This window comes from Pseudonocardia sp. MH-G8 (genome assembly GCF_002262885.1).
Classification (GTDB): domain Bacteria; phylum Actinomycetota; class Actinomycetes; order Mycobacteriales; family Pseudonocardiaceae; genus Pseudonocardia.
Window position 1 is genome coordinate 477,375 of the sequence record NZ_NKYF01000003.1, and the last position, 57,671, is coordinate 535,045.

The 57,671-nt window shown below is 72.4% G+C and carries 49 protein-coding genes, 2 tRNA genes and 1 pseudogene (2 of these 52 cut by a window edge); 21 read left to right on the forward strand and 31 right to left on the reverse strand.

Features of this window, described 5'->3' with window-relative positions; genetic code table 11:
* Positions 1-151, forward strand: the 3' portion of a protein-coding gene (locus CFP66_RS11725; protein WP_094922942.1) for an SDR family oxidoreductase. The gene continues 590 nt to the left of window position 1, outside the view; 151 of the gene's 741 nt are visible here — the last part of the coding sequence; its start codon lies off the left edge, out of view; its stop codon occupies positions 149-151.
* A 33-nt stretch (positions 152-184) separates the two neighbouring features.
* On the opposite strand, the gene CFP66_RS11730 is transcribed toward CFP66_RS11725, so the two are convergent.
* Positions 185-1,177: an AraC family transcriptional regulator gene (locus CFP66_RS11730; protein WP_094922944.1), complete on the reverse strand. Its 993-nt coding sequence runs from the start codon at positions 1,175-1,177 to the stop codon at positions 185-187.
* Between the two features lie 101 nt (positions 1,178-1,278).
* On the opposite strand from CFP66_RS11730, the gene CFP66_RS11735 reads away from it, so the two are divergent.
* Together CFP66_RS11735 and CFP66_RS11740 are read left to right on the forward strand one after the other, a co-directional pair.
* Positions 1,279-2,142: an enoyl-CoA hydratase/isomerase family protein gene (locus CFP66_RS11735; RefSeq protein ID WP_094922948.1), complete on the forward strand. Its 864-nt coding sequence runs from the start codon at positions 1,279-1,281 to the stop codon at positions 2,140-2,142.
* A gap of 241 nt (positions 2,143-2,383) precedes the next feature.
* Positions 2,384-4,300: an ABC transporter ATP-binding protein gene (locus tag CFP66_RS11740; protein ID WP_094922951.1), complete on the forward strand. Its 1,917-nt coding sequence runs from the start codon at positions 2,384-2,386 to the stop codon at positions 4,298-4,300.
* 382 nt (positions 4,301-4,682) lie between these two features.
* Here the strand turns inward: CFP66_RS11740 and CFP66_RS11745 are convergent, their stop codons facing one another.
* Complete coding sequence (locus CFP66_RS11745) at positions 4,683-5,207, reverse strand: redoxin domain-containing protein (protein ID WP_094922954.1); 525 nt, start codon at positions 5,205-5,207, stop codon at positions 4,683-4,685.
* A gap of 50 nt (positions 5,208-5,257) precedes the next feature.
* A complete protein-coding gene (locus CFP66_RS11750) occupies positions 5,258-5,776 on the reverse strand; it encodes a MauE/DoxX family redox-associated membrane protein (RefSeq protein ID WP_094922956.1) in 519 nt (172 codons plus the stop codon).
* Positions 5,777-7,432: 1,656 nt separating this feature from the next.
* Between CFP66_RS11750 and lepB the strand changes: the two genes are divergently transcribed.
* Positions 7,433-7,891 carry a signal peptidase I gene (gene lepB, locus CFP66_RS11765; RefSeq protein ID WP_094922962.1) on the forward strand — a complete coding sequence of 153 codons (459 nt, stop codon included), beginning with the start codon at positions 7,433-7,435 and terminating at the stop codon, positions 7,889-7,891.
* Positions 7,892-7,972: 81 nt separating this feature from the next.
* Here lepB and CFP66_RS11770 read toward each other — a convergent pair.
* From CFP66_RS11770 to dnaA, 11 genes are all read right to left on the reverse strand, one after another.
* Positions 7,973-8,048 (reverse strand) — tRNA-Ala (locus CFP66_RS11770).
* Between the two features lie 48 nt (positions 8,049-8,096).
* Positions 8,097-8,207: a DLW-39 family protein gene (locus CFP66_RS49130; protein WP_211366403.1), complete on the reverse strand. Its 111-nt coding sequence runs from the start codon at positions 8,205-8,207 to the stop codon at positions 8,097-8,099.
* Between the two features lie 50 nt (positions 8,208-8,257).
* Positions 8,258-8,331 (reverse strand) — tRNA-Ile (locus CFP66_RS11775).
* Positions 8,332-8,393: 62 nt separating this feature from the next.
* Positions 8,394-9,413, reverse strand: coding sequence for a DUF3566 domain-containing protein (locus CFP66_RS11780; RefSeq protein ID WP_369805015.1), 1,020 nt, complete (start codon positions 9,411-9,413; stop codon positions 8,394-8,396).
* Between the two features lie 49 nt (positions 9,414-9,462).
* Positions 9,463-11,964 (reverse strand): DNA gyrase subunit A, encoded by a 2,502-nt coding sequence (gene gyrA, locus CFP66_RS11785; protein WP_198961381.1) that lies wholly within the window; start codon positions 11,962-11,964, stop codon positions 9,463-9,465.
* A 38-nt stretch (positions 11,965-12,002) separates the two neighbouring features.
* Positions 12,003-13,982, reverse strand: coding sequence for a DNA topoisomerase (ATP-hydrolyzing) subunit B (gyrB, locus tag CFP66_RS11790; RefSeq protein WP_094922965.1), 1,980 nt, complete (start codon positions 13,980-13,982; stop codon positions 12,003-12,005).
* Positions 13,983-14,254: 272 nt separating this feature from the next.
* Positions 14,255-14,776, reverse strand: a complete 522-nt coding sequence (locus CFP66_RS11795) for a DciA family protein (protein WP_094922967.1) — start codon at positions 14,774-14,776, stop codon at positions 14,255-14,257.
* 153 nt (positions 14,777-14,929) lie between these two features.
* Positions 14,930-16,060: a DNA replication/repair protein RecF gene (recF, locus tag CFP66_RS11800; RefSeq protein ID WP_094922968.1), complete on the reverse strand. Its 1,131-nt coding sequence runs from the start codon at positions 16,058-16,060 to the stop codon at positions 14,930-14,932.
* Positions 16,061-16,069: 9 nt separating this feature from the next.
* On the reverse strand, positions 16,070-17,017 hold the full coding sequence (gene gnd / locus CFP66_RS11805) for a phosphogluconate dehydrogenase (NAD(+)-dependent, decarboxylating) (protein WP_094922970.1): 948 nt from the start codon (positions 17,015-17,017) through the stop codon (positions 16,070-16,072).
* A 56-nt stretch (positions 17,018-17,073) separates the two neighbouring features.
* Positions 17,074-18,234: a DNA polymerase III subunit beta gene (gene dnaN / locus CFP66_RS11810; protein WP_094922971.1), complete on the reverse strand. Its 1,161-nt coding sequence runs from the start codon at positions 18,232-18,234 to the stop codon at positions 17,074-17,076.
* A gap of 839 nt (positions 18,235-19,073) precedes the next feature.
* Positions 19,074-20,717 (reverse strand): chromosomal replication initiator protein DnaA, encoded by a 1,644-nt coding sequence (dnaA, locus tag CFP66_RS11815; protein WP_094922973.1) that lies wholly within the window; start codon positions 20,715-20,717, stop codon positions 19,074-19,076.
* 466 nt (positions 20,718-21,183) lie between these two features.
* On the opposite strand from dnaA, the gene rpmH reads away from it, so the two are divergent.
* The 10 genes from rpmH to CFP66_RS48535 all read left to right on the forward strand — a co-directional run bounded on the left by rpmH (position 21,184) and on the right by CFP66_RS48535 (position 29,521).
* Positions 21,184-21,327 (forward strand): 50S ribosomal protein L34, encoded by a 144-nt coding sequence (gene rpmH, locus CFP66_RS11820; RefSeq protein WP_094922974.1) that lies wholly within the window; start codon positions 21,184-21,186, stop codon positions 21,325-21,327.
* A gap of 13 nt (positions 21,328-21,340) precedes the next feature.
* Positions 21,341-21,727, forward strand: a complete 387-nt coding sequence (gene rnpA / locus CFP66_RS11825; RefSeq protein WP_094922976.1) for a ribonuclease P protein component — start codon at positions 21,341-21,343, stop codon at positions 21,725-21,727.
* The gene (gene yidD / locus CFP66_RS11830; protein WP_094922977.1) at positions 21,720-22,004 is read left to right on the forward strand and encodes a membrane protein insertion efficiency factor YidD; all 285 of its coding nucleotides are present in this window, start codon (positions 21,720-21,722) and stop codon (positions 22,002-22,004) included. Before rnpA ends, yidD begins: the two co-directional genes overlap by 8 nt.
* Positions 21,998-23,188: a membrane protein insertase YidC gene (gene yidC, locus CFP66_RS11835; protein WP_094922979.1), complete on the forward strand. Its 1,191-nt coding sequence runs from the start codon at positions 21,998-22,000 to the stop codon at positions 23,186-23,188. Before yidD ends, yidC begins: the two co-directional genes overlap by 7 nt.
* A 93-nt stretch (positions 23,189-23,281) precedes the next feature.
* On the forward strand, positions 23,282-23,794 hold the full coding sequence (locus tag CFP66_RS11840; RefSeq protein WP_198961382.1) for a R3H domain-containing nucleic acid-binding protein: 513 nt from the start codon (positions 23,282-23,284) through the stop codon (positions 23,792-23,794).
* Between the two features lie 70 nt (positions 23,795-23,864).
* Entirely contained in the window at positions 23,865-24,509 is a 645-nt protein-coding gene (gene rsmG, locus CFP66_RS11845; RefSeq protein ID WP_094923139.1) for a 16S rRNA (guanine(527)-N(7))-methyltransferase RsmG, read from the forward strand.
* A gap of 23 nt (positions 24,510-24,532) precedes the next feature.
* Complete coding sequence (locus CFP66_RS11850) at positions 24,533-25,465, forward strand: ParA family protein (protein WP_094923141.1); 933 nt, start codon at positions 24,533-24,535, stop codon at positions 25,463-25,465.
* A gap of 2 nt (positions 25,466-25,467) precedes the next feature.
* Positions 25,468-26,526, forward strand: coding sequence for a ParB/RepB/Spo0J family partition protein (locus CFP66_RS11855; RefSeq protein ID WP_233159339.1), 1,059 nt, complete (start codon positions 25,468-25,470; stop codon positions 26,524-26,526).
* Positions 26,527-27,012: 486 nt separating this feature from the next.
* Positions 27,013-27,204, forward strand: coding sequence for a hypothetical protein (locus CFP66_RS11860; RefSeq protein WP_094922982.1), 192 nt, complete (start codon positions 27,013-27,015; stop codon positions 27,202-27,204).
* Between the two features lie 2,059 nt (positions 27,205-29,263).
* Positions 29,264-29,521 (forward strand): hypothetical protein, encoded by a 258-nt coding sequence (locus CFP66_RS48535; protein ID WP_198961383.1) that lies wholly within the window; start codon positions 29,264-29,266, stop codon positions 29,519-29,521.
* Between the two features lie 2,517 nt (positions 29,522-32,038).
* Here the strand turns inward: CFP66_RS48535 and CFP66_RS11870 are convergent.
* Both CFP66_RS11870 and CFP66_RS11875 read right to left on the reverse strand, forming a co-directional pair.
* Positions 32,039-32,995: a D-alanine--D-alanine ligase gene (locus CFP66_RS11870; RefSeq protein ID WP_094922983.1), complete on the reverse strand. Its 957-nt coding sequence runs from the start codon at positions 32,993-32,995 to the stop codon at positions 32,039-32,041.
* Positions 32,996-33,042: 47 nt separating this feature from the next.
* Positions 33,043-34,347: a PLP-dependent aminotransferase family protein gene (locus CFP66_RS11875; protein ID WP_369805026.1), complete on the reverse strand. Its 1,305-nt coding sequence runs from the start codon at positions 34,345-34,347 to the stop codon at positions 33,043-33,045.
* A gap of 235 nt (positions 34,348-34,582) precedes the next feature.
* Here CFP66_RS11875 and CFP66_RS11880 point away from each other — a divergent pair, with 235 nt between their 5' ends.
* Complete coding sequence (locus tag CFP66_RS11880; protein WP_143517226.1) at positions 34,583-35,284, forward strand: GNAT family N-acetyltransferase; 702 nt, start codon at positions 34,583-34,585, stop codon at positions 35,282-35,284.
* A 55-nt stretch (positions 35,285-35,339) separates the two neighbouring features.
* On the opposite strand, the gene CFP66_RS11885 is transcribed toward CFP66_RS11880, so the two are convergent.
* From CFP66_RS11885 to CFP66_RS11920, 9 genes and pseudogenes are all read right to left on the reverse strand, one after another.
* Positions 35,340-36,497: an N-acetylmuramoyl-L-alanine amidase gene (locus CFP66_RS11885; protein WP_094922985.1), complete on the reverse strand. Its 1,158-nt coding sequence runs from the start codon at positions 36,495-36,497 to the stop codon at positions 35,340-35,342.
* A 195-nt stretch (positions 36,498-36,692) separates the two neighbouring features.
* Positions 36,693-37,022: pseudogene (trxA, locus tag CFP66_RS11890) on the reverse strand (thioredoxin); the annotation flags it as partial.
* A 42-nt stretch (positions 37,023-37,064) separates the two neighbouring features.
* Positions 37,065-38,078, reverse strand: coding sequence for a thioredoxin-disulfide reductase (trxB, locus tag CFP66_RS11895; protein ID WP_233159341.1), 1,014 nt, complete (start codon positions 38,076-38,078; stop codon positions 37,065-37,067).
* Positions 38,079-38,176: 98 nt separating this feature from the next.
* Complete coding sequence (locus CFP66_RS11900; protein ID WP_094922989.1) at positions 38,177-38,944, reverse strand: hypothetical protein; 768 nt, start codon at positions 38,942-38,944, stop codon at positions 38,177-38,179.
* Positions 38,941-39,492, reverse strand: a complete 552-nt coding sequence (sigM, locus tag CFP66_RS11905) for an RNA polymerase sigma factor SigM (RefSeq protein WP_094922991.1) — start codon at positions 39,490-39,492, stop codon at positions 38,941-38,943. The genes CFP66_RS11900 and sigM overlap by 4 nt, the downstream gene beginning before the upstream one ends.
* Positions 39,493-39,553: 61 nt before the next feature.
* Entirely contained in the window at positions 39,554-41,266 is a 1,713-nt protein-coding gene (locus CFP66_RS11910; protein ID WP_143517227.1) for a protein kinase family protein, read from the reverse strand.
* Positions 41,267-41,310: 44 nt separating this feature from the next.
* Positions 41,311-43,008, reverse strand: a complete 1,698-nt coding sequence (murJ, locus tag CFP66_RS11915; protein ID WP_233159342.1) for a murein biosynthesis integral membrane protein MurJ — start codon at positions 43,006-43,008, stop codon at positions 41,311-41,313.
* Complete coding sequence (locus CFP66_RS49135; protein WP_143517228.1) at positions 43,005-45,458, reverse strand: DUF6049 family protein; 2,454 nt, start codon at positions 45,456-45,458, stop codon at positions 43,005-43,007. Before CFP66_RS49135 ends, murJ begins: the two co-directional genes overlap by 4 nt.
* Positions 45,455-45,949, reverse strand: coding sequence for an NUDIX hydrolase (locus tag CFP66_RS11920; RefSeq protein ID WP_094922996.1), 495 nt, complete (start codon positions 45,947-45,949; stop codon positions 45,455-45,457). Before CFP66_RS11920 ends, CFP66_RS49135 begins: the two co-directional genes overlap by 4 nt.
* 482 nt (positions 45,950-46,431) lie before the next feature.
* Here CFP66_RS11920 and CFP66_RS11925 point away from each other — a divergent pair, with 482 nt between their 5' ends.
* Entirely contained in the window at positions 46,432-47,820 is a 1,389-nt protein-coding gene (locus tag CFP66_RS11925) for a CCA tRNA nucleotidyltransferase (protein WP_094923145.1), read from the forward strand.
* Here the strand turns inward: CFP66_RS11925 and CFP66_RS11930 are convergent.
* Entirely contained in the window at positions 47,785-49,155 is a 1,371-nt protein-coding gene (locus CFP66_RS11930; protein ID WP_369805018.1) for an MFS transporter, read from the reverse strand. The two genes, CFP66_RS11925 and CFP66_RS11930, sit on opposite strands and share 36 nt — an antisense overlap.
* 33 nt (positions 49,156-49,188) lie before the next feature.
* Between CFP66_RS11930 and CFP66_RS11935 the strand changes: the two genes are divergently transcribed.
* Positions 49,189-49,797 (forward strand): YqgE/AlgH family protein, encoded by a 609-nt coding sequence (locus CFP66_RS11935; RefSeq protein ID WP_094922999.1) that lies wholly within the window; start codon positions 49,189-49,191, stop codon positions 49,795-49,797.
* 57 nt (positions 49,798-49,854) lie between these two features.
* Here CFP66_RS11935 and CFP66_RS11940 read toward each other — a convergent pair whose 3' ends face one another.
* Positions 49,855-50,304 (reverse strand): SdpI family protein, encoded by a 450-nt coding sequence (locus CFP66_RS11940; protein WP_094923002.1) that lies wholly within the window; start codon positions 50,302-50,304, stop codon positions 49,855-49,857.
* Between the two features lie 218 nt (positions 50,305-50,522).
* Here CFP66_RS11940 and leuS point away from each other — a divergent pair, with 218 nt between their 5' ends.
* Positions 50,523-53,408 carry a leucine--tRNA ligase gene (gene leuS / locus CFP66_RS11945; protein WP_094923004.1) on the forward strand — a complete coding sequence of 962 codons (2,886 nt, stop codon included), beginning with the start codon at positions 50,523-50,525 and terminating at the stop codon, positions 53,406-53,408.
* 243 nt (positions 53,409-53,651) lie between these two features.
* On the opposite strand, the gene CFP66_RS11950 is transcribed toward leuS, so the two are convergent.
* Positions 53,652-54,077 carry a DUF1707 domain-containing protein gene (locus CFP66_RS11950; protein ID WP_233159344.1) on the reverse strand — a complete coding sequence of 142 codons (426 nt, stop codon included), beginning with the start codon at positions 54,075-54,077 and terminating at the stop codon, positions 53,652-53,654.
* 85 nt (positions 54,078-54,162) lie between these two features.
* Here CFP66_RS11950 and CFP66_RS11955 point away from each other — a divergent pair, with 85 nt between their 5' ends.
* Both CFP66_RS11955 and CFP66_RS11960 read left to right on the forward strand, forming a co-directional pair.
* On the forward strand, positions 54,163-54,747 hold the full coding sequence (locus tag CFP66_RS11955) for a TetR/AcrR family transcriptional regulator (RefSeq protein WP_158228072.1): 585 nt from the start codon (positions 54,163-54,165) through the stop codon (positions 54,745-54,747).
* Positions 54,744-55,175 (forward strand): thioesterase family protein, encoded by a 432-nt coding sequence (locus CFP66_RS11960; protein ID WP_094923007.1) that lies wholly within the window; start codon positions 54,744-54,746, stop codon positions 55,173-55,175. The genes CFP66_RS11955 and CFP66_RS11960 overlap by 4 nt, the downstream gene beginning before the upstream one ends.
* A 129-nt stretch (positions 55,176-55,304) precedes the next feature.
* Here the strand turns inward: CFP66_RS11960 and CFP66_RS11965 are convergent, their stop codons facing one another.
* Both CFP66_RS11965 and CFP66_RS50275 read right to left on the reverse strand, forming a co-directional pair.
* Positions 55,305-55,988, reverse strand: coding sequence for an SDR family oxidoreductase (locus tag CFP66_RS11965; protein WP_094923150.1), 684 nt, complete (start codon positions 55,986-55,988; stop codon positions 55,305-55,307).
* 155 nt (positions 55,989-56,143) lie between these two features.
* A complete protein-coding gene (locus CFP66_RS50275; protein WP_369805019.1) occupies positions 56,144-56,680 on the reverse strand; it encodes a C40 family peptidase in 537 nt (178 codons plus the stop codon).
* Between the two features lie 14 nt (positions 56,681-56,694).
* On the opposite strand from CFP66_RS50275, the gene CFP66_RS49145 reads away from it, so the two are divergent.
* Complete coding sequence (locus CFP66_RS49145) at positions 56,695-56,907, forward strand: hypothetical protein (protein WP_233159346.1); 213 nt, start codon at positions 56,695-56,697, stop codon at positions 56,905-56,907.
* Positions 56,908-57,217: 310 nt separating this feature from the next.
* Here CFP66_RS49145 and CFP66_RS11975 read toward each other — a convergent pair whose 3' ends face one another.
* Positions 57,218-57,671, reverse strand: partial view of an inositol-3-phosphate synthase gene (locus tag CFP66_RS11975; protein ID WP_094923010.1) — the 3' portion only. Its footprint extends 626 nt past the window's final position; 454 of the gene's 1,080 nt are visible here — the last part of the coding sequence; its start codon lies beyond the right edge, outside the window; it ends in the stop codon at positions 57,218-57,220.

Here is a 57,671-nt window from a genome sequence, read left to right on the forward strand (position 1 = left end):
CGATCCGGCCGTGCGCGAGCAGATGAGGGGGAACATGGCTGAGCTCGGCATCGACGCCGCAGCGGTGGCCCGGGCGATCGCATTCGTGATCGACCAGCCCGACGACGTCGAGATCGGGGACCTGACCATCCGACCCACCCGCCAGGGCTGAGCCTGCGGGGGGCACGAAACCCTGTCCCACGCCTCAGCCCGCGTCGACGGTGAGGCTCGACAGCGAGGGCTGATGCAGCCGGAAGGCCGGCACGTGGTGGGTGCGCGCCTCGCTGCGGTAGCGACCCGGCGTCCGCCCGTGGGCACGGGTGAATGCGCGGGAGAACGCCGGCACCGATCCGTACCCGACGGCAGCGGTGATCACCTCGAGGGAGTCGTGCGTGTCGCGCAGGCGGACCGCGGCCAGATCCATCCGCCAGTTCGCCAGGTATGCCGCCGGTGTCGCGCCGGTCGCCGCCGGGAACCGGCGCGCGAGGGTCGCCCGCGAGACCGAGGTGGCCGCCGCCAGCGTCGCCGTCGTCCACGGCGTGGCCGGATCCTCGTGCAGGCGTTCCAGCGCCTTGCCGACCACGGGGTCGTAGAGCGCGCCCAGCCACGTGCCGAGGCACGCCGGGGGATTCTCGGCGAGCCAGGCCCGCAGCATCTGCACCAGCACCACGTCGACCAGGCTCTTGAGGACCGCCCGGGTGGCGATCTGCGGGTGGGCCAGCTCCCGAGCGAGCATGCGTACGGTGTCGTCCAGGCCGGTCGTGCCGGTCGCCGACCGCACATGGACGATGCCGGGCAGGACCGCCAGCACCTGCGTGAGCGCGGCCGGATCGCAGTCGTAGTGGATGGTCACGATCCGGGTGGTGACCGGCGACGACCCGAGCCGGATCAGATCGCCGGCACCGCGCCCGCGAGCCGTGGCGTGCTCGCACCTGCGGCGACCGGTCCCGTCCGGATCTCCCGGCTCGTCGCCGAGACCGTGCAGGGTGCCTGCCGGGAGCAGCACGACGTCGCCGGTCGCCAGCTCCACCGGCTCCCTCCCCGGCACCGTGAGCCAGGCCCGGCCCGCGGTCACGGCGTGCAGGGCCGCCCCCGGGTAGTCGTCCAGGACGACCGCCCAGCGGCCGCCGGCCTCGATGCGGGTGCTCAGCGCCCCCTTGACGCCGGAGACGTCCAACACGTCGCTGAATGGATCCACCCCGCTACGCTAGCCATGCCCGTCAGCCTGAGGCAACCGATCAATATTCTGCGGCCCATGGGCATGGTCTGACTCAACTCCCGATACATACAGTCCCCGTCATGGACTACCACGACTGGACCGGCCTCACCGTCGCCATCGCCGACGGGGTCGCGACCGTGACCCTCGACCACCCGCCCCTCAACCTCATGGACGCCGTCCTGCTGCCCTCGCTGCGCGGGTTCGTGCGGCAGGTACGCGACGACGCGGACGTGCGCGTCATCGTGTTCCAGAGCGCCGACGACGAGTTCTTCAGCGCACACGGCGACATGGGCTACCTCACCGACCCGGACGCCCTGCCCACCGCCACCCGCGCCGCGATCGCCGCCGCGCCGGACACGCCGGTCCCGGACGGTTTGAACATCATCCAGGCGTTGGGAGTGGAGGTGCGCGCTCTCCCGCAGATCACCATCGGCAAGATCGCCGGCTTCGCGCGCGGCGCCGGCAACGAGTTCCTCATGTCCCTCGACATGCGGTTCGCGGCGATCGGCCGCTCGGGTCAGGCCCAGCCCGAGTCGCTGCTGGGCATCCTCCCCGGCGGCGGCGGCACGCTGAACATGACCCGCCTGGTCGGGCGGGCCCGGGCCCTGGAACTGATCGTCGGCGGGCAGCTCGTGGACGCCGAGGCGGCCGAGCGGTACGGCCTGGTGAACCGCGCCCTTCCCGCCGCCGAGCTGGACGCGTTCGTCGACACCCTGGCGCGCCGGATGGCACGGGTGGGCCCGCCGGTCGTCGCCGCGATCAAGACCACCGTCGACGCGGTGGCGCCGACCGTTCCGCACGAGGCGTACGAGGTGGAGAACACCTCGCTGTACGCGCTCTTCGGCGACGACGTCGTCACCACCGCACACCGGCAGGTCGCCGCGGGCGTGCAGACCCGCGACGGCGAGCGGGACCTCGAAGGACTCCTCGACCGCATCGCCTAGGTGCCCCGCAGACGCGCCTGGTGGGAGGAGCGTGCATCAGACGCCCTTCAGGACACGATCAAGTGCTGGTACCGAGGCGGCGCACTCACGGGACGAGCGCTGAGCCCGCTCTGCGGCGCGCCGAACCGGTGCAGGCGCGATCTATGATCTTCGCGTGGCTACCCGTGCACGGCTCCCCCGATCGCGCCGGCTCGGGAGGGTCGCCCGCGGATGCTGACAACAGGCATGGATGTGACGTCACGTGGTCGGTAGCGGCGCTCCTCGGCCGAGCGGGCGGGAACTGCTGGTCAACGCCGGGTTGGCGTTCGCCCAGGTGTGGGCGGCCGCCCCGGCCTCCCTGCTCGCCTACCTGGTGGCGACCGCGATATCGGCCGGAGCTCCGGTCCTGGTCGCCTGGTTGACCAAGAACATCCTCGACGGCGTGGCGGCCGGGGTCGCTTTCGGCGATCTCGTGTCAGGTGCGGTCACCTTGGCGGTCGCAGGTGCCGCGGTGGCGGTGGTCCCGCAGGTGAGCCGGTACCTGACCGGCCAGATCGAGCGAGCGTCCTCCCTGTACTCGACGGAGCGGTTGTACCGGGCGGTCGGGCGGTTCATCGGGCTCGGCCGATTCGAGGACCCGGAGTCGCTCGACCGGCTGCGGCTGGCCGACAACAGCACCCGGGCCCCGGCCATGGCCGTGAACTCCGGGTTGCTGGTGGTCGGTGGCGCGCTGACCGTCACCGGGTTCGTCGTGACGCTCGTCGTGGTCAGTCCGGTGATGACGGCCATCGTCCTCGCCTCGTCGATCCCGGTCCTGATCGCGGAGCTGGCGCTGTCCCGCAGGCGCGGGGCGATGGAGTGGCAGATCGGCCCGGCCGAGCGCAGGGAGTTCTTCTACAGCAGCCTCCTGACCGAGGTGAACGCGGCCAAGGAGGTCCGGCTGTACGGGTTGTCGGACTTCCTGCGTGGGCGGATGCTGACCGAACGCCACGTCTCGGACTCGGCGCGGCGCGCGATGGACCTGCGGGAGACGTGGACCCAAGGCGGGTTGTCGTTGCTGGGCGCCGCGGTGGTCGGCGGCGGGTTGATCTGGGCGATCCGCGCCGCCGCGCAGGGCGAGATCTCCGTGGGCGACGTATCCCTGTTCATCGGCGGTGTCATGGGAGTGCAAAGTGCGGTCGGCGGGCTGATCTCGGGTTTCGCGGAAGCGCACAACCAGTTGCTGATGTTCGACCACTACCGGCGGATCGTCGATTCCGAACCCGACCTTCCGGTGCCGGCACGGCCGCGACCCACCCCGACAATGCGGCAGGGTATCGAGCTGCGGGATGTGTGGTTCCGCTACAGCGACAACCACCCGTGGGCGCTACGCGGGATCTCCGTGCACATCCCGCACGGCCGAGCCGTCGGACTCGTCGGCCGTAACGGCGCGGGCAAGTCCACGCTGGTCAAACTGCTCTGCCGGTTCTACGACCCGACGCAGGGGGCCATCTACTGGGATGGCATCGACCTGCGAGAGTTCGACCCGGACACGTTGCGGCGCAAGCTCGCGGGCGTGTTCCAGGACTACATGGAATACGACCTGACAGCTTCCGAGAACATCGGGATCGGCGACCTGGACGGGCTCGAGGACGGCAACCGGATCGTCACCGCGGCTCGCCGTGCCGGAATCCATGACAAGCTGATCACACTGCCACACGGCTACCGCACCCTGCTCTCCCGGCTGTTCATGAGCGAGGCCGACAAAGACGACGCGGAGACCGGCGTCGTCGTCTCCGGCGGCCAGTGGCAACGCCTCGCCCTCGCCCGCGCCCTCTTCCGCGATCGGCCGGACCTCATGATCCTCGACGAGCCCACCTCCGGGCTCGACGCCGAGGCCGAGACCCGGATTCACGAACAGATCCGCCGACATCGCGCAGGACGCACGAGCCTGCTGATCTCGCACCGGATGAGCAGTATCCGCGACGCGGACCACATCGTCGTCCTCGACGAGGGCGCGCTGGCCGAGCAGGGACAACACGACGAGCTGATGGCGCGCGGAGGGATCTACGCCGGACTGTTCCGGATGCAGGCCGCGGGCTACAACGACGCCGATGCCGATGCCGATGCGGCGACGGAACAGATCCAGGCAATCCAGCCGCAGGACGGTGCCCATCCGGGTCTTCCCGCGAGGCCATAGCCCGGGAACAGAACCGGCGGTAGTCGAATCCGCTGATCAGCGGATTCGACTACCGCCGGACGACGCCACGCGGCGACTGCCTGCTAGCAGTTCGGCCCGCAGCCGATGCCCTTGCGGCAGAAGGTGGGACGCCCGCAGCCGTAGTAGCAGGTCCGGATAGCGCAGCCAGTGCTGTAGCGGTGGCACCAGCTTTCTTCCTTGCACGCGGCCGCCGGAACTTCCGGCGCGATCCTCGCGAGCACTCGATCGGCAATTCGATGCATCATACCCACCCGATGTCACATCCTCTCAGAATGAATGGTCCACAGCACCCTAGCGATCATGGATAGCGGGTCGCAAGTCGTACGCCGCGCGACCGACATCTGATCGGATCGACAGCGGGTTACTTTGCAACCAACTCTTTGGCCTCCGCGGTCGAAAGGACCGCCGACATCACCATGTCGCCCTCGACGACGAAGAACGAAGGGAAGGTGTCGACCTCGAATCCGGACCCGATCGAACCGCCGGAATCCGGCTCCCGCACCACGGGCACCGACTCCAGCACGCTCAGCAACTCGTCACCGCCCTCGCCCGACACCACAGCGAACCCCGACGTCCCGGACGCCACCGCGGCCGCGAACTCCGGCGCCTGCTCCAGGCACCCCGGGCAGGTGGTCGAGAAGAACCCGATCACCCCGGGCTTGTCACCGAGGAACCCCGCATCCACCGTCCGGCCATCCACCGTCTCCGCGGTGAACGAGGGCACCCTCGAACCGGCGGCCAACCCGCCCGGCGCAGCGTAGGCCGGCCCGAGGGCGGCGAACTTCCGCTCGTGCGCGGCGAGCCGCCGCACCATCGCACCCGTCAACAGCAGGTTGGCGACCACCAGGAGCCCCAGCACCACCAGGGCGACCACGACCAGTTCCACGGGAACACTCCTCCAACGAGTCAAGGGCAGCGGCAACGGCCGCGCGGTACTCAGCCGGCCTGGGGAGCGACGACCTCGACCAGATCGTCGAAGTTGGCGACGGCGGCGAGCAGTGCAGCGGCGAGCACACCTGTGATCACGAACGATCCGATCGAGGGTGCCACCGCCTGGTAGGTGTCCGCGAGGACGGCACCAGCGGTCGCGATCACCGCGAGCACGATGTTGCGCGCGACGTGCGCGCCCCGCAACGGCGCCCCGACCGCACCGAAGCAGCGGCAGCGTGGGCGTCGGCCACGCCGCAGGGTCAGCCCGATGACAGCCGCGAATCCGAGCAGCAGCACCGCACCCAGCGCCAGACCCACCACCGCGGTGGCAGGCAGCAGCGCGAGCGGGACGACGGCCACCTCGGCGGCGGTCACCACCGCCGCGACCGGAACACGCACCCGCGCCGGCACGTGGAAGTCGGCCAATGACCGCGCGAACTCCGACTGCTCCCGCACCTTGCCGTACGCCGACAACGCGAACACACCAGCCGTGACGAACTGGCCCGTCAGCAGCAGGTAGATCACGTGTCGTCGCTCCGGATGGCCTCAGGCCCCGCAGCGCGAGACGGCTATCAACGGGTCAGCACCGTAGCCAATGGTGATCGGCGGTCACAAGATCGCCAGCTATGACGAAGCTCTCACAGGTGGGCCTGTTGCCGAACCGGTCACGGCCCGCGCCGCGGACGCTGCGTCGATCACGGCCCACGGTGGTCGGTCGATCGCCGACCACGACCGTCCGCCCATGGTCGACGCTGCTGGTCGGGACGCGGCGCGCGGTGATCGATCCGATCAGCACCTGGGTGCGGGTGCTGCGACGGTGGCGTACTCGTCGGAGCGATCATCACGGCCAGGTGATCGATCCGATCAGTACCTGGCGGCGGTCGCTGCGACGTGGCGTACTCGTCGGAGCGATCAGGGCCGGTGATCGGTCCGATCAGTACCTGAGGGCGGGCGCGGCGACGGTGGTGTACTTGTCGGGGTGATCAGGGCCGGTGATCGGTCCGAGAAGTGCGCGGGTGCTGTCGCGGCGACGTCAGGTGCTTCTCGCAGCGATCACCATCGGGCATCCGACGCCCGAGCCGGCCGCACGCTCGATCTGTCGCCCTCGCACCATTCCGCTGATCATGGCCACCTCGCGTTCCGGAACGTGCCCGTTGCATGATCAATGAGACGTGAGCGGGGTCTGCTGGAGATCCAACTCCGCTGAGGTCGCGCTCGTGGCGCATCCTGCGGACGTGGCCGTCCAGGTTCCGTGCCCGTTGCATGACCACGTAGACGTGAGGGGGTTGGAGGAAGATCCAACCCCGCTCACCTCTACGTCGTCGTGGAATCTCCAGTGGGCGCGCCGTTCCCGGCTCGCGACCACTGCCCCACACCCCGGCCCTGGTCTTCCGCGTAGTCGGCCGGGTTCCCCTGCTCCTGCCTGTCGGCGGGGTGGCCGGGTTGGCAGAACTGCCGAATATCCGGGCTGGGTGGGCGGCCGTCCCCGGCGCGGGCCCAGGCCTGTTGGGGACGAGCCCGCCGCTGCTGGGTGCTCGCGCGCCTTGCGGTGGTCCCGATCCACCGCCTCACGATGATCATCGGTGCCGGTTCGAGGCATGGCCACCCCCATGATCGGCGGGATCGGACATGGGCTGCAGGGGGAGCTTGTTGCCGGATGGGTCAGGCCCGCAGCGCGGGCGCTGCTCGATCACGGGCAGATGGTGGTTGGTCGATCTTCGGCCACGACCGTCCGCCCGTGTTCGACGCTGCCGGTCGGGCGCGGTGCGCGGTGATCGGTCTGATCAGCACCTGGTTGCGGGTGCTGCGACGGTGGCGTACTTGTCGGGGTGATCAGGGCCGGGTGATCGATCCGAGCAGTACCTGGGTGCGGGCCCGGCGACGGTGGCGTACTTGTCGGAGCGATCAGGGCCGGGTGATCGGTCCGAGCAGTGCGTGGGTGCTGCCGCGGCGACGTCAGGTACTTCTCGCAGCGATCAGGGCCGGGTGATCGGTCCGAGCAGTGCGTGGGTGCTGCCGCGGCGACGTCAGGTACTTCTCGTAGCGATCACCATCGCGCGGCCGCAGGCCCCGATCCGGCAACACGCTCAGGTGGCGCTGCCACCGCGCCACGAGCGGTGTCCACGGTCGTCGCACCGAACAGCCGCGGCCAGAGATCCCTGGACGGGTTAAGATCCGCTCATGCTGGCCGATCCGCAGTCCGCGCGGACACGGTTGGTCGGGCGCCTCCTGCGGATCATCCGGGTGCAGGGCGACAGCATGGTCCCCGCGCTGCACGACGGCGATCGCCTGCTCGCGGTCCGTCCGGGCCCGTGGCGGCCGCTGCGACCGGGTGTGATCGTCGTCGGGCGGGTACCGGCGGTCGCGGGCGGCGACGGATCGGCGCTGTTCATCAAGCGGGTGCTGGCACTACCCGGCGAGATCGCCCGGGTCCCGCTGGACCGGCTGAGCGCCGTCCAGCGCTCGAACGACTACCGGTTCGGCGCGACGATCGACGGCCCGGACGCGACGTGGCCGGTCCCGGCCGGGCACGTGTTCGTCAAGGGCGACGCCCGCGACAGCGCCGACTCCGTCAGCTGGGGCGCGATCCCGCGCGGCGACCTCGTCGGCGTGGTCGTGGCGCGGTTGCCCTCCTCCTGAGCGTTGCCGATCCCAGGAAAGGACGCCCCGATCGCCGGCGCGGGGCGGCAACGGCACCAGGGCCGCGAGATCACTCGGCTGTGGTGGAGACGAGGGGAATCGAACCCCTAACCCCCGCCTTGCAAAGGCGGTGCTCTGCCAATTGAGCTACGTCCCCATGCTGAGCGGGGACGTTACCCGCTCAGCGCGGGCGCTGCGGCCCGGTTCAGCTGTTGGTGGCCTCGTGCCACAGGTCGGTCTCGCGCGAGGCACGCACCTTGGAGAAGATGAAGGCGCCAGCAGCGAGGGCAACGGCAACGGCCAGAAGCTTCTTCACGTCAGATCACGTCCTGCCTGTCCCGGAGGGATGGAGTGCAGCTCGGAGAGTGGGCCCAGCTGGATTTGAACCAGCGACCTCGTCGTTATCAGCGACGCGCTCTAACCAACTGAGCTATGGGCCCCTGCGGCGGAGACGAGGCTACCCCAGCGCCTCCGACCGCTTCCAACCGGATCCCCCCTCGCGTCAGTCCCGCTCGGAGAGGGTGACTTCGATGCCGCCGACGAGGTCGGCCGACACGTTGTAGACGAACGCGCCCACCGTGACGGCCACCGCGAACAGCAGACTGTTGATCGCCCCGATCACCGCGGCGAAGCCGAACACCCGCCCGGCGCTGATCAGCGGGCTGCCGGTGGGGGTGTCGCCGGAGACCAGGTCGGCGTAGGTGCCGTTGAGCCGATCCCACACACCCATGCCGTCGAGGGCGCCGTAGAGCACCCCGACCGCCACCAGCCAGATGAAGAACAGCACGACGGCCAGCACGAGCCCCAGCTTCAGCGCCGACCACGGGTCGAACCGCTTGAGCTGCAACGTGGCCTGCCGCGGCGGGCGGTTGCGCACCGACCGCACGGACGACCAGCTCCCGCCCTCGGCCGACGTGCCGCCCTCCGCGCGGGTGTTGTCGTCCTGATGGGACGGCGGTTCGAGGAAGGCGGTCGGGCCCTCGTCGAGCAGTCCGCCCCCGCTCGGTGGCGGTTCCGCAGCGACCTGCTGCGTCGGCTGCTCCGTGGTGTCGCGTCCCGCCATCCGGTGCCACGGCGGCGGTGCCGCCGCCTCCGGCCCCGGCCCGGGAACCGGCCCCGGGGCCGGTTCCGGCTCGGGCGCGCGCGGCCCCGGTGAGGGACGGGCTCCCGCGGCCTCCGGTGCTGCCGCGGCTGCCTCCGTCGGAGGCAGCCGCAACTGCGTGGTGGGCGCATCCGACCCGGTCGGGTCGGCCACCGTGGCGGCCGCCGGATCGCCCGCGGGGATCCCGGTGGAGGCCGCCGTGGGCCCGCCGGTGTGACCGGCCCCCGGATCCGCCGCCTGGTCGGCCGCCGGTGCGGCGCCGCCGTCGGTCTGCGCCGACCCGTTGGTCACCGCGGCCCCGTGGGGATCCGCGGACGTGCCCTGCGCGCCGGCGGCCTGCTGCGGGATCGCGGCCTGCTCACCGGTGGCCACGCGCCCGCGGCCGTCCGGCTCGTCGGGTGTGCTCGTCGTGTCGTTCACGAGGTGAACGTCTCCTCGGGGGCCTCGTGGGGTGGGAGGGCTCGCGCGATCAGCTCAGCTCCGGGTCGTCCGCGTCGTCGTCCTCCGCGTTGCGGGCGACCGCGAGCAGCGTGGCTCCGTCACCGAGGTTCATCAGGCGAACCCCCTTCGTCTGCCGGCCGGCCTTGCGGACCTCGCGGGCCGATGTGCGGATCACCCCGCCGCTCGAGGTGATCGCGTACAGCTCGTCGTCCATCCCGACGATGAGCGCGCCGACCAGAGTGCCACGACGACGGTCGTACTGGAGGGTCAGAACACCCTTTCCGCCACGACCCTGTACCGGATAGTCCTCGATCGGGGTGCGCTTGGCGTATCCACCGGCCGTTGCGACCAGAACGAACGTGTCGGAACGCACCACGGCGAGGGCCAGCAGCCGGTCGCCCGAGTTGAACCGCATCCCCAGGACGCCCGAGGTGGCGCGGCCCATCGGCCGCAACGCCGCGTCGCTCGCGGCGAACCGGATGGACTGCCCCTCCGCCGACACCAGCAGCAGGTCGTCGTCGGCGGAGCAGAGCACCGCGCCGACGAGCTCGTCGTCCTCGCGCAGGTTGATGCCGATCAGGCCGCCCGAGCGGTTGGAGTCGAAGTCGGTGAGCCGCGACTTCTTCACCAGACCGGTTCTCGTCGCGAGGACGAGATACGGCGCGGCCTGGTAGTCCTTGATCTGCATGACCTGGGCGATCTGCTCGTCCGGCTGGAACGCCAGCAGGTTCGCCACGTGCTGCCCGCGAGCGCTGCGGTTGGCCTCGGGCAGCTCGTAGGCCTTGAGCCGGTAGACCCGGCCCTTGTTCGTGAAGAACAACATCCAGTCGTGCGTGGAGCACACGAAGAAGTGGGCGACGATGTCGTCCTGCTTCAGCTGCGCGCCCTGCACGCCCTTCCCGCCGCGCTTCTGCGCCCGGTACAGGTCGGTCTTCGTGCGCTTCGCGTAGCCGGTCTGGGTGATCGTCACGACGACGTCCTCGACGGCGATCAGATCCTCGTTCGTGACGTCGCCCTCGTCGGCCACGATGACGGTGCGCCGCTCGTCGCCGTGCTTCTCGACGATCTCGGTGAGCTCGTCGCGCACGATGGTGCGCTGCCGCTCCGGCCGGGCGAGGATGTCCTCGAGGTCGGCGATGGTGCGCTCGATCTCGGCCAGCTCGTCGATGATCTTCTGGCGCTCCAGCGCGGCGAGCCGCCGCAGCTGCATGTCCAGGATGGCCTGCGCCTGGATCTCGTCGACGTCGAGCAGCTCGATCAGGCCCTGCCGCGCGATGTCGACCGTCTCCGACCGGCGGATCAGCGCGATGACCTCGTCGAGCGCGTCGAGCGCCTTGACGTAGCCACGCAGGATGTGGGCCCGCTCCTCGGCCTTGCGCAGCCGGTAGCGGGTGCGCCGGACGATGACCTCGATCTGGTGCCGGACGTAGTTGCGGACCACCTGGTCGAGCCGAAGCGTGCGCGGCACGCCGTCGACGATGGTCAGCATGTTGACGCCGAAGCCCTGCTGCAGCTGGGTGTGCTTGTAGAGGTTGTTCAGCACGACCTTGGCGACGGCGTCACGCTTGAGCGTGATGACGATGCGCATGCCGACGCGGTCCGAGGACTCGTCGTTGATCTCGGCGATGCCCGACAGCTTGCCGTCGCGGTGCTGCTGCGCGATCGACTCGATGAGGTTGTCCGGGTTGACCTGGTAGGGCAGCTCGGTGACCACCAGAGTGGCGCGCCCCTTGGCGTCCTCCTCGACCTCGACGACAGCGCGCATCCGCACCGAGCCGCGGCCGGTGCGGTAGGCCTGCTCGATGCCGTCGCGACCGACGATCAGGCCGGCCGTCGGGAAGTCGGGACCCTTGATGCGCGCCATCAGCGCGGTGAGGAGCTCGTCGTCGGTGGCTTCCCAGTTGTCCAGTGCCCAGACGACGCCCTCGCCGACCTCGCGCAGGTTGTGCGGCGGGATGTTGGTGGCCATGCCGACGGCGATGCCGACGCTGCCGTTGATGAGCAGGTTGGGCACCCGCGACGGCAGGACCAGCGGCTCCTGCGTCTTGCCGTCGTAGTTGTCGGCGAATTCGACGGTGTCCTCGTCGATGTCCTGCAGCATCGCCATCGCGAGCGGGGTCAGCCGGCACTCCGTGTACCTCATGGCGGCAGCCGGGTCGTTGCCGCGCGAGCCGAAGTTGCCCTGCCCGTCGATCAGCGGGTAGCGCTGCGACCACGGCTGTGCGAGGCGCACCAGCGCGTCGTAGATCGCCGAGTCGCCGTGCGGGTGGTAGTTCCCCATCACCTCGCCGACCACGCGCGCGCACTTGACGTAGCTGCGGTCGGGGCGGAAGCCGTTCTCCCCCATCGAGTACAGGACGCGCCGGTGCACCGGCTTGAGCCCGTCCTCGACCAGCGGCAACGCGCGGCCGACGATCACGCTCATCGCGTACTCGATGTAGGAGCGCTGCATCTCCTGCTGGATGTCGACCGGTTCCGTCCGGTCGCCCTCTCCAGGCGGCGGCAACGTGGGGTCCAGGATGTCGGTCATGGTCCTTCTCTGCTCGTGCGGCTAAGGGACGGTCCGGACTAGACGTCCAGGAACCGCACGTCCTTGGCGTTGCGCGTGATGAACGACCGGCGCGACTCGACGTCCTCGCCCATCAGGATCGAGAACAGCTCGTCGGCGGTGGCGGCGTCGTCGAGGGTGACCTGCAGCAGCAACCGGTGGGCCGGGTCCATCGTGGTCTCCCACAGCTCCTTGGCGTTCATCTCGCCGAGGCCCTTGTAGCGCTGGATGCCTTCGTCCTTCGGCAGCTTCTTGCCCGCGGCCCGGCCTGCCTCGATGAGACCGTCCCGCTCGCGGTCGGTGTAGGCGAACTCCGGAACGGCCCCGCGACCGCCCCACTTGATCTTGTAGAGCGGCGGCTGCGCGAGGAACACGTGCCCTGCCTCGACCAGGGGCCGCATGAAGCGGAACAGCAGCGTGAGCAGGAGGGTGCGGATGTGCTGGCCGTCGACGTCGGCGTCGGCCATCAGCACGATCTTGTGGTACCGCAGCTTCGACAGGTCGAACTCGTCGTGGATGCCGGTGCCCAGCGCCGTGATGATCGCCTGGACCTCGGTGTTCTTCAGCACCCGGTCGAGCCGGGCCTTCTCGACGTTGATGATCTTGCCGCGGATCGGGAGGATCGCCTGGTACATCGAGTCGCGCCCGGACTTCGCGGAGCCGCCCGCGGAATCGCCCTCCACGATGTAGACCTCGGACTTGCTCGGGTCCGTGGACCGGCAGTCGGCGAGCTTGCCGGGCAGGCCGCCGATGTCGCCCGCGCTCTTGCGCCGCACCAGCTCGCGCGCCTTGCGCGCCGCCATCCGGGCCTGCGCCGACTGCACCGCCTTGTTGACGATGGTGCGCGCCTCGGTGGGGTTGCGCTCGAACCAGTCGGCGAGCCACTCGTTGCTGATGCGCTGCACGAACGACTTGACCTCGGTGTTGCCGAGCTTGGTCTTGGTCTGGCCCTCGAACTGGGGCTCCTTGACCTTCACCGAGATGATGGCGGCGAGACCCTCGCGGATGTCGTCGCCCGAGAGCGCCGCATCCTTCTCCTTGAGCAGCTTCTTCTCGCGCGCGTACCGGTTGACGGTGGTGGTGAGCGCCGAGCGGAAGCCCTCCTCGTGGGTGCCGCCCTCGTGGGTGTTGATCGTGTTGGCGAACGTGTAGACCGACTCGGTGTAGCCGGAGTTCCACTGCATCGCCACCTCGAGCGCGTGGCCGGGGCCCTCACCGGTGAACGAGACGAGCTTCTTGTGGATCGGGTCCTTGCTCTTGTTCAGGTGTGCGACGAAGTCCTCGAGCCCGTTGGGGTAGCAGAAGGTGTACTCCTTGACCTTCGCCACGTAACCCTCGGCGTCGGGCTCCTCCGACTCGCCGCTGTCGCCGTTGCGCTCGTCGCGCAGCACCATCGTGAGGCCCTTGTTGAGAAAGGCCATCTCCTGCAGCCGGCGGCGGATCGTCTCGATGTTGTAGGTGGTCTCCTCGAAGATGTCGTGGTCCACCCAGTACGTGACGGTGCTGCCGGTCTTCGTCGTGGGCTCGCCCTTGCGCAGCGGGCCCGGCACCGAGCGCGCGTAGTGCTGGCGCCACACGAACCCGTCGGTGTGGATCTCGACGTCGAGCGCGGTGGACAACGCGTTGACCACCGAGACGCCGACGCCGTGCAAGCCGCCGGAGACGGCGTAGGAATCGCTGTCGAACTTGCCGCCGGCGTGCAGCATCGTGAGCACCATCTCGACGGCGGGACGCTTCTCCACCGGGTGCATGCCCACCGGGATGCCGCGACCGTCGTCGACCACCCGCACGCCACCGTCGTCCTGCAGCGTGACCTCGACGCGCGTGGCGTGGCCGGCCATCGCCTCGTCGACGGCGTTGTCCACGACCTCCCAGATCAGGTGGTGCAGGCCCCGCTCGCCGGTGGACCCGATGTACATGCCGGGCCGCTTGCGGACCGCCTCGAGCCCCTCGAGGACGGTGATGGACGACGCGCTGTAAGCGTTCTTCTTCTCCGGCACGGGCAGCCTGTCTCCTCGCCACACACGACGGCCCGTGGCGGGCCACGCAAGCGCGCCCCCGCGTCAGAGCCTCTAGACCGGGCGGTCGGGGAGCGCCCGGGAACACGGCTCCATCATACCGGGGGCCTCCCACAGAAACGCGGCTAGGACACCCCCAGAATCGCCGCAGGCAGCCGATCGGGAACCGGGACGGGTCCGCGAGGCTGCCACGGGGCGGTGGACGGGCTACGGCCGCATCACGTCGCCCTGATTCGGCGCAGGGCGCGCGGACATCAGCCGTAGGTGTCCCGGGGCCCGCGACCGCGTACGTGCCGCGGACCGTGCCGCCAGCTCGGTCCCGACGGCGCGACCACGCGGATCCGCCGCACCACGTCCCGCCCGACGGCCCCCGCGAGCCGGCCCAGCAGCTGACGCTGCAACGTGCGCAGCTGCGTGGCCCACGCCGTCGACTCGGCCTGCAGGACGAGCTCGCCGTCACGCAACGACAGCGGCGTGCAGTGATCGGCGATCTCGGCCCCCACCAGCTGAGGCCAGCGACCGAGGACGGTGGCGTCGGTGAGACGGGGCGACCAGCCGCGATCCAGTGCCACACGCGAGACCAGCCGTCCGAACGGCTGGGGGTCGCGGTCGTCGGGCCCCGCGCCCGACCACCGCCGCCGGCGGCCGCGCGACTTCACCGGCTTGCGTCCCTGCATCTCCGCGGTGCGCTTCGCGGCCCGCTCCGCGGAGGCCTCCCGGGCGGCCCGCAGCGCCTCGCGGGCAAGGTCCGCACCGCTCCCGCGATCAACGGTCATCCCCGATCCATCCCCAAGGTTGGGGACAGGTGCCCCCGAATCGTGTGCGCTGGACGGTTTTCGAGGCGCGGCGGACGGTCGTTTCTGCTCGTCATCACCAGCACGGCCAGAGTTATCCACAGTATCCACACCTTTGTCCCCAGGTGGTCGAGATCACAGCCGGCCTCCTGACGTGGCCTCTTGCGCAAGCCGCTCGACACACCCTCCGCTCACCGCGAACCGCACCCCGTGGAGGCCCTCGGGAACGTCCTCCGCGACCGCGGCAGTGATCAACACCTGCTCGGCGCGGCGGGCCACCTCGGCGAGGGCACTGCGGCGTCGTGTGTCCAGCTCGGCGAACACGTCGTCGAGCACCAGGACCGGCTCGACGTCGTCGGCGCACAGGAGCAGGTAGGACGCGAGCCGCAGCGCGAGTGCGAACGCCCACGACTCGCCGTGGCTCGCGTACCCCTTCGCCGGCCCCTCCCCCAACCGCAGGTCGAGGTCGTCGCGGTGCGGACCGACCAGGCACACCCCGCGCTCCACCTCCTGCCGGCGCACGCGCGCCAGCGCGTCCAGCAGCAGGGGCTCCAGCTCGCTCGCCGAGGGCGGCAGCTCGCCCTCGAGGCTCGAGCGGTAGCCGACCGCGATCGCGTCCGAGGTCGGGGCGACCTCGGCGAACGCGTCCACGGCGAGCGGCGCGATCCCGGCGACGAGTTCCAGCCGGCCTGCGAGCAGCGCGGCACCGTGGCGGGCGAGGTGGCCGTCCCAGACGTCGAGGGTGCGCAGGTCGCCACCGCCCCGTGCGGTCTTGAGAAGGGCCGAGCGCTGCCGCAGCACCCGGTCGTAGTCCGAACGCACGGCAGCGAAGCGCGGGAAGCGCAACACCAGCAGGTCGTCGAGGAAGCGGCGCCGCTCCCCCGGATCGCCGCGGACGAGCGCGAGGTCCTCCGGCGCGAACAGGACCGTGCGCAGGATCCCCAGCACCTCCCGCGGCTTGGCGGGCGCGCGGTTCACCCGCGCCCGGTTCGCACGCCCGGCCGCGATCTCCATCTCGACGGCCAGCTCACGGCCGTGGTGCACCACCACGCCGCGGACCACGGCCCGCTCCGCGCCGCGCCGGACCAGCGGCGCGTCCGTGGCGACGCGGTGCGAACCGAGGGTGGCCAGGTACCCCGCCGCCTCCACCAGGTTGGTCTTGCCCACACCGTTCGGCCCGACCAGGACGGTGACGCCGGGCTCCAGGTCGAGCTCGGCGCTCTCCCACGAGCGGAAGTCGGTGACGGCGAGGCGGCGCAGGTACACGGGCGGGCACTAGTCCTGGGTGGTGCCGGTGCCCGAGGTCGGGCCGGCGTGCTCGCCGGGGGTGCCGGCCGGGCCGGCCGAGGAGCGCACCGCGTGCCCGCCGAACTGCTGGCGCAGCGCCGCGACCGCCCGCATCGCGGGCGAGCTGTCCTGGCGCGAGGCGAACCGGGCGAACAGCGCGGCGGAGATCACCGGCAGCGGCACGGCGTGCTGGATGGCCTCTTCGATCGTCCAACGGCCCTCGCCGGAATCCTCGACGTAGTCGTCGAGCGCGGCGAGCCCCGCGTCCTCCTTCAACGCCACGACCAGCAGGTCCAGCAGCCACGAGCGCACCACCGTGCCCCGCGACCAGGCCTGCAGCACGCCCGGGACGTCGGTGATCAGCTCGGCTGCGGAGAGCAGCTCGAAGCCCTCCGCGTAGGCCTGCATCAGGCCGTACTCGATGCCGTTGTGGACCATCTTCGAGAAGTGGCCCGCGCCCACCGGCCCGGCGTGTGCGAACCCCTCCTCGCGCGGTCCCTCCGGGCGCAACGCGTCGAAGACGGGCATGGCGCGCTCGACGTGCTCCGCCGCACCACCGGCCATCAGGCCGTAGCCGTTGGCCTTGCCCCAGATGCCGCCCGAGACCCCGACGTCGAGGTACCCGATCCCCTTGCCGTCGAGCAGCGCGGCGTTCGGGGCGTCGTCGGTGTAGCGCGAGTTGCCCCCGTCGATGACGAGGTCGCCGGAGTCGAGCACGTCGGCGAGTTGGCGGACGGTGCTGCGCGTCGGTTCCCCGGACGGGACCATCACCCACACCACGCGCGGCGCCGTGAGCGCCTGCGCGAGGGCCGCCAGCGACTCGACGTCGCTCACGTCGGGGCGGGGGTCGTACCCGACGACCTCATGGCCTGCGGCCCGCAGCCGGTCGCGCATGTTGCCGCCCATCCGGCCCAGCCCGATGAGTCCCAGTTGCACGGTTGTCTCTCCTGGAGTCGTGTCTGTCGACGGGGAGCGAGGCCCGTGCGCGCCGCCTAACCAGGCAGTCGGACGGGCATCAGCAGGTGCAGGTAACCCGGCACCGGCTCCGCAGTCTCCTCCGTGGCCTCGTCCTCCGCAGGGGGGGCCGGCACGGGTCGCGCCAACGCGGGACGGTTGGGGGTGGTGAACGTCAGCTGGGCGCGATCGGTGTGCAGGGCGCCGAGGCCGTCGAGCAGGTAGCCGGGGTTGAACGCGATCGTCAGCGGTGCGCCGTCGAGCTCGCAGGGGAGCTCCTCCTCGGCGCTGCCGACGTCGTCGCCGCCGGCGGCGAGGCGCAGCCCGTCGGCGGCGAACTCCAGCCGCACCTGGGCGACCCGGTCGGTGACCAGCGCCACGCGCTTGATCGCCTCGACGAGCGGGGCGACCTCGACGACGGCGGCGCTCGTGTGATCGGCCGGGATCAGCTGGCGGAAGCGCGGGAACTCCGCGTCGAGCAGGCGGGTGGTGGCCCGACGGCCGGCCCCGGTGACGCCGAGCATCCCGTCACCCGCGGAGAGCGCGAGCTCCACGGTGCCGGCCCCTGCGAGCGTCTTGGCGACCTCGGCGAGCGTGCGGGCCGGGATCAGCACGGCGCTCGACTGCGCGGCGTCCTCGGGCGTCCAGTCCAGCTCGCGCACCGCGAGCCGGAACCGGTCGGTGGCGGCGAGCGTGAGGCGCTCCCCCTCGATCTCCAGCCGGATGCCGGTGAGCATCGGCAGCGTGTCGTCCCGGCCGGCGGCGACGGCGACCTGCGCGACGGCGGCGGCGAGCTCCCCGGCCGCCACGGTGCCGGCGAGCTGCGGCATGGACGGCAGCTGCGGGTAGTCCTCGACCGGCATCGTCGGGAGGCTGAACCGGCTGTTGCCGCAGTTGATCGTGGCGCGGGAGCCGTCCACGACGAGGTCGACCGGCTTCGACGGGAGCGCCTTCGTGATGTCGGCCAGCAGCCTGCCCGACACCAGGACGCGCCCCGGGTCACCGATCGTCGCGTCGAGCTCGACGCGCGCCGAGGTCTCGTAGTCGAAGCCGGAAACCGTGAGGCGGTCGCCGTCCGGTCCTCCGGTGGCCTCGATGAGGACACCGCCCAGGACCGGGACCGGGGGCCGGGCCGGGAGGCTGCGGGCCACCCAGGCGGCCGCGTCGGCCAGGACGTCGCGTTCGACCCGGAACTTCATGGCGGGGACCTCTCGCGCTGACGGTGGGGACGGCGGCGCCGCCGGCTTCGTGGCCGGCGGTGTCGTGACGGTGCGTGCGCCCGGCCGCCGTGCTGGCTGTGCCGGGACGACCCGGGCCGGGAGGCACCACCGTAGAGCCTCTCGGCCACGGGTGTCATCCCGGCCAGGGGGTACCCGATCCGGGAGTCACGTCCGAGAACCATCCACCCCCCTTCTTTCTTCTTTGAGATCTCTAGAGAGAACTCCAGCAGTAGTAACAGGGCCTGTGTGCAGTGTGGATGGGTGCTGTTCCGGCAGGTCAGAGGCCGTGTCGAGGTGTGGAGCAGTCGGTGGGCGCAGCGGTGGGGGGATCGTCGTCCCGGTGGATGGAGCCCGAGCAGGCCGACCTGTCCCCGTGTTGAACACCGGTTGTCCACGGACTGCACACGATCCGTCCACCGGCCTCGCGGCGCCCATCCACAGAGTTGTCCCCAGATGTGGGTGAAGAGTGGTCGAGTGGGGACGGAGGGCGACCGGATTCCGGCCCTCGATCCGCTCCGGAGCAACCCAAGGTGCTCTCTCCCCGCACACGGGTGACGACTTCTGGTGACCGGTTGTGGTGACGGCGCGGTACGGCCCGTGCACGCGGAGCGATCGGCGCGGCCGTTCCGGTGCGGGTGTCGCCGAACGGCGGGAGCGGTGCGTTCGGAGCCCCGGCCGCGGGCGGGCATGCGTTGTCCCGGTGGCCCGGGACAGGCCGCCACCCGCCCCCAGACCGTCGGGAGTGGGACGTCAGCTGCCCGGGGGAGCCGGTGCCGGTGCGGTCACGGCAGAAGCGACCTGACGGACCGAGCTGACGGTCAGTGGCGCGCGCGCTGCTTGATGCGCGCCGTGAGCTCCTGGACCTGTTCGAAGGTCTTGCGCCGCTGGGCGATCTCGTTGCGGATCTTCTTGTCCGCGTGCATGACCGTGGTGTGGTCGCGACCGCCGAAGGTCTGCCCGATGCGCGGGAGCGACAGGTCGGTGAGCTCGCGGCACAGATACATGGCGATCTGGCGCGGCTGGGCGTGCGCCTTCGACTTCCCCGGCCCGCACAGCTCGTCCATCGTGACGCCGAAGAACTCGGCGGTGACGGCCATGATCGTCGGGGCGGTGATCTCGGACGCGGCCGAATCGGGGATGAGGTCGCGCAGCACGATCTCGGCGAGCTGCGTGTCGACCGGCTGGCGGTTCAGCGACGCGAACGCCGTGACGCGGATGAGCGCGCCCTCGAGCTCACGGATGTTGCGCTCGATGCGCTCGGCGATGAACTCCAGCACGTCGCCGGGAACCGCGAGCCGGTCCTGTGCGGCCTTCTTGCGCAGGATCGCGATGCGGGTCTCGAGCTCCGGGGGCTGGATGTCGGTGATGAGGCCCCACTCGAACCGCGTGCGCATGCGGTCCTCGAGGGTCTCGAGGCGCTTCGGCGGCCGGTCGGAGGAGACGACGATCTGCTTGTTCGCGTTGTGCAGGGTGTTGAAGGTGTGGAAGAACTCCTCCTGGGTGCCTTCCTTGCCCTCCAGGAACTGGATGTCGTCCACCAGCAGCACGTCGACGTCGCGGTAGCGGCGCTGGAACGCCACCTTGCGGTCGTCGCGCAGGGAGTTGATGAAGTCGTTCGTGAACTCCTCGGTGGAGACGTACCGCACGCGCATGCCGGGGAAGAGCCGCTGGGCGTAGTGCCCGACTGCGTGCAGCAGGTGCGTCTTGCCCAGCCCGGAGTCGCCCCAGATGAACAGCGGGTTGTACGCGCGCGCCGGCGCCTCGGCCACCGCGACGGCCGCGGCGTGGCTGAAGCGGTTGGACGCACCGATGACGAAGGTGTCGAAGAGGTACTTCTCGTTCAGCCGTGTCTGCGAGCGCGGCGTGACCTGCTCGCCCGCCGGTGGTCCGGAGTAGGTGGGCCAGACCTCGGGGCCGCGACCGGAGCCTCCGCCGTTGGTGTGCGGCGGCGTGGTCTCGGTGACGGTCGTGAGCGGGCCCGTGCTCGGCAGCGGGCTGCCGTCCGTGGCGGCGGACCGGCCGTCCGCGGCGGACCGGCCGTCGGTGCCGGGATCGCCGGGAGTCGGGCCCCGGTCGGACTCGTGGTCGTGTGCCGGGTGCGGGACCACCCCGACAGCGGGCGCCGCGCCGCGAGGCAATGTGCCCGGCGGGTCGGGGACCTCGGTGCCACCGGACGCAGCAGAGGCGTCGACGACGACGGCGAGGTTGACCGTGACCCCCAGGTGCCGGCCGAGCGCGTCGCTGATCGGGCGCCGCAGGATCCGCTCGATGGCGTCCTTGGCGAACTCGCTCGGCGCCGCCAGCAGCGCGGTGCCGTCGATCAGGCCGAGGGGCCGGGTGAGCCGGAGGAACGCGCGCTGCTGCGGGGAGAGCGACTGGGCGCCCGGTGCCGCCGTGGCGCCGGAGAGGTCGGCGATGACGCGGTTCCAGACCTGACCCAGGTCTCCTGGTTGGTCGGCCACCGGTCTGCGCTCCCCTCCCGGTCGTCGCGCGCTGGACGGATCGGACCCGGACGGGCCGATCATCCCCAGACTTGTCCACACCTGTGCGCAAGACGGTACGCGGGCACGCAGCGTCGACACGTGCGGGCCCGGTGCAGCCGTGGATGTTCCGGCGATCCCCCGGGATCGCGCTGTGGAGGGGGGACGCTAACAAGCACGCGGCCCTGTCACAAGCCGGGGACATCCCGCGATCGGGCATCGGGATGATCGAGGCCCCGGTGGGTGTATGACCTGGTTTGACCCCCTCTTCGCGGCTTGCGTACCCTGGAACCAACCGTGCCCGTGCATGACGTGTGCCGTGTGCTGCCCGAGGGTGGCGCGCGGTCCGCGTGCGGGTACCGAAGCACCGCCAGCACCACCGTCCGAACCAGCGAATCATGATCAGCGACGGCGTGCCCCGCACCGCAGTCGACCAGGAGAGCCAACCGTGAGCAAGGGCAAGCGCACCTTCCAGCCCAACAACCGCCGCCGGGCCCGTACGCACGGCTTCCGGCTGCGGATGCGCACCCGTGCGGGCCGCGCCATCGTCGCCGCCCGCCGTGTCAAGGGCCGCCAGCGGCTCTCCGCCTGATCCGGCCGTTCCGGTGTTGCCGGCCGGGTCCCGGCTCACGCACCGGGACGAGTTCGCGTCCGTGCTTCGGCGGGGGCGCCGCAGCGGTCGGTCCCGGCTCGTCGTCCACCTCAAGTGCGACGTCGGGCCGATCGACGGCGCGCCCACGAACGAGATGTCCCGCCCGCGCGCCGGGCTCGTGGTGAGCAAGGCGGTCGGTGGGTCCGTGGTCCGGCACCGCGTCAGCCGCCGGCTGCGCCACCTGCTGGCCCCGCGGCTGGGCACGCTGCCCGCGGGGTCGCTGCTCGTGATCCGCGCGCTGCCTCCCTCCGCCTCCGCCTCGTCGGCCGAGCTCGCCGAGGACCTGGACTCGGGGCTGAAGACCGCCCTGCGCAAGGTGTCCGGAGCGCGGCGTGGTTGAGGCGCGGCGTTTCCCGCTCTCGCGTATCCCCATCGCGCTCCTGCGCGGCTACCAGCGCTGGGTGTCGCCTGCGCTGCCACCGACCTGCCGCTTCTACCCCACCTGTAGCGCGTACGCCATCGAGGCCCTGCAGGTGCACGGGCTGCTGCGCGGTTCGTGGCTCACCGTCAGGCGGCTGGCCCGCTGCGCACCGTGGCACCCTGGCGGTGTCGACCCGGTGCCGCCGCGCCGTCCTCGCTCGGCCCGGAACCACTTCGAGGAGCAAGCCCCGTGCTGAACTTCATCTACTACCCGGTCTCGTTCATCCTCTGGGTCTGGCACAAGGCGTTCGGTTTCCTCCTCGGCCCCGACAGCGGCCTCGCCTGGGCGCTGTCGGTGATGTTCCTGGTCTTCACGCTGCGCGCCATCCTCTACAAGCCGTTCGTGCACCAGGTGCGCTCCATGCGCCGCATGCAGGAGTTCCAGCCGGAGATCGCGAAGCTTCGCAAGAAGTACGCGAACGACCGGCAGAAGCAGGCCGAGGAGATGCAGCGGCTCCAGAAGGACCACGGCGTCAACCCGCTCGGGGGCTGCCTGCCGGTCCTCGTGCAGGTGCCGGTGTTCATCGGTCTGTTCCACGTGCTGCGCGAGTTCGGTCCGCTGACCAAGGACGGGCTGCCGCGCACCGAGAACTACTTCTTCGGGCTGTCGGAGGTCGAGTCCTTCAACCGCTCCTCCCTGTTCGGCGCGAAGCTCGGCAACTGGGTGCTGCAGGGCGAGGAGTTCCTCAACGCGGCCGGCACGTCGGTCGCCTCGATGATCATCGTGATGATCCCGCTGATGATCGCCGCGGGCGTCTTCACACACATCACGGCCCGGCACTCGGTGGCCCGCCAGACCGCGGCGCAGGCCGAGAACCCGCAGACCGCGATCATGAACCGGCTGATGCTGTACGTGTTCCCGATCGGTGTGGTCGTGGGCGCGCCGTTCCTGCCGCTCGCCGTGCTGCTGTACTGGGTCTCGAACAACCTGTGGACGCTCGGCCAGCAGTACGTCGTCTACAAGCGCATCGACGTCGAGGAGAGCGCCAAGCGCGAGCAGGCCGCCGTCACCCGTCAGGCGCGCGCCCCGCGTCCCGGCCAGAAGCCGGTGCGCCCGGAGGCCACGCCCGATGAGGAGGACAAGCCCGCCAAGCGACCGGGGGCCAAGCCGGTGATGCGCAAGAAGGGCGCCGACGGCGCGTCGGCCAACGGCGCCACGCCGGGAACGAACGGCGGCTCCGCCCCCGCGGCGAAGGACGGTGCCGCGGACGCGGCTGAGGATCCTGCCGAGGACGCCGTGACCAACAGCGCCACGAACAGCGCCACGAACGGTGCGACGGACGGCGCGGGCGCCGGCAGCAGCCAGAGCCGCGGTGCGCGGAGCGCCCGCAGCGGAGGCAGCTCGCGACCGCCGGCGCGCCGCCCCCGCAAGCGCCGCTGACCCACGAACCATTCGCGGTCGCCGGTACCGGCGGCTGCAGCGTCGCGCGCCGGGATCGGGGCGCGACGCACCTGTTCAGAGAGGAGACGCATCGTGCCGAAGACTGCGCAGGACGGGGCCACCTCCGCCACCACCTCCGGTGAGGACCAGCTGGTACGGGAGGGCGACATCGCGGGCGACTACCTCGAGCGCCTGCTCGACGTCCTCGACTACGACGGCGACATCGACCTCGACGTCGAGGCGGGGCGCGCGATCGTCAGCATCGACGGCGGTGAGGACCTGGAGAAGCTCGTTGGCGACCGCGGTGCGGTGCTCGAGGCGCTGCAGGAGCTCACCAGGCTTGCCGTGCAGCAGGCATCGGGCAACCGCAGCAGGCTGATGCTCGACATCGCCGGCTGGCGCCAGGCCCGGCGCGACGAGCTCACCGAGCTCGGCAGCCGCACGGCCAAGGACGTGCTGGAGTCGGGCGAGTCCGTGCGGCTGCGTCCGATGACGCCGTTCGAGCGCAAGGTCGTGCACGACGCCGTCGCCGGCGTGAAGGGCGTCTCCAGCGAGAGCGAGGGCGAGGAACCGCGCCGGCAGGTCATCGTCTTCCGCGGTGCCTGACCTCGGTGTCGACGCCGGTGGCGGCGATCCGGGCGGCGGCGAGCAGGGTGCCGGCGACACGGCGCGGGACATCGCCGTCTTCGGCGACCGGCTCCCGCTGGCGCGGCGTTTCGCCGAGCACCTCTGCACGTCGGGCGTCGAGCGCGGCCTGATCGGGCCGCGGGAGGCTCCCCGCGTCTGGGAGCGGCACGTGCTGAACTGTGCGGTCGTCGCCTCGCTCCTGCCGGACGGCGCTCGTCTGGTGGATGTGGGCTCGGGGGCGGGGCTGCCCGGGATACCGTTGGCGCTTGCCCGGCCTGATTCCCACATCGTCCTCGTCGAACCGCTCGCCCGTCGTGTCGACTGGTTGCGTGAGGTGATCGCGGATCTCGGCGTGGCGGTGGACGTGGAGCGCGGCCGGGCCGAAGATGATGTGGTGCGGCGGCGATGGGAGGGGGCCGACGTGGTGACCGCTCGGGCCGTTGCGCCGCTGGACCGGTTGGCCGGCTGGTGCCTGCCGCTGCTCCGTCCGGGCGGGCGCATGCTCGCCATCAAGGGTGCGAGCGCAGCGGACGAGGTCGAGCGCAACATCGGCGCCATCCGCCGGCTCGGCGGTGGGGTCCCCTGGATCGAGCGGTGCGGTGCCGGGATGATCGACCCTCCGAGCACCGTGGTCGTCGTCGAGCGGGAGACCATTCGGCCGGTCCCCTCGCGGCGTAGGAGAGGGCAGGCGTGACGTTCAAGGTGTCCCAGTACGAGATGTCCCCGGACCAGGCGCCGCATGTTCCACGTGAAACACCGGGGTGGACGCCCATCGCGGAGGAGGCGGAGCGGGCCGCGCGGGTCCTGCACCCCGACCGGTACCGCATGCCCCGCCCCACGCACCGGCGCGTGCTGACGGTCGCGAACCAGAAGGGCGGCGTCGGCAAGACCACCACGACCGTGAACCTGGCCGCGGCGCTGGCGATGCACGGCGTCCGGGTCCTGGTGATCGACCTCGACCCCCAGGGGAACGCGAGCACCGCGCTCGGCGTCGAGCACCGGCTCGGCACGCCCTCGGTGTACGAGGCGCTGCTCGGGGAGATCCGGTTGGCCGAGGCCGCGGCCGAGAGCACGGCCTCACCCAACCTGCTCTGCGTGCCGGCCACGATCGACCTCGCAGGCGCCGAGATCGAGCTCGTCAGCATGGTGGCCCGGGAGAACCGGTTGATGCAGGCGCTCTCCGAGGAGGCGCTGGAGGAGCTGGACGTCGACTACGTCTTCGTCGACTGCCCCCCGTCGCTCGGCCTGCTCACGGTCAACGCGCTCGTCGCGGCCAAAGAGGTGCTCATCCCCATCCAGTGCGAGTACTACGCACTCGAGGGCCTCGGCCAGCTTCTGAGCAACATCGACCTGGTGCGCGCACACCTCAACACCGCGCTGCACGTGTCGACGATCCTGCTCACGATGTACGACGGCCGCACCAAGCTCGCCGACCAGGTCACGAGCGAGGTCCGTTCGCACTTCGGCTCGGAGGTCCTGCGCACGGTGATCCCGCGCAGCGTCAAGGTCTCCGAGGCCCCCGGCTACGGCCAGACGGTGCTCGCCTACGATCCGGGCTCCCGCGGTGCGATGAGTTACGTCGACGCCGCGCGTGAGATCGCGGAGCGCGGCGCCCAGATGGGCGTTGCCCAGCGCCAGGACGGGCGGTAGCCATGATGACCGAGCGCGAGACGCCTCCGGCGCGGCTGCCGGCCCCCCAGCGCAAGGGCGGGCTCGGGCGCGGGTTGGCCGCGCTCATCCCCACCGCGCCCGCCCAGCCGGAGAGCGCGGGCGCACCGAGCACCGGTCAGGGCCCGCGTGCGACGTCGGCGTTGCCGAAGCCGGCGGTCGCCACGGCGCCGGGGGCGCCCACCGCACCCGGGCCCGACGGGGCGGCTGCCGAGCAGTCGGCGCCCGCGTCGGTAGGCGGCGCGGTGTACCGGGAGATCGACCTCGCTGCCGTGCGGCCCAACCCGCACCAGCCCCGCACCCAGTTCGACGAGGAGGCGCTCGCCGAGCTGGAGCACTCCATCCGCGAGTTCGGGCTGCTGCAGCCGATCGTGGTGCGTGAGGCCTCTCCCGGTTCCTACGAGCTGGTGATGGGCGAGCGGCGCTGGCGGGCCGCTCAGCGCGCCGGCCTCGCTCGGCTGCCGGCGATCGTCCGCAGCACCGGCAACGACGCCATGCTGCGCGACGCGCTCCTGGAGAACATCCACCGCGTCCAGCTGAACCCGCTCGACGAGGCGGCGGCCTACGAGCAGCTCCTCGCCGAGTTCGGGGTCACGCAGACCGAGCTGGCCGACCGGCTGGGGCGCAGCCGACCGGTCGTCACGAACACGATCCGCCTGCTGAAGCTCCCGGTGTCGGTCCAGCGGCGGGTCGCTGCAGGGGTGTTGTCCGCCGGTCACGCCCGCGCCCTGCTCGGCGTCGAGGACGCGGGCCAGCAGGAGGAGCTGGCCACCCGCATCGTGGCGGAAGGCCTCTCGGTGCGCGCCACGGAGGAAGCGGTCGTGCTGTTGCGGCGTGACTCCCCCACGAGCGCTCCGAAGCCGAACCGTCGCAAGCAGATGCAGGCGCCCGGGCTGCAGGATCTGGCCGAGCGGCTCTCCGACGCCTACGACACCCGCGTCAAGGTCGAGCTCGGGCAGCGCAAGGGACGGATCGTGGTCGAGTTCGGCTCGGTCGAGGACCTCGAGCGGATCGCCCGCATCATGGACCGGGCCGGGGACTGACCGCGGCTACCCCGGATGCACGGGGTTGGGACGCCAACGTTATGACAGGCCGCTCCGGGTTTCCGCGGGTCCCTGGACAGGCCGCCGTCGGTCCCAATCGGCGCCCGAGCGCGCGGTCTTGCGCGCCGCCATCGTGATCTCGGCGCAGGAACGATCGCGCCCCGGTTCCCGACCGCGCCACCACAAGTCCGAGATCGAGCTTTCCGGTGCCGGTGTTCGTCGCTCTCGACGTCGGCCCCACTCGCGCCGGTGACGGCGCTCGGCGGGCGCGGGCTCGGCGTGGACCACGCGCAGCTGGTCGCGCGAGATCGAGGGCGTTGCCGAACCGCGTCCGTGATGTCGGATGGTGATCGATGCGAGCAGCGCCTGACGTCGTCGCGGCAGCTCCCCTGCACTACTCGGACCGATCATCCGGCCATGATCATCCCGACTGGCACGCCACTGTCGCCGCGCCCGCCTTCAGGTGCTGATCAGATCGATCACCGCGTGCCGCGTCCCGGCGGCGCTCCCCTGACGGCCGAGCGAGAATCGGCCGGCCCGCAAGCAACCCCTGGCATCGAGGAGCTGGCGGGGCTGCTGACGGCGGGTCGGCGCCGCGCGGCCGCCCACCGCGTGGCGGGCTGGGGCAGCGACGACGCCGTCTTCGGCCACCTCGACGGCCGCCTGCTCGCCCCCTGACTCGCCTCGCCGCGACGCGCGCACACCCTTGCGTGTGGCCCCGGTGCGGCCCGGAGGCTCGCGGGCCCGTGCGCGGCCGCTACGGGCGCGTGGTGCTCCAGTGAGGGGGGTCGTGGCGAACCCGCCGTCGTGCAACGGGCGCTGCTGCTGCGTACGCGGCCCGGTGGCCGGCGCTGGTGCTCGCGGGGCGATGTGTGGATCGATAGCGCGGCGCCGGGTGGAGCGCGCCATCGTCGTGATCGTCAGTTGGATGTCGGAACGGTCGTATCGAGCGCGGTTCCAGATCGCGTCGTCAGCCCCTGGGCGACCGGCCGAATCGTGCGGAGCCGGGGCTGGAAGTCGTGCGTGTCATCGGCGGTGATCACGGGTTGGTCGGCCATCATCGGAGATCGGCTGGCGACCCATCTCCCCGATTGGCGCGTAGCACTCGCCCCCGCCGTTCCTGGAGTGACCATGTGTCGTCGTTCGCGACCGCGTTCGGCGGAACCGCGGGTCGGTCGCGCAAGGACCTGCGGGCGCCGGCAGCTGAGGCAGGTTCGAGCGGCAGCGCGGTACGGGGGCGCGCTCGCGGACGTTGTTTCACGTGGAACACCAGCACGGGTTGCGCGCGTGGAGCGCATCCGCGGCCGTCATCGAGCGGGAGGTTGCCTTCCATGTGGCCATGGCGGGTTGGCCGGGTACCGCGGGCTGGAGGAGGCCTCGAGATCGAGAGTCACCCGCAGCCGCCGGGCGGTACGGGGCGCGCTCGCGGACGTTGTTTCACGTGGAACAGCAGCCCGGGTTGCGCGCGTGGAGCGCATCTGCGGCCGTCATCGAGCGGGGGGTCCGCCTTCCATGTGGCCGGGCACCGCGGGCTGGAGATCGGGAGTCCAGCGCAGCCGCCGGGTCCGCGTCATACGCGTGAGGACGGCGGTGCCGGTTCATGGCCGCGGTCGCCGGACTCACCCGCCGTTCCCGTCCTGCGTCCCGACGGCGAACGGCAGCGGATCGAGTCGGCCGGCGCGGCTCGGCCGGGCCGGACAGCCGGGGCCGCCGGGGCGACCGCGCTGGCGGCCGGCGCGGTCTGGCCGACCTGATCGGCGTGCGCCGCCGGATGTGTGAGGTGTAGATGCGCCGTCGGGCACCTCGACGATCAGCTCGCGGATGAGGCTCGGCGAGGTCGGCCCGTCGCCGCGACCAGGTCGTCCGCGGGCGGGGCACGTCACCGCTGAGCGGCCGGCCACGCGGTCCCCGGGGCGGCGCGAGTGGGGGCCCGGTGCGAGCTGGTCCCGCGCCTCGTGGCCGCTCTCGAGGCCGGTGGAGTGGCTCGGTGCGAGCCCGGTCGTGCCGGGCGCTCCCGGCGCTCGTGCGGCGACGCTGCATCCATTCCGGAGCGGCGATCTCATGGTGGCGCGGGAGCCGGCTGCGGACCTGAGCCGCGGCTCGCCTCGGTCGAGCAGGGCATGCACGAGCGTGCCCCCGGCCGCCGCACGCCGACGGGCGACGGGCTCTGCGATCGGTACCCGGCCGACGCTGCCCCGACCATGGGGCAACCGCGGCATCCGGCTCGGGAGGACCATGTGGACCCGGCTCTGCTTCCGCGCGTCGGCGCCGGGCTGGGCCGGCCACGCGGCGCAAATGCGAGGGGTATCCCGGGCGTCGCGAGCCGCCGTCGCATGCGGCACCTCGTCGGCGCGTACGACCCAGCCCGGGGCCGCGGCATCCGGAACCGGGGCGTCAGCGGCCATGAGTCGCCCGGGGAGGCCGCACCCTCCCGACCGGGTCAGCCGGCCCCGGCCGTTCGGTCCCCGTCCGCGGGCCGGATCTCGCGGTGGTCGCTTCCGGACGCGCGTGCTCGACGGAGCACGCGTCCGTTGCCCGCCATGCCGGGTCGCCCCGGTCGTTCTGTCGGCGGGCCGGGCGCTCCAGGGGGAACAAGTGCCGGATCCCCCAACCGCGCCGGGTGCCCGGATCCTCGCGGCCGGCTTCGGTCGACGCGCGGGGTTCACGTCCACGCCTGCCGGCTCGCCGTGTACGCCGGAAGACGAGCCAGAACTGCGAGGAATCGTTCTTCGGGCACGTGCACCGCCACTCCGCGTGGCTGCGCTACGGGTTCGGCGCCGAACCCGACGGCACGCTGGTCTACGCCGCGGCCGGCATCCTGTTCGACGGTGGCGCCTACGCCTCCTCCACCGGCGCGATCGTGGGCAACGGGGCACGCAGGGACTGGGCCCGTACCGGATCCCGAACGCCCGCGGCGTCTACACGCACACCCCGCCGGTCTCGGCACGCACGCTGCGATCGCGGCTCCTGGGCGATCGGCACGGGCGCACGGTGACCTCGCCCGTGGTGCCCCGCCCGTTCCCGGACCTGTTGCGTCCCGAGCACCACGTCGTGTTCTTCTCCCCGTTCGCTGCGCTGCTCGTGGTGGACCTGCTCGCTGGTGGACGATCGACCGGCGCCGCAACGGGCCGGGCCCAGGGGGCGGGTTCGAGCGGCAGCGCGGAACGGGGCGCGCTCGCGGACGTTGTTTCACGTGGAACACCAGCACGGGTTGCGCGCGTGGAGCGCGTCCGCGGCCGTCACCGAGCAGGGGGTCCGCCTTGGCCGTGGCCGTGGCCGTGGTCGGGTTGGCCGGGCACCGCCGTCCTCACATGGATGACCCGGACCCGGCGGCTACGCAGGACTCGAGATCTCGAGCCTCCTCCAGCCTGCGGTACCCCAGCTGCCGGCGCCCGCAGGTCCTTGCGCGACCGACCCGCGGTTCCGCCGAACGCGGTCGCGAACGACGACACACGGTCACTCCAGGAGCGGCGGGGTCGAGTGCTGCGCGCCCATCGGCGAGATGGGTCGCCAGTCGATCTCCGATGATGGCCGACCGACCCGTGATCACCGATGACCCGCACGACCTCCAGCCCCGGCTCCGCAGGATCGCCGCAGACGACGGCCGGTCGTCCAGGGGCTGACGACGCGATCTGGAACCGCGCTCGATACGACCGTTCCGACATCGAACTGACGATCACGACGATCGCGCGCTCGACCCGACGGGCGCCGGCCGCCCGGCGCCCGTCGGGCACCGTCGCCCGCGGTGCTCGACGCCGACTTCGCCGGAGCGGGTTCGTCCCGCCGGTGCGCCGGGATCGGTCGTCGGCCGGGACCACCCCGTCGGCTGGCCATTCTGCAGCGGGGCCGAGCGATGCGCTCGCCTCGCTCGACCGCCCCGCCGAACCGGTACGGCGTCGGGCAGCTGCTCGGCGGGCCGGACGACCAGGGGTGGCACGCGCCCTCGGACTCGCCGGACGGAACGGCAGCGCGCGGCCTCGAGACTTGCGCGCGCGACGCCGACCCGCCCGCCGCGTCCTTTCGGGACGTCCTGGTGCCCGCCTGCCTCGGCGCTCTGGTGCCCCACCGTGTAGACGGGGTTCAGCGACGTCATCCGGTCCCGGCCCAGGATCGCCGTCAGTGCGGCGTGGGAGACACCCGCAACCGCTGTTGACCGAAGCCCACCGACCCGGAGGTCTTCGCCGGTCCGGGAACGGGGGCGCGCCGAAGGAGACACGGCGCACTGAGCATCCACCCGTGCCGGCTCGATGTGCCTGCGGTCCCCCGCCGTCGCGCGGCCGCCGGTGGGCGATGTGTTTCACGTGGAACATCCCAGCCGGGTGCCTGGAGGGATGGGCCGCAGAAGCAGCCCAGCCCGATCGGTCGGAGTCGGACTCCCCCACTCCACCTCGTCGACGAAGTCCTTCTCGGTGAGCGTGGAGGCGTCACGGTCGAGACGCGTGGCGCTCATGCCTGCGGCTGCTCATCGTTCCGGTGGCCGGCGCCGGCACGTTGCCGATTCACGCGCTCGCCTCGCAGTCGTGCGCCCGATCGAACCGCACGAGGATCGGGCGGCTCCGTGGAGTCGCCGCCTCCGCCCGCGGTTTGTCGGGGATCTCGCCGGCTCGTCCCCAGCCGGAGGCGCCGAGCTGCCGACGGGAACCAGTAGCGGCCCGCACGTCGATGGGTGACGGGTGGGGTGGGGCTTCGACAGGTCTCGCTGCCCGCACCGACCACCGCAGCTACTCCTCACCGGGCATCTGGTGCGCGGCAGAAGGTGGCGTGGCTCGGCGAGGTCGACGTAGGAACTCAGCGCGCATGTGCCCGGCACGGCCCCTGATTGCGAGACCGGCCTCCACCCGTCAGTTCGCCCCGTCCTCCGTGTTTCACGTGAAACAGGGCGGGTGGCCGACCAGGCAGAGCACCCGCCTGGCCGACGCAGGCTGGAGAGTGGACGCGCGTGGTCGTCGGCCGGCTGCACTCGAGGCGTCGGGGACGGCACCGCTCGGCGAATCGCACCGCGGGCGGTCGAATCCCGCTTCGACGGCGCGTGCCAACTCCCAGCGTCGGGCACGCCGCTGCTGAGCCGTGCCCGGCCTCGGCGCGCACCTGGTCGAGGAATCACTGCCACTGCGCGTCGAAGAGCGCGGCCGGTTGCACGACGATGTCACACACCCCGCCCGGGTCCTCCACCGTCGCGGCGATCCGCCCCGGCGACACCGGATGGACTCACTTCCGCCCTCACGAACCTCAGGGGCGGCCATCGGGTTTCGTCCAGCAGATCGGGTGCTGCATCCTCCGGCACCAGCGATCCGAACCTCCTCCAGGAGGAGCGCCGGTCGGTCCGCCGTCCCGCCGGGTTCGGAGGCGGTGCGCTATGGAGCGCCTCCGAGGGAGAGGATGGGCCGGCGGCCCCGGAAGACCACACACGCCCGAACAGCTGCGGGGTAGAGGCAGCTGGCCGGGTCGTGTTTCACGTGAAACGGTGCCCGCGGCGAGACGCGTGTTTCACGTGGAACAACGTCGGTTGCCGTCAGGGGGAAGGGCTGCGGGCGATCGCACGCTCGACGAGCGCGGCGTACAGCTCGCCCAGGTCCATGCCGGCGGTGCGCACAGCGGTCGGCAGCAGCGAGGTCTCCGTGAGCCCCGGGGAGACGTTCACCTCGAGCACCTGGACGGATCCGTTCTCGTCGACCACCGCGTCCGTGCGGGAGACGTCGCGCAGCCCGAGCAGCCGGTGGGCGGCGAGGGCGGTCTCCTCCAGTCGGGCGAGCACCGGTGGGTCCAACCGTGCCGGGCAGTGGAAGGTGGCCCTGCCGGGCGTGTAGCGCGCCGTGTAGTCGTAGACGCCGTCCCGGACGTCGATCTCCACCGGGGGGAGGGCCCGGGGCTCGTCGCCGTCGTCGACCACGGTGACGGCCACTTCGGTGCCGGTGACGAACCGCTCGGCGAGCACGGTGTCGGCGTAGGCGAGGCAGCTGACCATCGCGGCGGGGAGCTCGCTGCGCGCGGTGACGACCTGCGCGCCGAGCGCGGATCCGCCCTGATCGGGCTTGAGCATCAGCGGCAGGCCGAGCCGGTCGACCATCGCGTCGAGCACGGCCTGGGCCCCGAGGGCGCGGAACGTCGTGTGCGGCAGGGCCACCCAGTCCGGGGTGTCGATCCCGGACCGGGCGAGCTCCGCCTTGGCGGTCGGCTTGTCCCAGGCACGCCGGCACGCCTGTGCGGGCGTGCCGACGAACGGGATGCCGAGCAGTTCGAGCACCGCCTGCACGGAGCCGTTCTCGCCCTCTCCCCCGTGCAGGGCGATCGCGACGGCGTCCGGGCGGTCGCGGCGCAACTCGGCGACGAGCGCCCCGTCGACGTCCCACTCGCGGACGTCCGCACCCGCGCGGCGGAGCGCGGCGGCCAGCTTGCGGCCCGACCGCAGCGACACCTCACGCTCGTGCGAGAGCCCACCGGCAAGCACTGCCACCGTTCGTTCGATCACCGCCGCATTCTGCGCTACGGGGATCAAGTGGGCACGCCCCGGTGGGATCAGGGCGTGCTGGGGCTGGGCGTCTGCGGGCCCCCTGCACCGAACGCGGGTCGCGCCGGCGTGCCGAACGTGCGCATGACGTCGAGCTCCGCCTCGAGGACGCCGGCCAGCCTGCGAACGCCCTCGGTGATCCGCTCGGGTGTCGGGTAGCAGTACGACAGCCGCAGCTGGCGGGTGCCGAAGCCGTCGGCGTAGAACCCGGTGCCCGACGCGTACGCCACGCGGGCGGTGACGGCCCGCGGCAGCATCGCCTTGGTGTCGACCCCCTCGGGCACCGTCAGCCACACGTAGAAGCCGCCGTCGGGGACGTTCCACGTGCACCCGTCGGGGAGGTAGGTCTCGAGTGCGTCGAGCAGTGCGTCCCGCCGCTCGCGGTAGGCCTCGGTGAACGTCTTGATCTGGCTGCGCCAGTCGTGGCCGGCCAGGTAGCGCGACACGAGCATCTGCGTGAAGCTCGGCGGGCACAGCGTGGCCGACTCCGCGGCGAGCACGAGCCGGTCGCGGACCGCGGGAGGCACGAGCGCCCAGCCGACGCGCAGGCCGGACGCGAACGTCTTCGAGAACGACCCCAGGTACACGACGTCGCGGTCGAGGGAACGCAGCGCCGGGTAGGTGCGACCGCTGAAGCCCAGCAGGCCGTACGGGTTGTCCTCCACGACCGCGACGCCGTAGGAGGCGCAGATCTCGAGCACCTCGGCACGCCGCTCGACCGCCAGCGTGACGCCTGCGGGGTTGTGGAAGTTCGGGATCGTGTACAGCAGCTTGGGGGTGATCCCCTGGGCCGCCAGCGACCCCAGCGCCTCGCGCAGCAGTTCGGGGACGAGGCCGTGCTCGTCCATCGCGACGTGCACGACGCGCGCCTGGTAGGCGGCGAAGCTCCCGAGCGCGCCGACGTAGGACGGGCCCTCGGCCAGCACGACGTCGCCCGGGTCGCAGTAGATGCGGGTGACGAGGTCCAGTGCCATCTGCGAGCCGACGGTGACGACGACGTCGTCCGGGTCGGCGCGGATGCCCTCGAGTGCCATCACCTCGCAGATCTGCTCGCGCAGCGCCGGGACGCCCTGCGCCGAGCCGTACTGGAGGGCGACCTGCCCGTCGCGGGCGACGAGGTCCCCGACCTCGCCGGCGAGCGAATCCAGCGGAAGGGCCGCGAGGTTGGGCATGCCCCCGGCGAGCGAGACGACCTCGGGCCGGCTCGCCACGGCGAACAGCGCACGGATCTCGGACGCGGTCATGCCGGCCGTGCGTGCGGCGAACCGCTCCGTGGGTGCCGGTGCCGCCGCTGCCGCCCCCGTCGCGGGCACGATGGCGCTGGACGATGGTGGGGGCGTGGCCGGCTGCGGCACGGTAGGACCTCCCGGATCCTCGGCGACGGGGCCCAAGTGTAACCAGGATGGAGGAATCTCCTGCCGATCGTCGTGGGTGAGCCACCGGTCGCAGAAGGTGGGCTGTCGTCAGGAGGCGGATCGATCTATCGTCGTCGGGTCGGCGCGTCGAGCGACGGCGTCTCACTCGTGGTTCTGCCGCCGGAGGTTGGTCTTGTCCTGGCACGTGGCGCCACTCACTCTGGACAATCTGGACGATCTGCCCAAGCGGTGTCGCCGATGCGTCTACTGGGAGCTCTCCGAGCGCCTCGGTAGCCAGGCGTCCGACTTCGGCTCGCCGGAGCTGGAGAAGGAGGCGTGGGTCTCCGAGGTCCTGCTCGAGTGGGGCTCGTGCGGCCGCGTCGTCTACATGGCAGGTGCCCCGGCGGGATACGTCATCTACGCGCCGCCGTCCGCCGTGCCGCGTGCGGCGGAGATGCCGACCGGTCCGGTGAGCGCGGACGCGGTGCTCCTCACCACCATGCAGGTGCTACCGGAGTTCGCCGATGAAGGGCTGGGCCGCATGCTCGCCCAGGCCGTGGTGCGGGATCTGACGCGGCGCGGTGTCACGGCGATCGAGGTGTTCGGCGAGCAGCGTCCGGGTTCCGAGCCCGGCTGCCTGATCCCCGCCGATTTCCTGCGAGGCGTCGGGTTCAAGACGATCCGTCCGCACCCGCGCTACCCCCGGCTCCGGATGGAGCTCCGCTCGGGGATCACGTGGAAGGAAGACGTGGAGGCCGCGCTCGAGCAGCTGCTCGGCAGCATCACGATCCCGATGCAGACCAGCGGCGCCGCCCCGGCACCCCTACCTCGGGTACCGACCGGCGCCGGGGCGGTCGTCAGAAGCGCGTTCAGGGCGCCGTGTACGCCATCCTGACGGCCTCCCGGCAGGGTCCGAACCCGATGGGCCGGAGCCGGGTCAAGATCGCTTCTCAGATGGCCTGAGCGCCGCCGCGCTCGAGTTCGCGGGCCAGTACGTCCGAGAACGTGAACGTTCCGGTCGGCTGGTCGTCCTGGCCGAGCAGGTACAGCCGCTTGACGGCCACGAGAATGCCCTCGGCCACCACATCGCGGAACGCCGGATCGAGGAGCTTGCGCCGATCCCCGAGGTGGGTGAGGTAGCCGATCTCGACGCGCACCGCGGGCATCCGGGTGAGCCGCAGCAACTCCCACGTGCGGGCCTGGGAGTGGCAGTCCTGGAGGCCGGTGCGGATGAGCAGCTCGCGCTGGATGAACCCCGCGAGCGCCTCCCCCACCGTGGACGTGGCACCGGAGCCGTTGCCGAAGTGGAACGTGGCGAGCCCGTGTGCGTGCATGCTGCGGTTGGCGTCGGTGTGCAGCGAGAGCACGACATCGGCGCCGGCGGAGTTCGCCAGGGCTGCGCGCTCCGGGTCGGTGGGGCAGGTGTCCTCCTGCCGCGACAGCATCGCGTCCATCCCGGTGGCGGCCATCCGGCCGACGAGCCTGCGGGCGAGGTCCCACACGATGTCGGCCTCTGCCACGCCCGCGACGACGACGCCGCGGTTCGGCCCGCCGTGCCCCGGGTCGACGACGATGCGCTTGCCGCGCAGCCGCGGACCGGCCTGCCTCAGGAGCTCCTGCTCGCGCAGCAGGTGCGGCCGGCCGCCGGTGACCTTCCGGCCGAGCTGACGCAGCGAACGCAGGGTGGCGGGGCCGCACAACCCGTCAGGGACGAGGCCGTACTCGCGCTGGAACTTCCGCAGCGCGGCCTCGGTCTGCTCGTCGAAGACACCGCCGGCCCGGCCCGGGTCGTACCCGAGCTCGAGCAGCCGCTCCTGCAGGGCGACGACGTCGTCGCCGCTCATCGGTGCGGAGATCATGAGGGCGAGCATCCGGTCCCCGAGCTGCCAGCCCGCCTCGCGCAGGGCGCGGTAGGTGGCCGGCCCGACGAGCCCGTCGGTGATCAGGCCGCGTTGCTGCTGGAAGGCCCGGACGGCCTGTTCGACGTCAGCGCCGAACAGATCCTCGGGCGTGTCGGCGGGGGTGGCCGTCAGGAGGCCGAACCGTCGCAGGGTGGATCGGATCTCGACGACACCCGGACCGCTGTCACCTCGGCGCAGCAGCTGCATGCACCCCTCGCTCACTGGTCGTGGCTCGCTCTTCCCGGTCCGGCCCGCCCCGCCGGGCCGGGGCCCATTGTGCCCTGTCGGTTGCGAACGCACGGACAGCGGCCCGTATCCAGGCGTGTTCGTGTCGTGATAAACCGTGCACACAGCGATGCCCCGCCCCGGAAACCGGGGCGGGGCACCGCGGCGTGTTGCTGCTCAGCCGAGGTAGTCGGCGAGGTCGGACAGCAGCGCAGCCTTGGGCTTCGCGCCGACGATCTGCTTCACCGGCTTGCCGTCCTTGAACACGATCATCGTGGGGATGGACATCACCTGGTAGTCCCGGGCGGTGCCGGGGTTGGCGTCGATGTCCAGCTTCGCGACGGTCAGCTTCTCCTTGTTCTCGCCCGCGATCTCGTCGAGCACAGGGGCGACCATCTTGCACGGCCCGCACCAGGTGGCCCAGAAGTCGACCACGACGGTCTTGTCGCTGTTGAGGACGGCGCTCTCGAACGAGGCGTCGGTGACCTCGACGGTGTTGGCCATGGGGTTCTCCGTTTCCGTGGAAGTGACGGTGAGACGACGGTGTGGTCAGCCGGTGACGGCGGCCACCTGCTCGGCGACGGCGCCGTAGCCGCCGCCGGCGAGCTCGCTGGGTACCGGGCCCTCGGCGAGCCAACGCTCGGCGTCGATGGCCGCCGAGCAGCCGGACCCGGCGGCCGTGACCGCCTGCCGGTAGGTGTGGTCGACGAGGTCGCCTGCAGCGAACACGCCCGGGATCGCCGTGCGCGTGCTCGGCGATTCGACCGCGACGTACCCGTTCTCGTCGGTGGCCAGCGCGTCCTTCACGAGGCTGCTGCGCGGGTCGTGCCCGATGGCCACGAACATGCCGGTGACGTCGAGGGTCGACTCCTCACCGGTCTCCCTGTCGCGCAGCCTCAGGCCGGAGACGCTGCCCTCGCCGAGCACCTCGACGACCTCGACGCCCGTGCGCCAGCGCATCTTCGGGTCGTCCTTCGCGCGCTGCAGCATGATCCGGGAGGCGCGGAACTCGTCACGACGGTGCACGATGGTCACCGAGCGTGCGAAGCGGGTGAGGAAGGTGGCCTCCTCCATCGCCGAGTCGCCGCCGCCGATCACCGCGATGTCCTGGTCGCGGAAGAAGAACCCGTCACAGGTGGCGCAGGCGCTCACACCGCGGCCGAGCAGCGTCTGCTCCCCCGGGACGTCGAGGTAGCGGGCCGCGGCGCCCATCGCCAGGATGACGGCGCGCGAGCGGTAGGTGACGCCGTTGGCGCGGACGGTCTTGACGTCGCCCTCGAGGGATACCTCCTCGACGTCCTCGGCGCGCAGCTCCGCGCCGAAGCGCTGCGCCTGCCCGCGCATCTGCTCCATCAGCTCGGGGCCCATGATGCCCTCGACGAAGCCGGGGTAGTTCTCGACCTCGGTGGTGGTCATCAGCGCGCCGCCGAACTGCGTGCCCTCGAACACGAGCGGGCGCAGCTGGGCGCGCGCGGCGTAGACCGCCGCCGTGTAACCGGCCGGGCCCGACCCGATGATGATCAGTTCGCGCACGTCGTCGCCCCTGCTTGGGTCGGTGCTCACGGATTCGTCCTCCCTCGTCGCGTACACGCCCTGTAACACGATCCCAGGAACGGGCATTCCGGGGAGGGTGGGGGCTCACCACACGGACGTGAGCGGTCTCACCTGCCGATCCGCTGCAGACCGAGGAGTGTGCCGCCCTCCGGTCCGCAGTGCGGATCGACGACGACGACGTCCAGTTGTCCGAGCCGGCCGGTGGCCAGCAGGAGGAGCACGCCCGGGCGCCCGCCGAGGACGACGTCGCGCCCGCCCAGCAGGGGTGCGTCCGCGGCCACACCCGGCGGTGCCGCCTCGCGTAGGCATCCGCTGCGGCGGTGTGGGTCCGCGAGGTCTCCGACGTCGAACCGGCCCCGCACGGCGAGCCCGGTGCCCACCAGGTCCACCTCCTCGATCGGCAGCGGCGCGGGCGCCTCGGGTGCCCAGAGCACACCGCCGGCCACCGCAGCAGCGAGCACGGCGGCGGCGAGGAGCGTGGGTCGAGGCCGGTACGACCACGGCCGGCGTCGGCCGGGGTGGTCGAACCGCGGGGGCTGCGGTCCGTCGCCCGTGCGGTTCGGCTCCGGCACCGCTCCTGCAGGGGCGGGGGGACGGGGTGGATCAGCAGGCGCCACCGGGCCGCCCGGCAGCCGCGACTCCTGCTCCGCGGCCAGTGCGGCGTCCCAGCGTGCGGTGACGTCCGCGGGAACCGGCGGGTCGGCGAGCTCGGCCAGATCGGCACGCGTGGCCCCGAGCGCGCCGAGCACGGCGGCCGCACGGGGGTCGTCTGCGGCGAGTGCGCGTACCTCCGCCGACGCGGCGGGGTCGAGCAGGCCGGCGTCGAGGTCGGCGAGGAGATCGATCGGGGGTTCGGGGCGTGGTCCTACGGTCATCGCTCCTCCTCCCGCAGGTGGCCCAGCAGCACGGCCAGCCGCACCCGGCCCCGCGCACAGCGGCTCTTCACCGTGCCGACCGGGACCTCGAGGATCTCGGCCACCTCGCCCAGTGGCCAACCTTGCACGTCCACCAGCACCACCGCCAGCCGCTGCGGTGCCGGCAGGGTTGCCAGCGCCCGCTCGACCGACAGCCGCGTGACCACCTCGGCGGCGACGTCGCCGCGCCGCAGCCACGGCTCGACGTCGGCCACCGGAACGGTACTGCGTCTGCGTTCCTTGCGGATCCGGTCGATGCAGGCGTTGACGAGGATGCGGTGCAGCCAGGTGCGGACGGAGGCGTCGCCCCGGTAGCTGCCGGCACTGCGGTAGGCGGACACCAACGCCTCTTGGACGACGTCAGCGGCGTCCTCCGGGTGCTGCAGCGTGCGCGCCGCGATCCCCCACATCTTCGCGCGGTAGCGGGTGACCAGCTCGCCGAACGCCTGCTCGTCTCCCGACCGGTGCGCGGCGAGCAGATCCGCATCGGTCGGGGCGGGGGCGTCCACGACCGGAGACTAGGTCGGCGAACCCCCGACCCGTGGGCGTTCGGCAGAACTGGTGCCCGGCTCAGACGCCGGCGCGCCGGAACTCGATCTCGCCGAGCTCGCTGGTGTGCTCCGAGCCGCCACCGGACAGTTTCGTGATCCAGATCAGCACGTGCTCGACCGGCTGGCTGCCGTCGAGCGACACGGGGGTGCGCCCCGCGCCGAGGGTGACCTCGGTGATCCGCTCGGTGTCCGCGAGCGCCGCTTCGGTGCTGGGTGCGGACCGCACTTCGATGACGGTGCCGCGGCTCGGCGACTCGATCACCACCTCCGACAGCTGGACCGCGGAGGCGAAGGACACCATGATCCCGATGCCCGGCTTGAGGGCGGGGAACTGCTGGAAGTAGTTGGACGTGTTCCACGCCGTGGTGGGATCGCCGTCGATCACCCGGGTGACGCGGTCGGCGTTGTCGCGGTCCCCGACCTCGTCGTAGACGTCCACGCCGGCCACGGCGACCGTGGGGCCCGCCGGGCTCGCGGCCACCTGCGGCTCCTCCCCGGGGGCGGGCTGCACGGGCGCCCCGTCGACGACGATGGGCGGGCTGCCGTTCTCGACGAACATGTCCCCGAGCTGGACCCCGAGGTATCCGAGGACCATGAGCACCGCCGCGCCGAGCGCGGTGAGCGCGATCGTCATCTTGCGGCGCCGCTGCGGGTCGCCGGAGGTGGTGGTGGTGCGGCTGCGTTCCTGCCACACGTCGCCGGGCGCTGACGGGACGCCGTCGTGCGCGGGCGGGAACAGCGCCATCCGGTCGTCCTCGGCGACGACCTCGGTCAGCAGGCGCTGGACCGCGGCGGCGGTGTGCACGTGACCGGGGGCGCCGTCGGGTCCGAGGGTGCCGCTGGTGAGCGTGTCGAGCTCGACGGGAACGCCGGGGCGGTGCTCGGACGGCGGCAGCAGCGCGCCGGCCGGGGTGCGCTCGGCGGCGGCGAGCCCGGCCCGCGCGGCGTCGGCCGAGGACAGCGGCCAGTGCGTGGTGAGCAGGGTGTAGAGCACCGCACCCAGACCCCGGACGTCGTCGGCGGGCGTGACGTCCGAGCGCGGCAGCGCGAAGCAGAGCTGGGCGCGCCCGTCGGGGGTGATCCGCACCCGCTGCGGGTGGTCGCAGCCCAGCACGAGGCCGTGCCGGTGGGCGGCCTCGGCCGCTGCCGCGAGCGGGGCGACGGCGCGGGCCGCGGCGAGCGGCTTGATCAGCCCGTCGGCCACCACCTCGCCGAGGCTGCGGCCGGGTACCCACTCCGTGACGGCGGCACCGAGCACGTCCTCGGGAACGGTGGAAGCCCCCGGTGTGAGCACGTCGAGCAGGCGGGCGGCCCCGTTGTGCTCGAAGCTCCCGGAACGCAGCGCCCGCACGACCATCTGCTCCGCCCGGTCGACGTCGCTGAGGTCGTCCCCGAGCACGGCGCCCGGCGCGGGCCTGCGCAGCACGGTGACCGCGACGTCGCGGCGCAGGATCGTGTCCTCCGCCCGCCAGAACTCCGCGCATGCGGCCGGATCGGTGCCCACGCGGGTGCGCAGCCGGTACCGGCTGGCCAGCAGGCTGCCCGCGATCGTGCCTGACGGAACGGGTGGGACCGCGGGAGCGGTGGGGACGTCATGGGCGGGCGTGGTGCGCACGGTGGGGGCGTCGGGCGCGCTCCCGTCGGCGCGCTGCTGCTCCGGCACCAGCGGGGCCTCCTCGGACGTCTCACCAGGCGTGGCCGCACCAGACGGTGGGCTCGCCAACTCACTCACCGCTCCGCCCTCCCCGGCATTCACGCGGACCGCACCCCGCCCGGTCAGAGCCTACTGGAGCCCGCCGGGCCACGCCGAGGTTTCCCCCGGTCGACGAGCCGTTCGAGTTTGCGCACCAGGGCGGTGACCTCGGCCACCCGCAGCAACCACATCCCCAGGAGGGTGACGGGGGTGCCGAGGATCACCGCGATCGCGAGCACGCTCCACGCCCTCCCGAGCGGGGCCATGCCCGCGAGCGGTCCGGCGAGCAGCGCGACCACCCCCGCGGCGAGCAGCATCCCCGCCGTGGCGGCCAGCAGTGTGCGGCCCGCGGTGCCGAGGACCGCGCCCGTGGCGACCCTTCCCAGCCTGCGGCGCAGCAGCAGCTGGCCGAGCACCGCGCCGGCCAGGAACGAGGTGCTGTTGGCGGCCGCCAACCCGAGCACGACGTCCTGCGGGGGCAGCAGCACCGGGCAGGCGAGCATCAGCGGGACCTTCACCGCCACCACGGCGAGCTGGACGAGGGTGGCCGTGCGGTGCGCCGAGACCGCGTAGAAGACGCGGGCCTGCAGCATCGTGACCGCGAAGGGCAGCAGTCCGAACGCGGACACCCCGAGCGCCGCGCCCAGCTGCGTGGCGCCGTCGAGGTTGCCCGACCGCAGCCCGAACAGCGCCACACCGACCTCGGTACCGAACACCGTCAGCAGCACCGAGATCGGCACGAGCAGGACGGAGGCGAGTTTGCCGCCCAGCGCCAGGTCGGCCGCGACGTCGGCGGTGCGGCCCTCGGCAGCCGCGCGGCTCATCCGCGGCATCAGCGCGGTGAGCAGCGAGACCCCGAGCACGCCGTAGGGCACCTGCAGCAGCAACCACGCGTTCGTGTAGATCGCGACGGCGCCCTCGGCCGACGACGACGCCACCCGCGTGGTGACGATCAGGCCGGCCTGCCCGATCAGCACGTAGACGACGGCCCAGGCGCCGAGGCCCGCGGCGCGGCTCAGCCGGGCGTCCCAGCCCCACATGGGCCGGTAGGAGAAGCCGACCCGACGGGCGGCCGGGAGCAGCACCAGGGTCTGCACGGCGATGCCGAGCGTCGTCCCGACGCCGAGGACGAGCAACTGGGCGTTGTCGGGCACGACGAGGTAGACGGCCACGACGCCGAGGACGACCACGTTGTTGAGCACCGGGGCCCAGCCGAACGCGCCGAACGAGCCCTTGCTGTTCAGGATCGCCCCGAGCAGGGCGCCCAGGCCGTAGAAGAAGATCTGCGGCAACAGCATATACGCGAGCGTGGTGGCCAGAACCGGGTCGGCCGTCCCGGTGGTCTGCCCGCCGAGGTAGAGCCGCGTGAGCATCGGCGCCGCGAGCAGGCCCGCGGCGGTGGCCACCAGGAGCGCCGTCCCGGCCAGGGTGAGCAGCTTGCGGGTGTAGGCCTCGCCGCCGTCGGGATCCTCGCTCTGCGCCCGCACCAGCAGCGGGATCATCATGCTGCTCAGCGCCCCGCCGATCAGCAGCTCGTAGACGATGTTCGGCAGGGTGTTCGAGACGGTGTAGGAGTCGTTGAGGATCGTGTCGCCGAGCACGGTGAACAGCGCCACCTGCCGCAGGAACCCGGTGAGCCTGCTGACCAGGCTGCCCAGCGCCATGAGGCCGCTCGAGCGGCCCAGGGACGGTTCCGCCCGCTTCGCCGGCACCACGGGGATCTGCTCGGTGATCGCGTCGTCCGGCGCCGGACCGTGCGGCGGGGTCACCGCGTCGGTCACGGGCTGGGAACGCGCGGCGGGCCCGGCGGCCCGTCGCGCCCACGGTGGACCGGCGGGAGGCGGTCGGTGGCCGCGAGGGGGTCCGGGAACGGGTCGCCGGTGCGGTTGGAGCCCGGACGGTGCGGGGGCCCGGGCGGCACCTGCGGCTCCGGGCGCGGGGGCTCGGGAGGCGGGGGGCCCGTCTGACGGCGCGCCGGCTCGCCGCGGATCCGGCGCACCACCCGGCGGCCCGCCAGCACCACGAGCAGGACGCCCGCGCTCGCCGTCAGCCACACGGTGATGGTGCCGTAGGCGGTGGAGCGCACCCGCAGGCGGCTCGGTGGTCCGAGCAGCTCGCCGTCGGGCGTGCGGACCGCGGCCTGCACGCTGAACTGCCCCGAGCGCGTCACCTCGGCGCTCACGCGCACCTGCCGCCTGCCCAGCGGCGGCACCTGCTGGGGTTCGATCGGCGCGACCCGCAGCCCCGAGGACGGCAGGATCTCGACCTGGACCTCCAGCGTGACGGGGAGGCCGTTGGCCACGGTGATGAGCACGGGTGCATCCGACGTGCCGAGCGAGTACGGGCCCGGTGGCTCGAGCACGCGCACGGTGCCGCGCAGCTCGTCCACCCGCCGGGCGGGCTCCGCTGCAGCTTCGGCGGCCGCGTCCGGCCGCGTGCGCCACGCCGCCGAGGTCGCGCCCAGCAGGCTGCGCCGCAGCGGGGTGAACACCTCCTCGGGGCTGACCCCCACCCCGGAGTCGGGCACGGCGGCCGAGGCGAGGTCGTCGATCGCGGCGGCGGTGCTGCGCACGGTCTCCAGCACCGGGGCGGGGATCTCCCGCTCCCGGGTCTGCAACGGGTAGGTCGCGGGGAGCGCCTCCGCTCCGGTCGACGGGCCTGCGGCCAGCACCGCGTCCAGGCCCCGCGGGACGATGCGGCCGACGTCGAGCAGCTGGTCCACCGCGCCGAGCAGGGCCTCGGTGGCGGCGCCACCCGCCTCCCACCGGTGCGGTGGGGCGAGGACGAGCGGCCCTCCCGGCGTGGTGGTGTCGACCGCTTGCTGGGTGCGCAGGGCCAGCGCGCCGATGAGGTCCTGGGTGGAGAGCGGGCCCGGCGTGCCCGCGGGGCTGATCGACGGCGCCGACGCGCCGCGCAGCGGACCGAGGTCGTCACCAGGGGCGTCGGCCGAACCGGCCGCGCGGGTGAGGAGCGGGTCGCTGAGCACCGTGAACTGGGGCTGCTGCCCGCCCGCGATCGGATGCACGCCCGAGTTGCGGGGCACGCGGCCGGATTCGACGGCATCCGCGGTCAGCAGCACCGAGCGCCCATCGGCGTCCGCGGCGAGGGCGAGCGTCGCGTCGTCGATCGCGCCCTCGACCGGCCAGGTGACGTCCGGGACCACCGCGGTCTGCAGGAGTTCCTGCAGCACCTGCCGGCCGTCGACGATCGCCCGCGTGGCGAGCTCACCCAACCCTGCGCCGGTCAGCGCCACGAGGTCCGCGTCGGCGTAGGGCAAGGCGATGACGCAGCCGCCGCGGGCCACGGAGGCGAGCTGGTCCAGCCACCGCCCGGCAGCCGCTCCGCCGGTGCCCGGCACCGGCACGCCGTCCGGGCCGCGGACCTGGTAACCACGGGGATCGCGCATGAGCGCGGCGGTCTCGACCAGGGCCGGGTCGATCGCCAGGCACGTGGCGGCCCGGACCCGGGACTCCGCAGGCGCGTTGCGGGCGAGGGCGGCGACCATCCCGCCGAGCCGCCCGTCCGGCGCGAACGCGGTGGCCAGCTCGTCGTCGGCGAGAAGGGTGGGTTCGCCGGGGACGGTCGTGAGCCGGCGCGGCCCGTCCGTGATCGGCACGATCATCGCGAACGGCGTGGCCCCGCCCGTGGTGGCCTCCGGCACCTGGTCCGGCGTGGCCGGGTCCGGCGGCAGCGACAGCACCGGCAGCAGCATGCGCACCGCCGCCAGGCGGGCCCGCGCACCGTCGCGCGGTGCGCCGTTGACGTTCACCAGCAGCTCGTGCACGCCCGTCTGGGCCAGCGCCAGGCTCGTCTCCGGCGCACCCCGCAGCGGGACGGTCAGCCGCACCGGCAGCTGGGCACCCGGCGCGAGCTCGCCGGACAGCGGCGTGAACTGGGGAGTGACGGCGTCGGTCCGCGCACTGCCGTCCAGCGCGTCACGCAGGCCGCCCTCGGTGTCGATCGGGTTGCTGCGCTGCACCCGGACGACGAGGTCGCCGACCGGCACGTCGCCGGTGTTCGTCAGCGTGCCCGTGATGGTGAGGGCCGGTGGACCCGTGGCCGTGACGACGCGCGGCGCCATCTCCGCGAGATCGAGCCGCAGCGGCCCGGCCGATTCGGGGTTCTCCTGCGCCGGCGCCGGTGCCGCGGACGCCACCGGGCCCGGGCCCAGCAGCCCGGCCACGCTCAGCAGGGTGATCGCGACCAGCCGCAGCGCCGCGACCGGTCTCACGCGGTCTCCTCCAGCAGTTCGGTGGCCCGCCGGATCAACCGCCGCTCGTCGGCGTAGGCGAGCCGCGCCTCGAGCTCGGCCAGCGGCACCCAGGCCACTTCGGAGACCTCGACGTCCTCGTCGGACAGTTCGCCCCCGAGGGCGTGCAGCAGGTAGTGGTGCACGGTCTTGTGGACGCGACGGTCCTCCGCCACGAACCAGAAGTCGATCGTGCCGAGCGGTGCTACCACGCGGCCGATGATGCCGGTCTCCTCCTCGACCTCGCGCACCGCCGCCTGCTCCGCGGTCTCACCTGCCTCGATGTGCCCCTTCGGCAACGACCACAGCAGCCTTCCCCTGCGGTCCAACCGGCCGATGATCGCCGCGGCACCCGTGCTGTGGTCCACGACCAGTCCACCCGCCGACGTCTCGTCGACCGTGCGCAGCCGCCTGCGACGATCGGACGGCCGACCCGCGCGGCGCCCCCCGGAGCGGCCGCGGGATGTGGACATATGGCGATCGTAACGACGCGGGCTGTGTCTGATGGCCTCCGCTGCGCTCCGGCGTGCCCGCGGGCCTTTGAGGCACCGCCCGGCTCCTCCGGTGCTCGGTCGCTCGTTCCTCGCTCCCTGCGCGCCTCCCCCGCCGGACGGCGCCGGCCCGCGGGCTGTGTCTGATGGCCTCTGCTGCGCTCCGGCGTGCCCGCGGGCCTTTGAGGCACCGCCCGGCTCCTCCGGTGCTCGGTCGCTCGTTCCTCGCTCCCTGCGCGCCTCCCCCGCCGGACGGCGCCGGCCCGCGGGCTGTGTCTGATGGCCTGCGCTGCGCTCCGGCGTGCCCGCGGGCCTTTGAGGCACCGCCCGCTGGGCACGCGCCGGATCGGCGTCGCCGTGTTCGTGGGGGTCTCCTAGACTGGCTCGCCGTGCCTGCACTCGCCCCGGCTTCCGACACCGTGAACGACGAACTCCTGCGCGCCCAGCAGAATGCGGTCGTGGAGATGGTGTCGATCGGTCCGGTTGCCGAAGAGCTCGCGGACCGGTTCGGGGCGGCGGGTCACCGTCTCTACCTCGTGGGCGGCAGCGTCCGCGACGCGATGCTCGGCCGCGAGGTCGCGGATCTGGACTTCACCACCGACGCCCGCCCGGACGCCGTACTCGCGGTGCTGCGGGGCTGGACCGACGCGATCTGGGACACCGGCATCGCCTTCGGCACGGTCGGCGCGCGCCGCCGCGGCACGACGGTGGAGATCACCACGTTCCGCGCCGACGCCTACGACCGTGTGTCGCGCAACCCCGTCGTCCGCTTCGGCGACACCATCGAGGACGACCTCGTCCGGCGCGACTTCACGGTGAACGCCATGGCCGTGGAGCTCACCGGCGAACAGCGGCGGTTCGTCGACCCGCACGGCGGGCTCGCCGCCCTCGCGGCCGGCACGCTCGACACCCCCGCCACTCCGGAGGAGTCGTTCGCCGACGACCCGCTGCGCATGCTGCGGGCGGCGCGGTTCGTCTCCCAGCTGGGCCTCACCCCGGCGCCGCGGGTTCTCGTCGCGATGACGGAAATGGCGGGCGAGCTGACGCGCATCACCCGGGAGCGGGTGCAGACCGAGCTGTCCAAGCTGATGGTCGGCACCCACCCGCGGCGCGCGATCGAGTTGATGGTCGACACCGGGCTGTGCGAGCACGTGCTGCCCGAGGTGCCTGCGATGCGGCTCGCGATCGACGAGCACATGCAGCACAAGGACGTCTACACGCACTCGCTGGTCGTCCTGGAGCAGGCGATCGGCCGCGAGACCGACGGGCCCGACCTCGTGCTGCGCCTCGCCGCGCTGCTGCACGACATCGGCAAGCCCGACACCCGGCGCAAGGAGCCGGACGGCCGGGTGAGCTTCCACCACCACGAGGTCGTCGGGGCGAAGATGGTGCGCAGGCGGCTGCGCGAGCTCCGCTATCCCAAGTCGGTGATCGACGACGTCGCCCAGCTGGTGTTCCTGCACCTGCGCTTCCACGGCTACTCCGGCGGCGAGTGGACCGACTCCGCGGTGCGTCGCTACGTCGCCGACGCGGGTCCGCTGCTCGAGCGGCTGCACAAGCTGGTGCGCTCGGACTGCACCACCCGCAACCGCCGCCGTGCCGCTGCCCTGCAGCGCAGCTACGACTCGTTGGAGGAGCGGGTCGCGCGCCTGCGCGAGCAGGAAGCGCTCGAGGCCATCCGGCCCGACCTGGACGGCAACGAGATCATGAAGCTGCTCGGGCTCCCCCCGGGTCCGCAGGTCGGCAAGGCCTACAAGCACCTGCTGGCGCTGCGGATGGAGCGCGGGCCTCTGTCCCGCGAGGAGGCCGAGGCGGAACTACGAGCCTGGGCCGCGGAGAACGGCATCGGCTGACCCGGCCTCGGTCCGGCGGGCGCGGCGCAGCTGCAGGTCGTGGGTCACCAGGCCCAGCACGTAGAGCAGTGCAGCGGCGGCCAGCAGCAGCGGCGCGCGGCCGTCCGGTGGGCTGAGCAGGGCCGCCACGGCCACGGCCACGACGTACCCGACGTTGAACACGATGTCGTAGAGGGCGAACACCCGGCCCAGCACCTCGTCGCCCACCTCGCTCTGCACCGCCGCGTCGGTGCAGAGCTTGACGATCTGACCGGTCAGGCCCAGCACGAACGCTGCCGCGAGCACGGCGGGCAGCGACAGCAGCGCGGCGGTGGCGAGCTGGGTGACGGTGGCCACGAGGAGTGCCACGCGGACCGCGCGCGGCCGCCCCCACCGGCGCACCATCCACGGCGTGAGCAGCGCGGCCGTGCCCAGGCCCACCGCGGCGAGCACCACCGCCCCGCCGAGGCCCGCCATGCCGGCGAGCAACGGGCCTGCGTCGGTGAACGCGTAGCGGAACAGCAGCAGCGACAGCAGCGTGGAGATCCCGAACGCGAGACGGTGCGTCGCGAGCGCCAGGAACGACGCCGCCACCGAGGGGGTCGCGATCGTGGCCCGGGCGCCGTCGGCGAACCCGTGCAGCACGCTGCCGACCGTGCTCGCCCGCCCGTCCGTCCGATCGGGACCGAGCCGGCCGCGCGGGAAGCCCGCGGCGAGCGCGGCGGCGACCAGCGACCCGACGATCGCCGTGAGCGTCACCGCACCCGATCCGGTGTCGCCGGTGCCGATCAGCTCGCGCAGGCCGATCGCGCTCGCCCCGCCCAACGCCGCCGTGGCGGCACCGGCGGTGACCGCGAACGTGTTCGCCTCCACCAGGTGCCGGCGGGGTACGACGTGCGGCAGCGCCACCGAGAGCCCGGCCAGCACGAAGCGGCTCACCCCGGCCACGGCCAGCGCGGGCAGGTACAGCGCCAGGCCCGTGCCGCCGGCCACGACAACGGCCGCCACGACCACCACCAGCGCCGCGCGCACGAGGTTGGCACCCAGCAGGACGCGTCGACGGTCCCACCGGTCCAGGAGTGCACCGGCGAACGGGCCGATCACCGAGTACGGCAGCAGCAGCACGGCCAGCCCGGCGGCGACGGCCAGCGGGTCGGCCTGCCGCTCCGGGTTGAACAGCACCGCGCCGCCGAGCGCAGCCTGGAACATGCCGTCGGCCCACTGAGTGGTGAAGCGCACAGCGAGCAGCCGGCGGTACCCGCGCGTGCGCACCAACCGGGCAAAACCCAGGCGTTCGTGCGGCGCCGCGGTGACCACCGTGGCGGCTGCAGGCGGCGGAGGCCCCGAAGTCGGCACGGCCGCAGGCTACGCGCCGGAGCGGGTGCGACGATGTGCCACGTGGTGGACGAGCGCTCCCGTTCTGGTTCCGTTCCCGGTCCGGGGGTGGCGCCGGGCACGTTGCTGGTGGCGGCTCCCGGCCTGCTCGACCCCCACTTCCGGCGCACGGTCGTCTACATGATCGAGCACCGGACACGAGGCAGCCTCGGGGTCGTTCTCAACCGGCCGAGCGAGGTCACCGTTCGCGATGTGCTCCCCGCGTGGGCTCCCCTGTCCTCCCAACCGCCCGCGGTGTTCGTCGGTGGACCGGTGGAGAGTGAGACCGCCCTGTGCCTCGCCGCCGTGCGCACCGGGCAGGACCCGGATGCGGTCGACGGGCTCGTCACGGTGCGGGGGCCGGTGGCCCTGGTCGACCTCGACACCGACCCGGCCGCCATCGCGCCCCGGCTGCGCGGCCTGCGCGTGTTCGCCGGCTACTCGGGCTGGGACGCCGGACAGCTCGCCGGCGAGATCGAGCGCGGGGACTGGATCGTGGTCCCGGCCATCCCCGACGACGTGCTGGCCCGCCACGACGCCGGGCTCTGGCAGCACGTGCTGCGTCGCCAGGGCATGCCGCTCGCGCTGCTGGCGAGCTACCCCTTGGACGTCCGCACCAACTAGACGGCCTCCGCTTCGGCGGGGCTGATCGACACGCGTCGGCAGGGTGGGCGTGAGCGGCTACGCCCGTCCGCCGGAGGTGCTCGGGGCGGTGCGACAACCCGCCACCAGGTCGCAGCCCGCGCACGTGCCCGCGCACGACGACGGCTCGGGCGCGGGCGGCGGTACGGCGCGGGCGGCGCGGTCACCGGCCACGCCTCCGACACCGGTGAGCACGAAGATCCCCGCGAGGCTCACGACGAGCAGGGTCCAGCCGAGCACGCCGGAGGCGCCGGCCATCAGGGCGACGCCGGCGGTGAACGCCACGGCGCCCGCGGCACCGAGCGGCGCCGAGGCCACCTGGTTGGCGATCGCGAACGCGGCGTCCGAGCGGAGGCTGGCGGACGTGCGTACGCCTGCCCAGCGGTTGCGGCGCAGCCTGCGGCGCAGGCCGAGCACGGCGACCGTGAGCAGAGCGGCGCCCAGGAGGACGAGCAGGGCGCCGAGGACGAGACGGACGGGCTGCGGCACGGCGACCAGGCTACTGCGCGTACCCGGGCGAGGGCTCGCCGCCAGCGGCGTTACCCTTGAAGACGTGGCCCGCCGACTCCTTCTCGAGGCCGCGCCGCACTGAGCGGGTTCGTCGCAACGACGACGGAGCACGCCCCGGCGCGGCCGACCCCTTCTGCCTCCGGCAGGGGGGTCTTCTGGTTTTCGGGCCGCCACCACGGACTTCCCAGGAGCGGGACATGAGCACGGACACGACCGCAGCCGCGCCGGAGAGCGCCGATGCCACGGGCAACGACGGCGCGGACGGCACGCCGCCGTTCCGGTACGGCGCGGGCCTGGCCGCGCGGATCGAGAGCCGCTGGCAGGACCGGTGGGAGGCCGAGGGCACGTTCCAGGCGCCCAACCCCTCGGGGGCGTGGGCCGAGCCGGGCGAGGTCGGCTCGGACAAGACCTACCTGCTGGACATGTTCCCCTACCCGTCCGGATCGGGCCTGCACGTCGGGCACCCGCTGGGCTTCATCGGCACCGATGTGCTGGGCCGATACCTGCGGATGAACGGCCGCACCGTGCTGCACACGATGGGCTTCGACGCGTTCGGGCTGCCCGCGGAGCAGTACGCCGTGCAGACCGGCACGCATCCGCGCAGCACCACCGAGGAGAACATCAAGCGCTACAAGGCGCAGCTGCGCCAGCTGGGCCTGGGGCACGACGAGCGCCGTTCGGTGGCCACCACCGACGTCGAGTTCTACCGCTGGACCCAGTGGATCTTCCTGCAGATCTACAACTCCTGGTACGACGAGGCACAGCAGAAGGCTCGTCCGGTCGCCGAGCTGGAAGCCGAGTTCACCTCCGGCACCCGGCGTGTCCCGGACGGGCGCGCGTGGGCGGAGCTGACCGAGGCCGAGCGCCGCTCGGTCGTCGACGGGTACCGCCTGGCGTACATCTCGGAAGCGCCGGTCAACTGGTGCCCGGGTCTGGGCACCGTGCTGGCCAACGAGGAGGTCACCGCCGACGGGCGCAGCGAGCGGGGCAACTTCCCCGTGTTCCGCCGCAACCTGAAGCAGTGGATGATGCGGATCACGGCGTACGCCGACCGCCTGATCGACGACCTGGACCGGCTGGACTGGTCCGACGCGGTCAAGACGATGCAGCGCAACTGGATCGGCCGCTCCGAGGGCGCCCAGGTCCGGTTCGCCACGGCCGGCGCCGACATCGAGGTCTTCACCACCCGCCCGGACACGCTGTTCGGTGCCACCTACATGGTGCTGGCGCCGGAGCACCCGCTCCTGGACGCGATCGTCCCGCAGGCGTGGCCCGACGCCGTCGACGCCCGCTGGACCGGGGGCGCGGCCGACCCGGTCACGGCCGTCACCGCCTACCGGGAGGCCGCCGGGCGCAAGTCCGAGCTGGACCGCCAGGAGAACCGCGAGAAGACCGGCGTCTTCACGGGCGCCTACGCCACCAACCCCGTCAACGGGCAGCAGCTCCCGGTCTTCGTCGCCGACTACGTCCTGATGGGCTACGGCACCGGTGCGATCATGGCGGTGCCCGGCCAGGACCAGCGCGACTGGGACTTCGCCGAGGCCTTCGGGCTGCCGATCGTGCGCACGGTGCAGCCGAGCGAGGGCTTCGACGGCGCTGCGTACACGGGCGACGGTCCGGCGATCAACTCGGCCAACGCCGAGATCAGCCTGAACGGCATGGCCGTCGCCGAGGCGAAGCAGACCATCACCGAGTGGCTGGCGGCGCGCGGCGCGGGTGAAGCCGTGGTCCAGTACAAGCTGCGGGACTGGCTGTTCTCCCGGCAGCGCTACTGGGGCGAGCCGTTCCCGATCGTCTGGGACGAGCACGGCCCGGTGGCGCTGCCCGCCGACCACCTCCCGGTCGAGCTGCCGGAGATCGGCGACTACTCCCCCAAGACCTACGCCCCGGACGCCGCCGACAGCGAGCCGGAGCCGCCCCTGTCGCGCGCCTCGGAGTGGGTGGAGGTGGAGCTGGACCTGGGCGAGGGCCCGCGTCGCTACCGCCGCGAGACCAACACGATGCCCCAGTGGGCCGGCTCCTGCTGGTACTACCTGCGCTACCTGGACCCGGAGAACCACGAGCGGTTCGTCGACCCCGAGGTCGAGCGGTACTGGCTGGGCAAGGACCCGACGCGCGAGCACGACACCGGCGGCGTCGACCTGTACGTCGGCGGGATGGAGCACGCGGTGCTGCACCTGCTGTACGCGCGGTTCTGGCACAAGGTGCTGTTCGACCTGGGCGAGGTCAGCTCGGAGGAGCCGTTCCGCCGCCTGGTCAACCAGGGGTACATCCAGGCGTTCGCCTACACCGACGCCCGCGGCGCGTACATGCCCGCGGACGAGGTCGTCGAGGACGAGGAGGGCCGTTTCACGTGGAACGGCCAGCCCGTCCGCCGGGAGTACGGGAAGATGGGCAAGTCGCTGCGCAACGTGGTGACCCCCGATGACATGTGCGCGCGCTACGGCGCCGACACGTTCCGCCTGTACGAGATGTCCACCGGGCCGATGGAGGTCTCGCGGCCCTGGTCGACGCGCGACGTCGTGGGTTCCCAGCGGTTCCTGCAGCGGGTGTGGCGCAACCTGGTGGACGAGCAGACGGGTCAGCTGCGCGTCACGGACGCGGAGCCCGACACGGAGACCCTGCGCGTCCTGCACCGTGTGATCGCGAACGTGCACGACGACTTCGCCGCACTGCACTACAACACCGCCGCGGCCAAGCTGATCGAGCTGAACAACCACCTGACCAAGACCTACGCCACGGCCGGCGTGCCCCGGAGCGTGGCCGAGCCGCTGGTGCTGATGATGGCGCCGCTCACGCCGCACATCGCGGAGGAGCTGTGGTCGCTGCTGGGCCACGACGGCTCACTGGCACACGGTCCGTTCCCGGAGGCCGACGAGCAGTACCTGGTGGCCGACACCCTGGAGTACCCGATCCAGGTCAACGGCAAGGTGCGCTCGCGGATCACCGTGCCCGCCGACGCATCCGGCGAGCAGGTGCAGGCCGCCGCCCTCGCCGAGGAGAAGGTGGCAGCGCTGCTGGACGGGCGGGAGCCGCGCAAGGTGATCGTGGTTCCCGGCCGACTGGTCAACGTGGTGGTCTAGAGGCCTGGGCGGCGGTGGCCACGGACGCTCACCCGGGCCGTGCAGCCGCCGGTCCACGCTCTCCTTCTCCCGTCCACGCGGTGGGCGCGCCGTTCCCGGCTCGGGACTTCCTGCCTCACGCCACACCCGGGTCCCGGCGGCCGTGATCAGCGAAAGTGGTGTCAGGGCGACAGGAATGGCGCTCTCACACCACTCCTGGCGATCATGACGACGAGCCGGCGAACGTATGGTCGACGTGGTGGTCTAGCAATCCTTCGGCTTCTTGCCCAGCGCCCCGGCCACGATCACGGCGGCCCAGATGCCGAGCGGGATCGCCGGCCAGAACGCGATCAGGCCGCCGGCCACCAGAGAGGTGGCGCCCCAGATCGCGATCATGATCACGGCTCCGCCCAGCCAGTCGCGCCACTCGCCCTGCCGCGCGCGCTTCTCCGCGACCGCGCGGGAGCGCTTCTCGACCGCGGGCGGGGCGCTCTCGCGAACCGCCGGCAGGTCGGCGGTGACGGTGTCGAGCTCGCCGTAGGTGCGGGCGGCGTACGCGGCGCGCAGCCGGGCGTCGTACTCGGTGAGATCGAGGCGGCCCTCGTCCACGGCTGTGCGCAGCCGGTCGGCCGTGGCCGACCGGTCGGCATCGGAGGCGCGCAGCCGGCTGCGGTCGGCATCCGAGGTCACGCTCGCGATGGTACGAGCGCCGGGGCGTCCCGGCATCGGTCTGCCGGTGGATACCGGGTCATCTCGTCCGAGGTATTCTCTGTTCATGGCAGGGAAAACTGCTAGTAGCAGGGTCGCAGCTCGCCGCCGTGCCGCCGTGGAGGAGATCCTCGCCGCGGCCTGGCAGCTCGCCGGCGAACACGGGCTCGCCGGCATCGCCCTGCGGGAGCTCGCCGGCCGGCTGGAGATGCGCCCGCAGTCGCTGGCCTGGTACTTCCCCACCAAGAACGTCCTCTACGACGCGATGCACGCGCAGGGCCACGAGGAGTTCCTGCACGTCCTCGACTCCGCGACGGAGCGGGGGCCGCTCGACGTCCGGCGCGCGGCCCACGTCTTCGCGGATTTCTGCCTGGCGAGCCCACCGCGCTACCAACTGATGACCCAGCGCACCGTGCCCGGCTTCATCCCCTCGGCGTCGTCCACCGTGCTGGCCCGGCGCGCGTTCGGAGCCTGGCGCGCCGCGCTGGCCGCCGCCGGCGTCACCGATCCGGACGCCGTCGACGTGCTCACCGCCGTCGTCAAGGGCGTGGTCGACCAGCAGGTCACGGCCGACCCCGCGGGCGACCGCTACCTGCGCCACCTCGACATGGTGATCGACATGTTCCTCGCGCACCCCTGGCCCGCGCCGTGACCGCGCCGTTCCGCATCCGGCTGGAGGTGCGGTCCTACGAGCTCGACACGCAAGGCCACGTCACCACGGCCGCCTACCTGCAGTACGCCGACCACGCGCGGTGGAAGCTCCTCGAGGCGGCGGGGGTCGACCTGGACGCGCTGCGCCGCTCCGGCCTCGGCCCGGTCACCCTGGAGACCACGGTGCGCTTCGTCCGCGAGCTGCGCCTCGGTCACGAGGTGGACGTGAGCTGCGGGTTCGAGTGGCCGGGCGGCAAGACCGGCCGGGTGGTCCAGCAGCTGCACCGCACCGACGACGGCAGCCTCGTCGCCGAGGTGCACAGCGTCGGCGGCGTGCTCGACCTCACCGCCCGCAAGCTCGTCCCGGAACCCGCGGCGGTGTGGCGCCACCTCGCCGCGAACCCGGAGCTGCTCGGTGTAGCCGACTGAACGCGATCATCGCGTGGCACCCGCGGTCATGGGGCCGGACCACTCGCACACACCTCGGCTACCCCGCACACACCACCGGACATGTGTGCGAGGTCTGCGACGTCTGTGCGGGCCGGACCGCCGGCCGCGTCAGGTGCCCGCGGGCCGCAGGACGAGCTCGGTGAGCGCGGCGTCGTCCGGAGCGGTGACGGCCAGCAGCACGGCACCGGCCACCGACTCGGGGCGCAGGTAGGACTCGGGGCGGTAGTCACCGCCCTCCTGCGTGACGACCTCGCGCTGCATCGCGGTGTCGACCCGGCCCGGGTGGACGGAGGTGACCCGGACGCCGTTGCCGGCCTCCTCCGCCCGCAGCGCGTCGGCGAACGCCCGCAGGGCGAACTTGCTCGCGGCGTAGGACGCCCACCCCGCGCGGGCGGTGAGGCCCGCGCCGGAGTTGAGCAGCACGACGCGGCCCCCGGCCGCGCGGAGGGCGGGCAGGAGCAGGCGGGTGAGCTCGGCGACGGCAACGACGTTGATCTCGAACTGCCGCCGCCAGGTGGTCGCCGGCGTCTCGGCGACCGTGCCGAGCAGCCCGATGCCGGCCGAGTGCACGAGGACGTCCAGCCGCTCGATGCCACCGGCCGCCTCGGCGAGGGCGGCGCCGTCGGTCAGCTCCACCGGCCACGGCCGGGCACCCGGAAGCTCGTCGGCCAGCGCCTGCAGGGCGGCGGTGTCGCGCCCGCCCAACAGCACGTCGTGTCCGGGCGCGAGTGCCCTGGCCACGGCCGCGCCGATCCCGCGGGACGCCCCGGTGACGAGGGCGAGGGGACGCATCTCGGGCCCGATCACGACCCGGGACTCTAGTGCTCCGGTGGATGTTCGTGATCTCGGCTCTACCCGGACGTCCTGGCGCGGCGTCATCCCGCCCGCACGCACCCCGTTCCTGTCGATGCACCAGGTCGACGGGGTGCGTGCCGGGCCGGGACGACTCAGATCCGGCGTGCGGAGTTGTACTTCATCTTGCTCATGTCCGACACCTTCACCGGGCTCTTCCGGTTGCTGGCGTGCACGATCTTGCCGTCGCCGATGTAGATGCCCACGTGGCTCACCGGCTTGTAGAAGAACACCAGGTCGCCGGGGCGCAGCTCGTCACGGGAGACGGCGGTGCCGACCTTCGACATCGCCCGGCTGGTGCGGGGCAGCTCGACACCGGCCTTGTCGTAGGCCCACTTGACCAGGCCCGAGCAGTCGAAGGAGCTCGGGCCGGTGGCGCCGTAGCGGTACGGCGAGCCGAGCTTGTCCATGGCGTGCTGGATGGCGGACGAGCGGGCCGCCGCCGCCGGCGCGACGAAGGCGGGCGAGGCGGGGGCGGGGATCGACTTGGCGACCGGCGTGACGGTCGCGACCTCCGGCGCAGCGGGAGCGGCTGCCGCGGTTGCGGGCAGGACGCCGACGAAGGTGGCCGCCGCTGCGGTCGCGGCGACGACGGCGGCGCGGGTGGCCAGTGCGGGGAGATGGTGGGGCACGGGTGGTCCTCGGGGTGAGCACCTCCGGACAGGAGCTGCGGGCCGGGGGAGCCCGCGGCGCCGACGGGGTGCGTGCGTGCGCGGCCGTGCACCTCTGGCTCGTGCACCTGTCGGTCGTGCTGCACCCCGCCCGTCCGGCGGTGACCCTGCGCCCATCGCTCCGGTTGAGCGGTGGTGGCGCGGGGCCGTCCGGCACATTACGAACGCATTTCGATGCGTTGCCATGACGCATCTCTCATTGCTGCTTGTGCATTTCGGTGAGCCTGCTCACCGGTTGTTGCACCCGAAAGGACCAGCTGCGCCCTGAGTCGCCATGTGGATCACCTGGGACGTAGGTACACCGGGTGACCTGCGACACTGTGGGGACCGAAATGCGTTCGTTATTGGATCAAACGAGTGAAATCACTTCCGGTTCGGCAGCGAGGAGGTCTTGCTGAAACAGTTTCGGATCCGAAGGAAATCAGGTCCCGGATGTGGCTCGGCCCCGGTCGTGGCGCGGGGCCACGGCCGGGGCCGAGGGTGTCGGTGCGGAGCGGGCTAGCGCTCCCGCTCGCCGTGGATGAACTCCTCCACCGCCTGCCGGGCGACGTCGTCGCTGTACTGCTCGGGCGGCGACTTCATGAAATAGCTCGACGCCGACAGGATCGGGCCGCCGATACCGCGGTCCTTCGCGATCTTCGCCGCGCGCACGGCGTCGATGATGATGCCCGCCGAGTTGGGCGAGTCCCAGACCTCGAGCTTGTACTCGAGGCTGAGCGGGACGTCGCCGAAGGCGCGGCCCTCGAGCCGGACGTAGGCCCACTTGCGGTCGTCGAGCCAGGCCACGTAGTCGGACGGGCCGATGTGGACGTTGTCCTTGCCCAGGTCGCGGTCGATCTGGGAGGTGACCGACTGGGTCTTGGAGACCTTCTTCGACTCCAGCCGCTCGAGCTCCTTCATGTTCAGGAAGTCCATGTTCCCGCCCACGTTGAGCTGCATCGTGCGGTCGAGC

Bases quoted from the DNA above. Each gene is read 5' to 3' on its own strand.
- CFP66_RS11735 (WP_094922948.1), top strand. From the start codon at position 1,279: ATGGACTACCACGACTGGACCGGCCTCACCGTCGCCATCGCCGACGGG.
- lepB (WP_094922962.1), top strand. From the start codon at position 7,433: ATGCTGGCCGATCCGCAGTCCGCGCGGACACGGTTGGTCGGGCGCCTC.
- gyrA (WP_198961381.1), bottom strand. From the start codon at position 11,964: ATGACCGACATCCTGGACCCCACGTTGCCGCCGCCTGGAGAGGGCGAC.
- CFP66_RS11795 (WP_094922967.1), bottom strand. From the start codon at position 14,776: ATGACCGTTGATCGCGGGAGCGGTGCGGACCTTGCCCGCGAGGCGCTG.
- dnaN (WP_094922971.1), bottom strand. From the start codon at position 18,234: ATGAAGTTCCGGGTCGAACGCGACGTCCTGGCCGACGCGGCCGCCTGG.
- CFP66_RS11850 (WP_094923141.1), top strand. From the start codon at position 24,533: ATGTCCCCGGACCAGGCGCCGCATGTTCCACGTGAAACACCGGGGTGG.
- CFP66_RS11855 (WP_233159339.1), top strand. From the start codon at position 25,468: ATGATGACCGAGCGCGAGACGCCTCCGGCGCGGCTGCCGGCCCCCCAG.
- CFP66_RS11885 (WP_094922985.1), bottom strand. From the start codon at position 36,497: ATGCAGCTGCTGCGCCGAGGTGACAGCGGTCCGGGTGTCGTCGAGATC.
- CFP66_RS11900 (WP_094922989.1), bottom strand. From the start codon at position 38,944: ATGACCGTAGGACCACGCCCCGAACCCCCGATCGATCTCCTCGCCGAC.
- CFP66_RS11920 (WP_094922996.1), bottom strand. From the start codon at position 45,949: ATGTCCACATCCCGCGGCCGCTCCGGGGGGCGCCGCGCGGGTCGGCCG.
- CFP66_RS11925 (WP_094923145.1), top strand. From the start codon at position 46,432: ATGGTGTCGATCGGTCCGGTTGCCGAAGAGCTCGCGGACCGGTTCGGG.
- CFP66_RS11935 (WP_094922999.1), top strand. From the start codon at position 49,189: ATGTGCCACGTGGTGGACGAGCGCTCCCGTTCTGGTTCCGTTCCCGGT.
- leuS (WP_094923004.1), top strand. From the start codon at position 50,523: ATGAGCACGGACACGACCGCAGCCGCGCCGGAGAGCGCCGATGCCACG.
- CFP66_RS11955 (WP_158228072.1), top strand. From the start codon at position 54,163: ATGGCAGGGAAAACTGCTAGTAGCAGGGTCGCAGCTCGCCGCCGTGCC.
- CFP66_RS11965 (WP_094923150.1), bottom strand. From the start codon at position 55,988: ATGCGTCCCCTCGCCCTCGTCACCGGGGCGTCCCGCGGGATCGGCGCG.